This window comes from Marinomonas polaris DSM 16579 (genome assembly GCF_900129155.1).
Taxonomy (GTDB): domain Bacteria; phylum Pseudomonadota; class Gammaproteobacteria; order Pseudomonadales; family Marinomonadaceae; genus Marinomonas; species Marinomonas polaris.
Map to the genome: position 1 here is coordinate 1 of NZ_FQVF01000004.1, position 57671 is coordinate 57671.

The window sequence follows — 57671 nt, forward strand, 5'->3', positions numbered from 1 at the left end:
TTCCAATCGTTTGTAATGCAACCAAAAACCATTATTAGACCATTGCAATATTTTAATCTTGTCACGTGCTCGCCCACAAAAGACAAAAATGTGCTCACTACAAGGTTCTTTTTCAAGATCGTAGGCGACAATATTGCAAAGCCCATCAATGGCCTTACGCATATCGGTTGGTCCACAAATGAGAGTAACGTTAAGCTGGGAAGACGCGGTAAACATGAGTCTGTTGCTCTGATTTAAAAGACAACAGACTTTAAGGTGTTTGAAGATAATTAAAATGTGTGGTTTGCCGGACGCTTACTTTATTTCAGGACAAGTTGATTGGGACACCGATTTTCAAACCAATAATCATGATATGAAAACGCAAACTGCCAATGCGGCAAAACACTTAATCACGGTTTTAGAAGCAGCAAACTCTTCAGTCGAGAATATCTTGCAGTTACGTGTCTATGTTCGCGGTGAAGTTGCTGACCATATGGAAGACATCGTCCCTATTATCGCCAGCACCTTAGGCACTTCACGCCCAGCACTAACGGGAATTGGGGTCGCCTCTTTAGCCTCTTCAGAAACGTTAATTGAAATTGAAGCGGTCGCTAAGGTGGCAAAATAAACCAATAAAAAGCGACTCATCGCAGTGATAAATAAACCGGAAAAAGCTAATAATAAGCAATAATATCTTCTGCCTTCATCGGTCGGCTATGAAACCAACCTTGATGAAGGCTGATGCCTAACTGGGTGATTTTTTGGCAATCTTTTTCTGTTTCAATACCTTCAGCGATACAGGCAATGCCAAGCTCATTGGTTAGCGTGATTATGGATTTCAAAATGGCGATATTTTTATCTGTCTCGTTGATGAAAATCTTATCCGTTTTAACAATGTCAAAATCAAATTCAGATATGTAGGACAAACTGGAATACTCAATTCCAAAGTCATCAATGGCAAAGCGATAACCTTTTTGTTTCAGCCTCTCCATATGCGTCTTAATGACTGTCTTTTGTATCATCAAATTTTCATTTTCGGTGACTTCAAGTATTAAGCTAGAGCAAATATCATCGCCTAACGTAAGCATGTTTTTCACAAAAAACTCACTTTCTAAATGTAAACATGAGATGTTCACTTGAAAGCTATTGTTCGAAATAAATTCTTTGCTGAAGCTCGACTTAATAAGTTTTACCTGAAATAAAGTGTACTCAATACACAAATCTAGGCTTTTAATTTTATCAATACTGTCTTTGACATTCACACCATCATTACTTCTCAAAAACACTTCAATAGAGAATAGACTTTGATCATTAGTATCAATAATGGGTTGGTATTCGTTGTAATAGACATGCCCTCTAATTTTCCACCGAAGAAAGCGTTTTTCAATTGCTCTTACTAAGGTTGGTGTCACAAGGAAAAAACATACTAAAAATAACAACAATGTTGTGGGAATAAAATATAGGTTATAGCGTTTGGCGGAATTAGATAAAGGTACAACATAGGAGAGATTATCGACCACATTAGAGTCACGATAGGTACTTCCTTGTTGTTTATTATTCAGTGACATGACAACGTCTAAACTATTATTTAAAAAATCATCTACGCTGCTTTTTTTAATAAGGATATTGTACTCAAAGCTCTCTATTGTTTTTTTAATAACAAAAATCGGCATTTCTAACGAATTGATCGTATGAGGCCCAGTCATTAAAAAACCATCATGTGGGGATGGCTTTCTTACTAAAACTCTTTCGTTTTCGCCCCAAGAATTACAGACAACAACACCATGATCATCCTCTTTCTGTATAACACCAAACTCAATTGCGCCTGGGATGTTGAAAAGTTCTTTACGCATCTGCAAAACAAAACTACGCGGACAATCATTCGTATAACCAACTGAAATAAAAGAAATAAAAGCCGTTACTTCTTTAAGATAATTCTCCATTTTAGAAAAATACAACTGCTTGACTTCATCCTTTGCTTCTCGTTCTCGTTGATGCTGCCATTCGCCTTCGATGAAGTATAGAGAACCAGCCAAAATCACGACCAAAGAGAAATTAATAAGAACTGTTAATAGCATCCTTGATTTTGCAGACATGAAACTTCCAGTATCCCTTGTTTATATGCTTTCCGTTATAACAAGTTACTAGAAAAAAAACACATGAGATTTGTAATCTTTAGAAATGAGCTATATCTGGAAAAATAAATTTTAATTTAAAGCTCTGAAAAATAAGGCATTAAAAATATCTTAAAAAAAATAACCCTCGAAAAAATAATTACAGTTTGCTACATGGAATCATTTTCGTTTTTTAACTTTGCATATTTATAAACCGTATTTCGGCTAACGCCAGCCGTTTTCGCAGTTTGCGATACATTGCCTTTGAACTCGTTTAATAATCGAGGAATCAGCTTTTCCAGTGGTTCATCTTGCTCGCCAGTTGAGCTTAGTTGCACGGAATCGTCCGTTGGCATCATCGCATCGAGATCATCAAAGAAATCATCAGGTAAATGCCATTCTTCCAATACTTCTTCATCCGCCATGGCCATACCAACTTTAAGTACATGAACCAGTTGGCGCATATTTCCCGGCCAAGGATGAGTCACTAGTAAATCCAGCATAGGTTGCGACAAGGCAGGACCAGGCTCTTCTTTTCGTAAACGTTCATGGAGATATTTAATCAATTCCGCTTTGTCGGTTCGCTCTCGCAGAGCTGGCAATTCTATGTTCAGACCAGAAATACGATAGTACAAATCTTGACGAAAACGCCCTTCTTTCACTTCCTCTTTTAAGATTCGATTGGTGGCAGAAATCAGTTTAATATCGACCGGAAAAGCTTCTGTTGAACCCAGAGGCGTAACGACCCTTTCCTGTAATACACGCAGCAAACGCGACTGAACTGCCATCGGCATTTCACCTATTTCATCCAGAAACAAAGTGCCGTGATGAGCACGACGAATCAAGCCAATGGAGCCTCGATTTTGTGCGCCGGTAAATGCGCCTTTTTCATAACCAAAAAGTTCAGACTCAACCAATTCAGCGGGAATAGCTGCGCAATTTACCGCGACTAGCATCTCTTTGGCGCGGGAACTGTGATAATGCAAACTGCGCACAAAGATCTCTTTACCTGCGCCCGTTTCGCCATGAATCAAGATAGGAATGTCTTTTTCCATGATCTTATGAGCTTGGCGCACTAAACGCTCTACTCGGTCGTCGCCATGTTGCAATTCAGACATTGGAATGACGTTGTCTGGAATCGCTGTCGATAACGGTATTTCTTGCTTTTTCACCTTTCCAACTGGCGGATTTTTCTCATTCATAACAATGGCTTCTGGCTGTGGAGGAGCAACGTAATCAGCACGCTGACGAAAGTCCGGTATGCGCATAATCTGCTGTACGGGAGGAATCACTTTGACATAAAACTGATAACGTCCCATGGCGATCAATTTCATCGGCAAACTATAGGGATGATGTTTAATTTCACGCATTTCAATATCAAATATTTGGTTGATGTTGAGCAAGGCCAAGTCCTGCGCCAATACCACTTCCGCACGACGATTCGCCGACACAATTGTGCCGTTTTCATCTAGCACCAAGATACCTGACCAATGACTGTCTAAACTGACCACGTTGGTATTAAAACTGAGAATGAAATGCTCTTGCTGAAAGGCGGCAAATATCAGGCGATTTTCCACACTCAAGGACATGAGTTTGACCATGCCAAAGGTATGATCCTGCGGAAGATACGCGTCTGAAGAAATGTCTAAGACACCAACCAAATCGTTTTTGGTGTTGTAGATAGGCGAAGCGGAACCCACCATGAAGCGATTGGCGCGTAAGAAATGCTCATCCCGCCCGACTTGAATGGCTTCACCAGTAATCAGCGCAGTACCAATGGCATTGGTGCCAACACCCATTTCTGTCCATTGGTTCCCCCCCACCAAACCGTGCTGTGAAGCACTACCAAAACGCGGCTGTCCCCATGTATTTAGTACATGACCTTGTCGATCCGCCAGCACGATCATACATGCCGAATTGCTGAGGATGTTTTCGTAATAGGGCAACACTTCGTTTTCTGTAGTTTCCAGCAAGCTACGATGCTGATCTATCAAGTCACTCAAGGTGCCTTTTGGCAAGGTTGCAAAATCTGGTCGACTACTGTGATCCAAGCCAAATTGCTCGCAACGATACCAAGAAGCTTGAATTCGCTCTTTGTGAGTCTGTGCCTGATTCGCTTCCGAAGCTGGACCTATTTCTGCTGAGGTGCCAGCGGTGTTTTGTTGTTTTTGTTCTTCTTCGTCTTGCATTTCCAACTCCAACACCTCAGGTGAAACACCCAAAAGTGTGCATGAAATGTTCACTGTAATTAGAAGACTGTAAACACTTTGAACACTCGTGAACAGTCCTTTTTCGAAAGTGAAAATAGCCTAAGTCAACAATAAAACCCAATAAATTTTATATTTTTCATAAGCTTAAACATTATCAAAAGCATAAAAATATTTTTGGCACGGCTTTTGTAATGTATTTCAATATACAATCAATATCATCGTGTGTTCACTTTTGAGCCTTGCAGAAGACAACAAAGCGTTCACACAAGAAAATAATAACAACAAAAAAGGTACTTACAATGTCTCTGACGCTGCAGAATGTATCGCGCGTTGTTGAAGGTGAGATGTGGATCGACGATGTAAACTTGTCTCTCGAACCCGGCTCTTTCAACGTTTTACTTGGACGCACGCTGTCTGGTAAAACCACGCTAATGCGCCTCATGGCCGGTCTTGATCGACCAACCAAAGGGAAAATCCTCATGAATGGGGTGGACGTAACGGGTGTGCCCGTTCGCGAACGCAACATTTCCATGGTGTACCAACAGTTCATCAATTACCCCAACCTCACGGTTTACGAAAACATCGCATCGCCGCTTCGCTTAGCAAAGATGGATGAAAAAGAAGTCGACCGTCGTGTACGAGAAACCGCTGAAATGTTGCGTATCGATCCTTATCTTGATCGTCTTCCGCTACAACTTTCTGGTGGTCAGCAACAACGTACTGCGATGGCAAGAGCCTTGGTTAAAGATTCACAAATCATCCTGTTCGATGAACCATTGGTTAACCTAGATTACAAATTACGTGAAGAACTCCGCCAAGAATTGCGTGCCTTGTTCAAAGCACGTAACTGCATCGCTATATACGCCACCACAGAACCCAACGAAGCCTTGGCTTTGGGCGGTAACACGGCGGTATTGAACGAAGGTCGTTTGCTGCAAATGGGACCAACCGCTGAGGTTTACCACCAGCCAAAAGACATTATTACCGCAGAGATGTTCTCAGAACCGCCAATCAACGTGGTTCCCGGTCGCGTCAGCGAAGAAGAAGTCACTTTTGATGACACCGTACATTTTCGTTTAAACAGCGATTTGCGTCGCCTTACTCCCGGTGAATATCAGTTCGGTGTGCGTGCCTCTCACATCGGCTTAGTGCCGCATTCTGACGATGATTTAGAACTGCCAGTAAGAGTGGATTTAGCGGAAATCAGCGGATCAGAAACCTTCTTGCATGTTCACAATCCGCATTTTGATTTGGTACTGCATTTATCTGGAGTTCATGCCTACCAAGTGGACCAAGAAATTAAGGTCTACTTCCCAACGCACAAACTTTACGCCTTTGACGCTCAAGGCAAAATGGTGCATTCCCCAGCACGAATGAGGGATCAATAATCATGGCTTCTATTACCTTAAATGCCTTAGCCCATACCTATACAGACAACCCAACCAAGCCAGAAGACTACGCTATTCGCGAGATGTCTCATGTTTGGGAACAAGGCGGCGCCTTTGCCCTGCTTGGTCCATCTGGCTGCGGTAAATCCACACTGCTTAATATTATTTCTGGTTTGCTGGAGCCTTCCCATGGGGAAGTCTTGTTCGACGGCAAACGCGTGAACGAATTAAAGCCAGAAGAACGCAATATCGCTCAGGTTTTTCAGTTCCCTGTGGTGTACGACACTATGACGGTGTTTGATAACTTGGCCTTTCCGTTACGAAACATCGGCGTGCCTGAATACAAGGTGAAATCGAAAGTATACGAAGTCGCCGAGATTCTTGAACTGTCTGACCAGCTAAAACGCAAAGCCAAGGGTTTGTCGGCGGATCAAAAACAAAAAGTCTCCATGGGCCGCGGATTGGTTCGCGACGATGTGTCGGCAATTTTGTTTGATGAACCGCTCACTGTTATCGATCCTCAGTTGAAGTGGAAGCTGCGCCGTAAGCTCAAGCAAATCCATGAACAGTTCAATATCACCATGGTATATGTCACCCACGACCAATTAGAAGCGTCTACTTTCGCCGATAAAATCGCTGTGATGTACAACGGAAAAATCGTCCAGTTCGGTACACCTCGAGAATTATTCGAAAAACCAGCTCACACTTTTGTTGGCTACTTTATCGGTAGTCCGGGCATGAATTTCTTTGAAGCGGAACTGAAGGCCAAAGACGATCAAAAAGAAGCGCTGATGTTTGGTGAACATGAAATCGCCACCAGCGATGCCATGTTAGCGCGCTTAAAAGCCATGGGAGCGAGCAAGGTTACTTTAGGCATTCGCCCAGAGTTTGTTCATGTTTGGGATGGCAAAAACAACGACGCTTTTTCTGTCGAAGTGGATTACGTAGAAGACCTTGGTACTTACAAGATTCTGTCTTTCTTATTCCATGGACAAATAATGAAAGCCCGTCTAAGTGAAGATCAAAAAGTCCCATCTGGGCAAATCTATGTGAGCTTTCCGGAACAATGGACCAAGGTCTATGTGGACGACTATCTCGTTGACGTAGACGATCAAGCTAACACAGTGGATAAGAATAAGGAGACCGACCATGCAAACTAAAGTCGAAAACAACAAGGCATGGTTCCTTGTTATGCCTGTTTTCCTCATCGTTGCCTTCTCTGCCATCATTCCTTTGATGACGGTAGTGAACTATTCGGTACAGGATATTTTTGATCCTTATACTCGCTACTTTGTCGGTACAGAATGGTTCAAGCAAGTGATGCTAGACAGCCGCTTGCAAGAAGCCTTGCTGCGTCAGTTTATCTACTCTTTCACGATTATCATCATTGAAGTGCCACTGGGGATTTGTGTTGCCTTGATGATGCCGACTAAAGGCCGAGGCGCGTCTTTGGCCTTGATTCTGGTTGCTATTCCTTTGCTGATTCCATGGAACGTGGTGGGCACCATTTGGCAAATCTTTGGCCGCGCCGACATCGGTTTATTCGGTGCTTTTATGAGTAGTATCGGTGTTGATTATAACTATGCCTCTGATCCTACCGACGCTTGGTTAACGGTTGTCTTGATGGATGTTTGGCATTGGACTCCCTTGGTTGCCTTGTTGTGCTACTCCGGTCTACGGGCGATTCCTGAAGTCTATTATCAAGCAGCACGTATCGACCAAGCGTCACGTTGGGCGGTATTCCGTTATATCCAGCTGCCTAAGCTCACTAACGTACTGATTATTGGTGTGTTATTGCGCTTTATGGATTCTTTCATGATTTACACCGAACCTTTTGTACTCACCGGTGGCGGCCCAGGTAGTTCCACAACTTTCTTGAGCCAAGCCTTAGTACAGCAAGCCATCGGTCAGTTTGACCTTGGTCCTGCTGCGGCGTTCTCGCTGGTGTACTTCTTAATCATCTTGCTCGTGTGTTGGGTGTTCTACACCACCATCATGAACATGCAAAAAGACAAGTAGGAGCGGATCATGACGCAATCAAATACATCTATGACACGCACACGCAATACAGGTAAAAAAGAACAAGCCCCAGTTTACAGCAAAGCTGAGCGTAAGACGCGTAATGCCCACCTACGTGGACGCTTCGGTTTGGTGCTGTATCTGGTGCTGTTACTACTGCCAATCTATTGGCTAATCAACATGTCATTTAAAACCAATACCGAAATTCTGAGCGGATTGTCTTTCTTCCCTGAAGATTTCACTTTAGCAAACTACGCCAAGATATTTGGCGACCCAACGTGGTACATGGGTTACGTAAACTCGATATTTTACGTGTCCATGAACATGGTCATCAGCTTAGTGGTTGCTTTGCCTGCTGCTTATGCGTTTAGCCGCTATAAGTTCATTGGTGATAAGCACATGTTCTTCTGGTTGCTCTCTAACCGTATGGCGCCACCGGCCGTATTCTTACTGCCGTTCTTTCAGCTGTATTCTTCTGTTGGCTTGTTCGACACCCATATTGCCGTAGCGCTAGCCCATTGTATTTTCACAGTGCCTTTAGCCGTGTGGATACTGGAAGGTTTTATGAGTGGTGTACCTCGTGAAATTGACGAAACGGCTTATATAGATGGCTATTCGTTCCCGAAATTCTTCGTGCGTATCTTCATTCCCTTGATCCGCTCTGGTATCGGTGTGACAGCCTTCTTTTGCTTCATGTTCTCTTGGGTAGAGTTGCTATTAGCACGGACGTTAACGTCTGTTGATGCAAAACCTATCGCGGCCATTATGACTCGAACCGTCTCGGCGTCGGGGATGGACTGGGGACTACTCGCAGCCGCAGGAGTGCTCACTATCCTGCCGGGTATGTTGGTCATTTACTTCGTTCGTAACCATGTGGCGAAGGGCTTTGCCCTTGGTCGAGTGTAAGGAGAATTATTATGGTTTGGATGTCTTGGACATTACCTACCGCCCTGTTTTTTATCGGCATTGCTGTGATCTTGGTCGGCATGACCACATGGCAACTGGTCTCGCCTTGCGTAGAACGCCGTGGCTTTTTGCCACTGGCAACCACGCGTGGTGATCGCTTATTCATTGGCCTGCTTAGCAGTGCTTTTATCCACCTTGCATTCGTTGCGTTAACGGATGTGAACATCGCGGTGGCAACCGTCCTATGCGCATTTTGGATGATCATCCTGATGCGTTGGGGCTAGTCAGCGTTTCTCTCAGTACGAACTGATGGACTATCTAGTACGACAGGCATGGAAGCCAAACCTAAAAATCCAAAAAGAAAAACCAAACTTAGTTGAGGTAAAACATGCACTACAATAAGAAAAAAATTGCACTCGCCGCCTTACCCTTTGCTGTCATGATGCATTCAGCCACGTTATGGGCTGACGCATACTCAGACGCTGCAGAAAAATGGGTAGATACCGAATTCACCGTTTCTACACTAACCAAGCAACAACAGCTTGACGAAATGCACTGGTTCACCGAAGCCGCTAAAAAATTCCGCGGTATGGAGATCAATGTAGCGTCTGAAACCTTAACAACTCACAAATACGAGTCTCAAGTGTTGGCTAAAGCTTTCACTGAAATCACTGGCATCAAGGTCAACCATGACTTGATCCAAGAAGGCGATGTGGTCGAAAAACTGCAAACGCAAATGCAGTCTGGCCGTAACATCTACGATGCTTACGTCAACGATTCCGACTTGATCGGTACCCATTTTCGCTACGGTAAAGTGGTACCAATCTCTGACATGATGCAAGGCGACGGTAAAGATTACACTTCACCAACTCTAGACCTTGCAGATTTCATCGGTTTGGATTTCACCACAGGCCCAGATGGCAAACTTTACCAGCTGCCAACGCAGCAGTTTGCTAACCTTTATTGGTTCCGTGCTGACTGGTTTGCTCGTCCTGATCTAAAAGCCAAATTCAAATCTATCTATGGTTATGAGCTAGGCGTGCCAGTTAACTGGTCTGCTTACGAAGATATCGCTGAGTTCTTCACCGATAAAGTGAAAACCATCGATGGTGAACGTATATACGGTCACATGGATTACGGTAAAAAAGACCCATCTCTAGGCTGGCGTTTCACCGATGCTTGGTTCTCTATGGCAGGTGCTGGCGATAAAGGCCTTCCAAACGGCTTGCCTGTAGATGAATGGGGTATTCGTATCAAAGATGCGTGTTCACCTGTTGGTTCAAGCGTCTCTCGTGGTGGTGCAACAAACGGCCCTGCTGCGGTTTATGCAACAACTAAATACGTAGAATGGTTGCGTAAGTACGCGCCACCAGAAGCGCAAGGCATGACCTTCTCTGAATCTGGCCCAGTGCCAGCACAAGGTGGCGTGGCCCAGCAAATTTTCTGGTACACCGCGTTTACTGCTGACATGACGAGCAAAGGTCTTCCTGTTGTGAATGAAGACGGCACGCCAAAATGGCGCATGGCGCCTTCTCCAGTTGGGCCATACTGGGAAGAAGGTATGAAGAAAGGTTACCAAGACGTTGGTGCTTGGACTTTCATGAATTCAACACCAGAAGACCGTCGTCTAGCGGCTTGGTTGTACGCTCAGTTCACCACAGCCAAAACCGTTTCTTTGAAGAAAACACTAGTAGGTCTAACACCTATTCGTGAATCAGACATCAACTCTCCAGAAATGGCAGCTGCGGCGCCTAAACTGGGTGGTTTGGTGGAATTCTACAAAGGACCAGCGCGTAAACAATGGTCTCCAACTGGGATTAACGTACCTGATTATCCTAAGCTAGCTCAGCTTTGGTGGCAGTACATTTCTCAAGCGGCAAGCGGTGAAGCAACTCCACAAGAAGCGCTTAACGGCCTAGCAGAAGCACAGGACAAAGTAATGGAACGTTTAGAGCGTGCTAACGTACAACCTCTATGTGGACCAAAAATGAATACGCCGCGTGACGAAGCTTACTGGTTGGCTCAACCAGGTTCTCCAAAACCAAAATTGGCGAACGAAAAACCACAGGGTGTTACGGTTTCCTATGACGATCTACTTCGTTCTTGGGAATAATATCACTCTACACTCTCTGAACGTTTGACCGGCTTAGGCCGGTCTTTTTTTGTTTGGCTGCCAAGAGCTAACCAGCTCTTTTTGATTTATCATTTTATAGACCCACTCGCGCCCATCTTTCACTTTTTCAAATAACTTAAGTTCAACTAAACCATTCAACACAGTCGCCGCGGTATTGTACGAACAGCCAAGGTTGTCTTTCACATTATTGATAGTGAATATCTTTGCTAAGCCATTTTTCGCCACTTGCAAAACGGTTTGCTGTTTATCTGTAAGTTTGCGATAAAGACCTGAGTCCAACAACCATCTATTAAACGCTTCTAATTCCTGCACTGACTCTGTATAAGATTCTTTAAACTTATTTATCGCCCTAATGATGATGCGACATTGGTAATCGACAAAATAGGTCAAATCCATCTCATCTGTTTCGGTGTAGAGATAACTCTTTCCGTATTGTACTGGCGCCTCTTTCAACAAAAGACTAATCGCAATATAACGAAAAGCCGCGAACTCATTTTTAAACATGTACCAATAAAATAGTGCTCTAGCGACACGTCCGTTGCCATCATGAAAAGGATGTTCGTAGCCAATCCGAAAATGCAACGTAATAGCCTTCACCAAAGGATGTATATAATCAGAACCTTCAGCATCATGATGGGATTCATTAACCCACTCTACTAACATATTTAGCCGTGTTTCAAGATCATCAGCTTTCGGCGGTGTATGCACAACCTCACCATCGTTATTTTCAACCACAACATCGTCTGTGGTTCTAATAACACCTGGCTTATATTTGCCATCATCAATGCCTTCAACACCGATTTGATGCAGCTCTTCGATGAGCTCGATGGACAAATTTTTATGTCTATTTCCCCACGCAAACTTCATCATATTGAAGTTACCAAGGATCATTTTTTCATCAATGCTTCTAGGGGTTCTGGCCCTTTTCAGCATATCTTTTGCGACTTTCGTTGTGGTAGCCGCTCCTTCCAGCTGACTGCTGCTGATGGCTTCGTCTTCCACTAAATCGTTTAACAAATAGTCTAAATGTTTCTGCTCACCGATCTTATTACACATCCACTCCAGCGCAGCTGTGGTGGTATTTCTATCGGTCTCGCTGATGGCTTTGTGGATGGTTGGAGTGAGATATAGACTAGGATAAACAACACTTCCATTAAAAAAGACCGTTTGTCTTTGGTTATTTCTGGCTTCTTTTATAAATGACCAAACTAACAATGCATCCAATTTCTTGGGCAATCGATGCTTTAGCTCATCAAAATGAAAATATCGTCCTTTTGTATCAACGGGACGATAAAACTCAAAGTATTTAGCCGCTAACTCACCTCCACACTCAAAGGCTTTAAGAGTAGGGTTTCCTATGAGCTTTTTAGGTGGAAAAACAATCATAACTATCTCAAAAATAGAAAATATTGAGATGAGAATAGCAAAACAAACCAAAATTGTCTCAAAAAAATAGAAATTTGAGATGAAAAAATCTAATAGCGTTTGCTCGGCTTAGGCCGGTCTTTTTTTGCTTAGGCAATAGAGAGAGTCAAATTGCATTGTTAATATTTGAGATGACGTAAATAAACAATAGAATCAATGCGTCATTGGTTCATCGTCCACCATTAATGCCTTTAGTTCATCCTGCAAGCTTTCGATTTTTTCGGCCAATATATGCTGCTGTGAAGGGGGAATTTGGGCAATATCCTGAAGCGATACTTTTTCTAAGTTTTCGAGCAAACTAACCAAATGTTGTATACGGTCATCTTTTCTGTTCATGCGGGTTCTCTCCGTAGATGGCATGGTGACTTTTAACCATAGACAACTTTTCCCGTTTACTCTGTCATAAATGAGAAAAGTTATGTAAAAAATTGAAGTTTTTATCAGAAAGTACAGAAAACATTGATTTTTAAACTGTTATTTATAACCACGAAAGTGGGAACATCTAACAATATTTATGAGGAAATATAGTTAAGAGCAATTTTAACTGATTAGCAGTTGCCTTTTTTAGCCTGTCCAGGTGGACAAAAACTACCAGATTCCTTGTTACTTTTGCTACTGTGAGTGACTATCACTATTTTTCGCTTCAATATCCATTCCAGCAAACTTTCCACCTACTCGGTTTATTTCGCAGCCGGTTAAAGACACCAGACTAATGACCATAATAAAAAAAGCGGCTCTCATTTTTATCTCCTCAATATCCAGAATCAAGCGAGCATAACAAAGTGCCTTTAGCTCAGCGTATTGCTTTACAAATATATGACTGAGATTTTCGTTAAACAAAGGTCACTGACCTTTCCTTTTCGAAACAATCATTAATCTATCTGGCAGTTAATGATTTTTTTGAAAAAAGTGCTGACTAATACCGGCTGCCAAATGAGAAGCAAACAAAGGATGAGGAATAGGCGCTACCGCAAGTACGATATCAACTGATGGCAAGGAGGGAAGGTTAGAGCCCTCAATAATAGTAAGACCATAAGAAACACTGGATCGTGCCATCGCACTGATGCCTAGCCCTTTGCGCAGCAAGCTTTTAATTGCCGTTGCACTAGAACTGCTGCACATCAATCGATATTCGCGCCCCTGCTTTTCTAGACCATCAATGGCCGTACTATGAAACTTACAATCAGGCTCGTATAACACCAAAGACAAGGGAGTTTGCTTCTCTATATCTATTGGAAAGCCTATGGAAGAGTCTATTTGAGTACCCGTTTGGTCATCTGCTTGGCTATTATCGCCTTTCACCCAAACGCCTGAATCGTGCTTAAGCAGGTAGCCTTCTTCCGCATCTGGCGCTCGGGTCAAAATGGCCACATCTATTTTGCCTTGGTCTAACATCAAACGCAGTTGCGTACTGCAATCACAAACGACTCGAATGCTCTGATGAGGCAAGGTCTCCCGAACCAATGCCACGATAGAAGGCAATATAGACTCAGCATAATCATCAGGACAGCCAATAGTTAAAGGCGGATGTTGGAGGTGTGATGAAAAATGCCCTAAAGCTTCATCATGCAAAGACACTAGCCGTCTTGCATAACTCACCAAATGTTGGCCTTGTTCTGTTAATCCGAGGTTGCGCCCTTCTTTTATGAATAAAGCGTGGCCAGTTTCTACTTCTAGCTTTTTCATCTGCATGCTAATGGCACTTTGTGTGCGAAAAGTCTGCTTTGCCGCACGAGTAAAACTGCCCGTATCTACGAAAGCGATAAAGCTACGAAGTGCATCTATGTCCATAAATAAACCATCTATCAACGTTTGGAATAGGAACAATCAAAACTATTCGTTAGTCATCAGAAAAACAAGCTGCAACAATGCTTTTCTTAAATGGTAGATACATTGAAACAAACACCAATAAGGAGCCTTTCATAATGAAACTGATTATCGGCAATAAAAACTACTCATCTTGGTCTTTACGGGGTTGGTTGGCGTTAAAAGCCTTCAACATTCCTTTTGAAGAAATAAAACTCAGCCTGTTTAGTGATGAATTCCATTCCGAACTTGCCAAACACTCTCCTGTCGGTAAAGTGCCCGTATTAGTGGATAACGATTTGAGCGTGTGGGATTCTCTTGCCATTTGCGAATACATCAATGAAACCTATTTAGATGGAAAAGGCTGGCCTGAAGATAAAAAAAACCGCGCCGTGGCACGCTCTGTTGTGGCTGACATGCACTCTGGGCTATTTGGTATTCGTAACGAAATGCCGATGAATTGCCGCGCTAAACGTCGTGTAGAGCTAAGCGACAACGCAAAAAAAGAAGTCGCAAACCTAGATAATATTTGGTCTGATTTACGCGCTAAAAACACCCAAAATGGCGACTACTTATTCGGTACTTTTAGCTTAGCAGACGTATTCTTCGCCCCCGTTATCTTTCGTTTTTCGACCTACGGAATCAAACTGTCAGACGCAGCCAGCGCCTACTACACAACTATGCTGGCTCATCCAGATATGCAAGTTTGGTTAAAGGATTCTGTGGCAGAAGTGGAAATAGTCTCTCAAGCTGAAACAGGCGAAGCCGTCTAATGCCTTTGTAAAAAGTGCTTTTCTGATTACAGGACTTCTTTCAAGAGAGCCCGATGGTATTATGGGTCTAAGACAAAAATCACTGAGACGCTGAACGGTAAACTAATTCGATGACATTATCTAAACGTGAAGACTTCCGAAACAAAGGTGTCCTTAAACTTTCCAGTGTCATCGATATTGACCAAATTAAAAATGTGCAGACCTATCTTTGGCAGGAAATTAACAGCAAGTTTAGTATTCATATTGACGAACCTAGCACATGGTTTTCCAATGCCAGTAACCCTGTCGGAGACACTCGTGCAAGACGGCTAAACGGCATGGGGTCGATAATGCGAGAGCTCAAAGCCTCGGGGAAATTAGACGAGATAGAAAGTGCGATCCAATCGTCTTTAGATCAGGTATTCGGCACTCACACTTGGTGCCCGTTGGATCTTTGGTATTCTTTATTAAGCTTTCCAGGTTCAGAGTCGGTTTGGAATGTGCCTCATAAATCTTGGCACAGCGATGAACCCTGTGTGGTAGGAGACGCCGAGCCTTGGAGTTTATTTGTCTTTGTATTTCTCGATGATGTCACTGCAGACATGGGAGCAACAACCGTCATTTCTGGGTCGCATCGACGAGCAGAGCGTCTTGCCAAAATATTTGGGACATCCGGTAACGAGGCATTAATAAACGCCTTTGAATCGGTGAATAGCGGACTGTTTGATAACCCTAAAGACGTAACGCTACTGCCTATGGATCAGGTCTTAGACCCCCTTATTCAAGAAGACCCTTGGTTCCAAGAGCTGGTTCAAGAAGGCTCCGCTGATCAACGAATCCAACGATTCATTGAAGAAGGCAGTTCGCTGCATGGCATCGAACAGAAGGCTGTCACCTTAACCGGAGTCGGAGGCGACATCATTGTGTTTGATCCGCGCTGCCTTCACACTTTTTCAGCCAATGTTTCAGGCCTGCCTCGACAAGTATTACGACTCGATTTCAGGCGCCAAATATAACCAATCGGCCAATACCCTTATTCGTCTTTTTATTCAGACAATGAATAAGCAGGCAAACTCGATGATTTCCCAGTAAAATGCGGCATTCACTCCATTCCTCCCAAGGCTTTCATGACAACAATGACACGCAACGACGAACAGACAGATCAACCAGATGAAGCGTTAGAACAATGTCGAAAGGCACTTGAAATCAGCTTGTCTAATTTCACAACGGATCACACGGAAGTCATCAGCCGCATGCAAGAAATTGTTGAGATCTTGCTTGTACAAAAGCAGTTCGCCGAGGCGTTAAAAGAAATAGAACAGCTAAAGAAACTATCGGCTTCGAATAAAAAGATAAAAATCGCCATGCTGGAAATGAAAGGTCGTATCAAACAGGTTGGCGCTAGATCAGGCTTTCGATCCAGAGCCACCAAAAAATATACTACAAAGAAACCTAAGAACGCTTAATCAAAGCGAAAGCTTGAAGCAGTCCAGCCACCAAAGATCCCTTCATCGTGATACACACAGGTTGCTTTGCTATTTTCAGCAGCTCCAAGAGCAACCATCAAGGGAATAAGGTGGTCTTCTCTTGGATGACAAAGGCGAGCGTATGGCGCCTTATCCCATTCAATCAAACGGGCACTGCGTTCTTCAGGTTTATTATTCAATAACGTCTCTTGCAGCCATGCATCAAAACTATTAGAAGGTTTGATGGCTTGCGGGCCTCTTAATCCTAGGTTATGAAAGCTCAAACCACTGCCAACAATTAGCACGCCTTCTTCACGTAATGGTGCCAATGCACGCCCCAATGCCATGTGCTCTTCAGGGTTTAGGTTCGATTTAAGTGACAATTGAACCAGTGGCATATCAGCCTCTGGATACATCACTGCCATGGGAGCAAATGCGCCGTGGTCGAAACCTTTTTTATCATCCAAATCCACTGGAAACCCTGCACCTTTTATGAGTTCAGCGACACGAGCTGCGACGTCTGGCGCGCCCGGAGCCTGGTATTTCACTTCATAGGTATGAGCTGGGAAACCGTAATAATCGTATTCCATTCCCGGAGCTGGACTAGACTGAACACCAAAAGTTTTGCGCTCCCAATGACCAGAGATCATCAAAATCGCTTTTGGCTTTTCAGGCAATTCTTGTGTCATTCGAACCAAAGACGCTTCAAGGTTGGAAAACATGGCGCGCATGTCAGCGATATAAGGCCAAGGGCCACCGCCGTGAGAAATAAAATAAGTAGGTAACATAAGCATTCACCTCTAAAACTGGAGTCGTTAGCCAACTTGCAAAACGCTGAATTGGCTTTATTTAATGCGATCAGTCTAGGCTTGCGACCCAGCTTGATCAATATGCTTCCAGTTAACCCATCATTTCATTTTAATTAATAATGTAGATAAAAATACTATTTTAGTTTCTTTTCGATTAAAAAAGAAAACCTTCATCGTTTGATCGATGAAGGCGCCTTCTCAGCGATTACTGGCTTTTTTCATAGGTATAGACACGTAGACGATGACCATCTGGATCGAGCGCGGTGAACGTCGTGCCAAAATCCATTTCGGTTGGTTCTTGAATGATGTCGACGCCCAGCTCTCGCCATTTGGTGTAATGGATTTGTAGAGTAATCAGATTATCAAGAGCTAATGCCACTTCCATACTGCCTGCTGGTGCATCGTTGGCTTTTGGCAATACGCTTTCTCGCGCCCATAAGCTAAATTTTGCCCCCGTTTCCGAAACAAACAAAGCAAAACCTTCGCTTGCTTCCACAGGCTCGCGGTCAAACAGAGGACGGTAAAAATCCACACTACGCTGAACATTATCCACATATAAGATGGTGAAATTTGAAAGATCCATACTGACATTCCTATTCGCTATTTATATTTCACGTTAAAAGTTTAGTACTTCTCATCAGGCTTGAGCCCGATGAAATGAGAATAAACAAGCAGAGTGTCAGATCTTGTCAGTAGTGATGGAAAGCAACGGAGGTTTTATTGGGAAGACTTAGATTCATGCAGAGTGGCTCGCCATTGTTTTAGCAATACATGACGAGGAGTGGCATAGCGCGTTTCTATTAGCTCACTCGATAGAATTCGGTCAGTACGAAAGTTACGAATGTCTTGGCGCAGTTCGCACCAAGCGACCAACACACGAACTTCATCAAAATAGCCCAAAGCAAATGGCCAGATACGGCGCTGAGTGTATTTGCCTTTCAAATCTCGATAATCAATAGAGAGGATTTTCTCGTCACGAATGGCTTGGCGAACTTCGGCCATATCAACCGTATCTGTGGTCGACTCTTTGCTCGGGCCAATCAGCAAAGTCGTATCATCAAGAATGTCTTTTAATTCTACAGGTAGTACAGCAGCAATTTTATTCAAGGCGTTTTGCGCACCATTGCTTAATTGGCTATCGGTACGTTGCGCGACCCAACGGGCTCCTAACACCAAGGCTTCTATTTCTTCCTCAGTAAACATTAACGGCGGCAGAAGAAAACCTGGTTTGAGTACGTATCCCACACCCGTTTCGCCTTCGATATTCGCGCCCTGCTCTTGCAGCGTCGCAATGTCTCGATACAAGGTACGTAAGCTCACATTGAGTTTTTCAGCCAACGTTTTCCCAGACACCGGATATCGATGGCTACGCAGTAAACCAATTAAAGTAAGCAAACGCTGGGAACGAACCACGTTGTTACTCTCCGCTAGAAGCTTGTTGATTAAGCGGATAATCCGCAAAGCCAGCTGCTAACACATCTAATGTTACTTCTCGAAAGCGTTCTAGCAGTAATGCTTCGGCTTCAATCAATACATCACTAATAGCTTGGTTAACGGCGATTTCAATCGGGCATGACGTATGTTCATCAGAGAGTCCAATGGTAAACACTGAGCTTTCACCCAGAGCATTATGGATATCTAACAAAGTGATATCAGACAAAGCCATGGCCAATGACCAACCTCCGCCATGACCTTTAACCGAGGTGACGTAACCTTTGTCTCGCAAGCCAGCCATGGTGCGACGCACTACAACAGGGTTGGTATTGAGCATACTGGCAATTTTTTCGGAAGTGGCAGGCGCATCCAGCTGATTCATGTGAATCAGTACGTGCAACATGCGGGACAAACGGCTGTCTTTTCTCATCAGTGGTCTCATGGCGAATAACAATATGTATATTCTAACTCAGATTTTCATGAAACATTAAAAGTATCGTGAGTTGACTTTAATATTTCATGTAACTTATGATGTTATTTAATATCTCTATGTTTAACAGGAATAAGGAACAACTCAATGCAACTTGACGTTATCGTGATTGGTGGAAGTTTTGCCGGACTGTCTGCCGCCATGCAGCTAGCAAGAGGACAAAGAAAAGTCACAGTAATAGACGCTGGAGAGCCAAGAAATCGCTTCTCTGATGAATCTCATGGATTTTTCGGATTGGATGGTGTGTCACCCTTTGCTATTCAGCAAGAAGCCTATCGTCAGCTACTTAAATACCCAACAGTGGACATTGTCAAAGACAGAGCAGTAGCAGTCGAAAAAAATGCTTCTGGGTTCAGCGTCACACTTGAAGACGACACTAGCCTTCATAGTAAAAAACTCATATTAGCAACAGGTTTAAGAGATGAGTTGCCCAATATTCCTGGTCTAAAAGAACGCTGGGGGGCGACGGTGATTCACTGCCCTTATTGTCATGGCTATGAAGTACGTAACCAGCCACTTGGAGTTATAGCAACCAGTCCGCTATCTACCCATCAGGCTGGAATGATTCCGGATTGGGGGCCGACAACCTACTTTACTCAAGGTCTATACGAACCGGATGAAGAGCAGCGCGCTTTTTTACTAAAACGTGGTGTTACCATTGAAAGCACTCCAGTATTAGAAGTACTAGGACGAGCGCCGGAAATGTCATCGGTCTATCTTGCAGATGGTCGTACGATTCGTTTAGCGGCTCTATTTGTAGGGCCAAAAACTCACATGGCAAGCCCGTTTGCAGAACAACTTGGATGCGAATTTGAAGAAGGTCCGCTAGGTCTAGTGATTAAAACTGATCTATTTAAGCAGACTTCTGTGGAGGGCGTTTTTGCTGCTGGTGATGTATCCAACCCAATGCAAAATGCTACCTTAGCATCGGCTTCTGGCGTAATGGCTGGAGTCGGAGCTCATCAATCATTAATGCACGATTAAACCTTTGGTTTATCTTAGAGGTGGATTATAAATATCCACCTTGGCTTAATTCTTCTATTCCTATCTTCTTTTATTAGATACTAGAGTGAAAATCTCGTGTAATGAATATCTCCTTTTCTGCGCTTTTAAGCGCCTACTTTCTGCTCTATCCGTGTTGATAGCGCTTATTAAGTAAACACCACGTCATGATTGAGCAATATCAGATGACATAAGAACCATAGGTATTTTTCATGTCATTTTTTAAGCATGAAAAAACGCGTTATGCTAATGAAAAGAACAACCAACATAGATATTTATCAGGAGATAAAACATGTCTTTTAACATAGCAAAACGCACGCTTCTCAGCAGTATTATTGCAGCGTCTTCAGTATCAACATTAGCGCTTGCACAACAACAGGAAGGGTTCACCGTCACCCCGAGCATCGGCTACTACAACATGGACAGCGATAGAGATACCAAGGATGATACAGCTTACTCTTTGGGTCTAGGTTACCAATTCAACAATCCATGGGCTGTAGAGTTTGTTTACCTAAATGCAGACTCTAAACAATCTGGTGGAGGTGGTGACGTCGATGTAGATCAATACCGCTTGGATGGCTTATATCATTTGCCTAGTATCAACTCGCTTAATCTAACACCTTATTTAGCTGCAGGTGTTGGTACGGCTGATTTCAGTAACGGCAGTAATAACAACACACAAGTAAATGCCGGTGGCGGTTTGAAATACGCTATCAATGATACTGTTTCATTACGTGCGGACTTCCGTCTGGTCGATGACATCGAAGATCATCATCTCGATAATGTTACCTCTCTGGGCGTACAAATGACCTTTGGTGGCTCTTCTAACAATTCAACACCATCCACAAATGATTCTGTCGAAGCTTACGAACAGTCTTATACTCAAGCAGAGCCGGAACCAGCTGCACAGCCACAACAAACCGAGCAACCGGAAGTCATTAACTCAGAACCAGCTGAACAAGTTCAAGAAGAACCTATTGCAGCATCACCTATGACGGAAGAAACGCCCCAACAGCCTGAGATAGTTGCTGAACCACCAGGAAAAATTAATATTCAATTTGGCCTTAACAAAACCAACGTTGAGCAGAAGTTTTATCCAGAAATAGAAAAAATCGCCATCTTCCTTAAAGAAAACCCAGGAAGCACTGTGATGATTGAAGGCCATACAGATAACTCGGGCGCCGCAAGCTACAACCAAAAGCTATCTGAAAAGCGTGCTAAAGCCATCGCTGAAGTGTTAACAAATACCTTTGAGATCTCAGCAACACGTGTTGAGGCGATTGGTTACGGTGAAGAAAGACCTTTTGTTGAAAATGATACCGAAGCACATCGTGAAGCTAATCGCCGAGTTGTCGCTATTATCTCAACCAGCGAAGTATAAATAAGACTCTCGTCTAGGCTCCTATTTGTGATGATTTTTTATTCGCTTGAATAGCCTAATGCTTAAAAAAACGCTCGATATTTTATATTGAGCGTTTTTTTATTTTCACTATCTGAATAACAACACTTAAGTGCAACTCAACAATCTTACTCTGACGTTTGTTTAAGTATTTGGCACTTTGTGACCTTATTGTACTTAGTCTCGTCACAATTACTTTTTGCCATTTTTAAGTGAAAACTTACTGTAATAAGCAGCGCATTTCCTACACCATTTAGAGCATTTTTTGATCAGCAAATTGCTTGAATCTCACCACTTCAGTAAAGCTTGCGTCATGATTGGGCAGCAGAGGTTCACGTCCCATTTTTTACGCATTTTGAGAGGGCTTTTCACTGCAAAAAAAACGCGTAACCTAGATAGCGAACAACAAAACATTATGTTCATTAGGAGAAATTAATATGTCTACATCATTTAAAAAACGCACTCTTTTTAGCGGTGTCCTAATTGCTTCATCTCTCGCTACAATGGCATATGCTGAAACACCAAAACAAGGCCTTACTGTCACGCCAAGCATTGGTTACTACAACACAGATAGCGATAGACAAGCTGGCAATGATACGTCTTACTCTATCGGTGTAGGTTACCAAACAAACAGTCCATTGGCTCTAGAGGCAGTTTATCTACATTCCAATGCCAGTAAGCATGGTCGCAATAACGACCTAGACCAATATCGAGTAGATGGCCTATACAGCCTTCCTGAGTTCACCACAGTGAACCTAACACCATACGTAGCAGCGGGTGTTGGTGTAACAGATGTTGATGGTGACTCAAACAACCTACTAGTTAACGCTGGTGGCGGTGTGAAATATGCAATTAACAGCGATGTGGATCTTCGAGCAGATTTCCGCTTGGTGAAAGATATTGAAGACAGCCATTTAGATAACGTAACCTCTGTTGGTGTGCAGTACAATTTCGGTATGCCAAACCAACAAGCGTCTAATTAATTAGTCGCAAGATAATCGAATCATTCTCGGACATGGATGTACGACAAAAAATGCCTCATGTATCCATGAGGCATTTTTTGTTTGAGAGCTAGGTAAAATCAGCGTTTAGCCGCAAGATGCTCATTGACCCCTTTGGCAGCTAAACACCCTGTCGCAAAGCAAGCCGTTAATAAATATCCGCCAGTTGGCGCTTCCCAATCCAGCATTTCACCAGCACAAAAAACACCGGGCATAGCTTTTAGCATTAGCTTGTCATCAACACTGCTTTCACACACTCCACCAGCGCTCGAAATAACTTCCTCTATCGGCTTAGTTTTGTAAAAGCTAACAGGCACCGCTTTTAAACATCGAGCTAAGGTTTCTGGCGTCTGAAAGGCTTCTTTAGGAAAGGATTCATGCAACAACACAGCTTTCACGCCAGTGATACTCAGCGTACGTTTTAAGTATTTACTAAAAGATTCTTTTGGCTTGGTATTGCGCAGTTTTTTGATGACTTGCTCTTCACTTTGCAGCGGCAGAAAATCCATCAACAAAGACGACCGACCTGAGTCGTTAATGCCATCGCGCAAGTATTTAGAAAAAGCATAAATCAAACTGCCCTCCATCCCGTCTTGCGTGACAATGCATTCACCCTTTTTCGTTACCAGTTGCCCGTCTTCTAAGGTAAAAGAAAACGCCACGTCTTTAAGAGGACTACCCGCGAATTTCGTTTTTAAGTGTTCACTCCACTCACTGTAAAAACCACAGTTGGCACTTTGCAAAGGCGCCACATCAATGCCCTTTTCAGTCAATACCTGAAGCCACGCACCATCTGAACCTAGCTTCGGCCAGCTTGCACCACCCATTGCTAATACAATCGCATCAGCCTGTGCAATCACGCTTTCTCCAGCATGATCAAACACCGCCTCATTTGCCGACAAGCCGACCATTTTGTGACGCATATGAAACTGCACACCGGCGTCACGTAAGCGCTTTAACCAGTTACGTAACAAAGGGGCTGCTTTCATGTCTTTGGGGAAAACTCGGCCAGATGTGCCGACGAATGTCTCGATGCCTAAATTATGAATCCAATCACACAAGGCATCAGCATTAAACTGGCTAATCGCTGTATCCAGCCACTTGGCTTTGTCGTAATAACGCTGAATAAACTCAGGATAGGCTTCTGAATGAGTAATATTCATGCCACCAACACCTGCCAATAAAAATTTACGGCATGCACTGGGTTTGGCATCGTACACATGAACCTGATGACCTGCGGCACAAATACCTTCTGCTGCCATCAAGCCCGCAGGGCCAGCACCGACAACAATGACTGTTTTTTGCGTTTGCACCGCTTCTTGCATACTTACCAACATCACTTCAAAGAGTTACTAAAAAGAAGCGCATGATAAAGAATTTTGACTCACGCCCCAATGATTTCTAGCAAAAAACATACATTAAACCATTAAGACTTAGCTCGACTCTGCACCCCTGCCGTCAAGGCAAGGCGCATAGCTTCTTCTACACCAATGTCCAATTCGGTCAAACGATCACGGGAAATATAAAGTGTCATGCCGCCAATTTGATAACTTAACGGCACATAAACACCCACTAAATTTTGTTCGCCAAAGAGCTGTTGTCCAGTTTGTTCACCGGTAATGAAACCAATTACCTGAGCGCCATTCCATTCAATTGCCACAACGCTCTTCATTTCCTTCTTTTCCGCCAAGTTAAATACCATCATCATGTCTTTAATGGCACCATAAATGGACTTCACTAACGGAATACGCTCAAAAATGTTATGGCTCAACTTCACCAAATAACGAAAGCCATATAAATTCACTAAAAAACCAATCAAGACCAACATCGCCAAACTAGCAATTAGACCTAACCCTGGAAAATAGAGAGCATCTGGAATCAACAATAATAATAACGGCTGGGCAATGGCTTCGCCTGTCGCCAATAACCAGTAGATCAGATACACAGTCAAACCAATTGGTAAAACTGCCACTAACCCTTTAAGCAATAACGTAATCAATTTATTCATGTTTAAAATGATCCTATAAAATTGTTCACAGCATACCGCAAGCTTTGTGCCACTCCTATGACTCTGACAAGACTTAACGAAAAGATTGCCGAAACACCGCCATCCTTATACCCTTTTGTGCAATAACTACTTAGTTAAGGCCCTTACGGAGTAACAATATGAACTACAAACGCCTAGAAACCTTCGTCTGGGTTGCCTCGTTAGGTAACTTCCGTAAAGCCGCAGAGCGACTTCATACTACGCAACCCGCCATTTCGGCTCGAATTTCTGGATTAGAGGCCGAGCTAGGCGTCAAACTTTTCGAACGAGAAGGCGGTTCCAGCCCGATTATGCTGACATCGAAAGGCAAAGAATTACTCCCTTACGTAGAAAAAATTCTTTATCAAACCGAACAATTACGAAAACGCGCTGGCCTTTCCACCGCCTATTCTGGCGTATTACGTTTGGGTGTGTCAGAAACTATAGTGAACACTTGGCTGCCTGATTTTTTGTCACGCCTCAACAAAGACATGCCAAACCTTGATGTGGAAATGACAGTCGATATTACGGCCAATTTGAGCAATGGAATAAAAGACAGATCTTTGGATTTAGGGCTGTTAATGGGGCCAATTTCCGAGCCAAACATCGTTAATCGCGAGCTTTGTACTTTTTCTCTATCTTGGGTCGCCAGCCCGAATTTGAACTTGCCGGATCGACTTTTGTATTTAGAAGAGTTAGCTAAGTGGCCCATCATTACTTACGCTCGAGCCACCAAACCTTATGTAGAAATCAATCAAAAATTCCGCGAGCTCGATGGACCTCCGGCACACTTTTTTGCTTCGACATCATTGGCCGCTTGCCGCAGTTTAGCCATTGATGCAGTAGGGATTTCAACCCTACCTAACATCATGATTACAAAAGAATTAGAGGCTGGAAGCCTACGCAAAATAAGAGCGGTTTGGACTCCCAGCGACCTTACTTTCACCGCATCCTATTCTGATGAGCCATTTAACCCTCTCGCAGAAGTAGCAACGGATCTTGCCGTGATTGCCGCTCAGGAATACAGCAAGAAACAAGCTCAATAACTAGCCTCTTACAATAGGTTCCAATTGTTTCGCCAGATCAAATAATGCCTGATCCATACCATTGCCTGCCGTCAACATCAGCCCCATTGGCTCTTGCTGGAAGTTGAATGGTAATGAAATACTACAACCGTCTAACACATTGGCTAACGACGTATTACGTAGACACAATAAGTTTAAACGATCGTATTCAGAGTCTTTTTCCAAGTCAGACAATTTAGGTGCGGCAACAGCAACGGTCGGCAGCAAGAAAACCGTATTTGGCTCAGCCTCTGACACCTGTTTAATAAACGCCTTGCGAGCTGCTTGAGTCTGCTGAAAATCCTCAGCATTAATGGTTTTAGCTCGGGCGAGACGAGAAGCCACTCGTGGGTCAATGTCAGCTTTTTCCAAGTCATAATCTTGGCTATAGAAAGCCTGACTTTCAAACGCTGAAAACTGCCAAACCGGCAAGGTTTTGTAAACTTCTAGCGCATCAATAAAACGTCGTTCGACCACCACGCCAGCCGCTTCAAGCTGAGCTAGTTTCTCGGCAAAACCTTCTTCAACCAGCGCATCTAAATCATTCATACCAAAGTTACTCGGTACCACTATTTTCAATTGAGAAAGCGGAGAAGAATCCGTGCTTTTTGTTGTATCCGCTGAGGACGCAACTCCAGACAATACTCGCCACAGTAGCTCACACTCTTCTACTGTTTTAGCAATTGGACCAACCGAATCAAGCGAATCAGACAAGGGTAAACAACCTTTTCTTGAGACGGTTTGCTGTGACGGTTTAAAGCCAGTTAAACCACAAAACGCAGCAGGAATACGTAATGAACCGCCCGTATCTGTGCCAAGTGCGGCATCGGCTATTCCCAAGGCAATCGACGCCGCGCCACCACTGGTTGATCCTCCAGTAATGCGGCCAGCCTTAATCGGATTATCTGGCGTACCGTAATGGGGATTTAACCCTAATCCCGAATACGCCAGCTCTGTCATATTGGTATGACCTAAGAAGCTTGCACCAGCAGCTCTTAACAAAGCAACGGCAGCGGCATCTTGCTTTGCAAGCTGTTGGTTAATAAATACAGAACCTGCTTGTGTCTTATATCCTTGTACTTGAAACAGGTCTTTGATCGACACAATCGCCCCATTCAACGGCCCTTGCTGAGGATCAACATAATCAAACAGTTCAGTGAAAACTGACTGACCTTTTGAATCGATAATATCTAAAGCACTCTTCCACTTGGCAATAAGATCTCTATCCTGCCAAGCAAAATTCGATGATTTTGGTTGCGTCATACATTAGCTCGCTACTAGACGTTTTTGGATATTTTTTGAACGATAATTTCATAAAACCACATCCTAATTTGGTCTAAGAAATTACCTCGCTTGATACGTTCCGTCAAAGGGAGAATAATCATCACTGCAGATTTGATAAAAAAAATTGATCAAATCACCCAAAAAAACACGATTAGACTTTTAAGGTAAGCTAGATCTACTCTTAGTGAACTAGATTGTGGCAAAAAAAAGGAAAGCATAAATGAAGCAAGCTACATTACCATTACTGCAACAAACGTCTGATTTACGCCAAGCGATACGCAGCAAGGCACATACAGGCGTTACTAGCGGCTTAGCTCAAGGCGCGATGCAAGGTAATGTGGTGATTTTACCAGCCGATTGGGCAAATGACTTTTTACTTTATTGCCAAAAAAACCCGGTGTCTTGTCCTTTGATTGGCGTATCTGAAGTCGGCGATTTTAGGATGCCAGAACTCGGCAACGACATTGATATGCGCCACGACATCCCAGAATACTACGTGTACCGCAATGGTGAAAAAGTCGAAAGCCGCTCAGACATTGAAGATTTATGGCAAAACGATATGGTGGCTTTTGTATTAGGTTGCTCTTTTTCTTTTGAACATGCGTTATCACAAGCTGGACTCACACCAAGAAACATAGAAGAAGACGTGAACGTCTCTATGTTCGAAACCAATATTGCTACCGTACCAGCAGGTCGTTTTTTTGGTAACACAGTCGTGACAATGCGCCCTTATGTTCCAAAAGATGCCATTCGAGCGATTCAAATCACTACACGCTTTCCAAAAGCTCATGGTGCTCCACTACACTTTGGTTCACCACAAGACATTGGTATCGCAGATCTAAGCAAGCCAGATTACGGCGATGCAGTAAGCATTAAAGATGGAGAAGTCCCTGTATTTTGGGCGTGTGGCGTCACACCACAAGTTGCCATTCGCAATGCCAAGCCACCGATTTGCATTACACACGCACCAGGAAAAATGCTGGTGACAGATATTTTAGATACGGATCTCGCTGTGCTATAGCGTTTTTCAGGACCTTGAATGATACCTCGCAGGTAGTAACTACCGCGTCTTTGATAATAAAAAACGAACAACAACATCAAAAAATAGGAACGAATACTATGTCAAAATTAACCAACGCATTACTCATTAGCAGCGTCGCTATTGGCGGCCTTACTTCTACCGCCAGCTTTGCCGAAAAATGGCACATGCCAACGCCTTATGGTGATGGCAACCTACAAACACAAATCGCTTATACCTTCACCAAAGAAATCAGAGACAATACCAATGGTGATCTTGATATCACGGTTCACTCTGGTGGTTCTTTGGTAAAGCACACTGAAATTCCACGTTCTGTGAAATCAGGACAAGTACAAATGGGTGAAGTATTCTTGGGTATTTTGGGCAATGAAAACCCGATTTACAAACACGATAATATTCCATTTTTAGCGACGTCTTTTGAAGACGCAAAAAGATTGTGGGAAGCGGCTAAACCCTCTATCGCCAAGGAACTTGATAAAGACGGCATGATGCTGCTTTATACGGTAGCGTGGCCAGCACAAAGCCTTTACAGCAAAGAGCCAGTGAACAGCTTGGCCGATCTAAAAGGTCAAAAAATGCGTGCTTACAGCCCAACGCAATCTCGCCTTGCTGATTTAATGAATACCACGCCAATGACCATTCAAACGCCTGATATTCCTCAAGCTTTTAGTACTGGTATTATCCAAGCCATGATCACTTCGCCATCAACAGGCGTTGATAGCCAAGCTTGGGATTACGTGAACTATTACACAGATGTAAAAGCGTGGATTCCAAAAAACATCGTTGTAGTGAATAAGCGAGCTTTCCGTCGTTTGGATAAAGCGACTCAGCAAGTAGTACTAGATGCTGCGAAAAATGCCGAAGCGGCAGGCTGGACTCAAATCGCGGCACGCGCGGCGAAAGACAAAGCAACCTTGCTTGAAAATGGCATGGTGGTATCGGATCCATCGCCTCAATTAGTTGAAGAACTAAAAGCCATTGGCAAAACGATGACAGAAGAATGGAAAGCAGAAGCACCAAAAGAAATTGGTGAAATCCTGACTCGTTACCAGAACTGATTATCAAGAGTCTTTAACTGGTAACAAAAGACTCTTAGATAAAACGCGTCCTCCCAACACCCCTAGTTTTTTGTTGGTTACAACATGAAGCTAGGTGGTGTCTTCCAAGCAAAAAGTGAACACTATGAGCCAATTAAAAGAAAAACTTTACCTCTGTTCTGGCCTGTTGTCCGGTTTGTGTATCGTTATTATTACCTTGCTTTTATTAGCACAAATCATCGGTCGTTTATTCGGTTTTATTGTCCCCTCTGCGGAAGATTTCGCTGGCTATGCGCTTGCGGCATCAACCTTTCTTGGGTTGGCTTATACCTTTCGTGAAGGCGGCCATATTCGTGTCACCTTGCTGATTCAACGATTTTCTCCGGTACCTCGCATGATACAAGAAGTCGTGATTCTAATCTTATCCTTCGGGTTACTGTGCTATTTATCCTACGCCTGCTCTTACATGGTGTACGAATCTTATATTTATGACGAAGTGTCTTATGGCTATGTGCCTATTCCGCTTTGGATTCCGCAACTGCCTGTGGCTATTGGTATGATCGCGCTTAACCTCGCCATTTTAGATGCATTAATCACAGTATTGCGGGGCAAAAAACCCACTTATAGTGAACAAGAAGACGCTCTGTCTTTGGAGGAAATCTAATGGATATGATGTGGATTTCTATCCTGTTGGCGTTTGCCATGCTCGCCCTTTTATCGCTTGGTGTTTGGGTGTCTTTTACCCTAATCGCCATTGGTGGCTTGGGCTTAATTCTTTCCGAAAATTATCAGGTAGATTTGCTTTTCGCGACTTCTAGCTGGGGTGCAAGTACTGCGTGGTCACTTACCGCTTTGCCATTGTTTATTTGGATGGGCGAAGTCTTGTTTCGTACGCGCTTATCAGAAGATTTATTCAAAGGTCTGTCGCCTTGGCTGGGCGGTGTGCCGGGGAAATTGCTACACGTGAATATCCTTAGCTGTGGCATTTTTGCTGCGGTGTCTGGTTCTTCTGCGGCAACGGCTGCGACCATTGGACGCATGACTTTGCCAGAGCTTCGCAAGCAAGGTTACAGCGATCGCATGGCCATCGGTACCTTGGCAGGATCTGGGACCTTGGGCCTGCTAATTCCACCATCGATTATTTTGATTGTGTATGGCGTGGCGGCAGAAGTGTCTATTGCACGTTTGTTTATCGCTGGCGCTTTGCCAGGCTTGTTATTAGTCACCCTATTTATGGGCTTTACCATGATATGGGGACATCTACATAAGGACGAATTGCCTAAAACAACGGGCTATGAAACCAGCTGGTCAGCACGCATCAAAGGTTTGCGTAAACTCTTGCCTGTCGTGGGGTTGATCGGCTTTGTTTTAGGATCTATTTACGGTGGTATTACGACGCCAACCGAAGCTGCTGCCATTGGTGTGGCGGGTGCTTTAGTACTTGCGGCATTCACTGGATCATTAAGTCGTCATAGCTTTATGGACAGCTTATTAGGTGCGGTAAAAAGCTCTTGTATGATTGGTTTTATCTTGGTTGGCGCGCACTTTTTGACGCTGGCGATGGGCTTTTTGGGCATACCTAAAGCCTTGGCTTTGTGGATTTCTGGCATGTCTTTGTCGCCTATGGAATTGATCTTATACCTCACAGTATTGTTTGTGATATTAGGCTGTTTCTTAGATGGTATTTCTGTGGTGGTGCTGACTGTTGCAGTCATCTTACCTATGGTACAAGCGGCGAATATTGATCTGTTATGGTTTGGTATCTTCATAGTGTTGGTGGTGGAAATGTCGCAAATTACCCCGCCCGTTGGTTTCAATCTCTTTGTGATTCAGGCTCTGACAGGGAAAAATATTTTGTATGTGGCAAAAGCTGCCCTGCCGTTCTTTTTACTGATTGGCGTAGCCATCTTGTTAATCAGTATTTTTCCTGAAATTGTCACGTACTTACCAACGACCATGTCTCAAAACTAACCTCTTTTAACAGTAAAAAGGCACGAGGAACCAAACATGAAATTAAATTGCGATATGGGCGAAGCTTTCGGCGCTTGGAAAATGGGTTTAGACGATAAAATCATGCCGTTTGTGGACCAAGCAAACATCGCTTGCGGCTTCCATGCTTCCGATCCACTGACCATGGCAAAAACCGTTGCCTTGGCAAAACAGCATAATGTCACCATTGGCGCGCATCCAGCTTATCCAGACTTAGTCGGCTTTGGTCGTCGTAATATGGATATCGCACCTGCGGAATTAAAAGCATTGATTCAATACCAAATCGGCGCGTTAAAAGGCATCTGCGAAAGCCAAAACACTCAAGTGGATTACGTCAAACCCCATGGTGCTTTATACAACACCATGATGGCGGATTTCACTGTGTTAGACACGGTGATGCAAGCGGTAAGCGAGCTAGACGCTACCATGCCATTGATGGTGATGGCCGTGCCAGAAGCGCCAGAAATCCAGAAGATGGCAAAAAAATACGGTATCCGCGTTTGGTTTGAAGCTTTTTCTGATCGTTTATACACAGACGAAGGCCGCCTGACGCCACGCAAAGAACCAAACGCGGTTCACGCCAGTTTTGACTTGATCGAAAAGCAAGTCGAGCAATTATGCGAAACAGGCACATTAACGACCACCTCGGGCAAACAACTGGCGATCCACGCCGACACTATTTGTGTGCATGGTGATGGTGCTCATGCAGTGGATGCTGTTACACGCATTCGGACTCTGGTTGATCGACTAAACCTTAATCAGCCAAGTAAGAAAAACGCGAAATAAATTATGAGCCATGAAGATTTCCCGAACATAGAAATGGTCAGTAATCAGGCCTGCTTATTGACCTTTAGTCAGGTGATTAGCGAAGCGACCTCCAATTACATCGCTCAAGTCACACAACACTTGGTGAAGCTGGCGGGGATCGTGGATTTAGTGCCATCCTACACCACGCTTTTGGTGGTATTTGATGACGATCATTATGACCGCTTTGCGATTTTTAAAACCATTCGCCAGACCATAGAAGCCATTGATCCTAATGACTTTTCAGTCAAAGATCAGCGCGAAGTGGTGATTCCGGTGTATTACGGCAAGGAAGTAGGGCCAGATATCGAAGATGTTGCTAGTCATTGCAAGTTGAGCATAGACGAAGTGATTAAACGTCACCAAGAGACAACCTATCGAGCCTACGCCATTGGTTTTACGCCGGGGTTTGCTTTCTTGGGTAATACACCCGATGAACTTCATGTGCCAAGAAAAACCACGCCGCGCTTAAAAGTTCCCGTTGGCAGCGTGGCGTTAGCAGAAAATCAAACGGCGGTTTATCCCAGCGTGACACCAGGTGGATGGCAAATTATCGGTCGCACTCCGGTCAATTTGATTGATTGGGGCAGCAAGAATCTCGCGCTAATCGCCATGGGAGATTCGGTGCGATTCGAGCCTATTTCTCGGGATGAATTCTTAGTACTAGGAGGTCAGCTCGATGGCTTTTAAAGTAATCAAACCTGGTTTATTGGCACTGGTTCAAGACTTGGGTCGCCATGGTCATCAATCTATTGGCCTAACCACGGGTGGCCCGATGGATGAAGTCGCCTTTCGTTGGAGCAATGCCCTACTTGATAACGACAGTAATAGCCCAGAGATCGAGATTACGTTTGGCATGTTCATATTAGAAGCACAAGCCGATACCAGCATCGCCATCACTGGGGCGGATCTTGCGGCGACGCTGAACGATAAAAGCATTACACCTTGGCAAACCTATGCCATTAAAAAAGGCGATGTATTAGCCTTCCACCAGCCAGTTTGGGGCTTACGTGCTTATCTCGCGGTTAAAGGCGGTTTCATTTGCGAACCAACGTTAGGCAGTGTTGCCACGGTGGTGCGTGAAAAAATTGGCGGACTCACCGGCAAAGGTGACAAACTGCAAAAAGGCGATTTATTAGCTTATCAAGCTTGCTCTGATCATGAGCAACGATCTGTGCCACGCTTGGCGATTCCAAATTATGGCAATAAAGAAATCCCGGTAATCTTAGGTTATCAATATCAGTCTTTTTCAACTTTTGAACGAGCCAACTTTTTCTCTTGTGATTACAAAGTGTCGTCTAACTCAGACCGCATGGGTTATCGATTGGAAGGCAAAGAAGTACACAGCGACCTGAAAGGCATTATTTCGGAAGGCATTGCTTATGGTGCGATTCAAGTGCCAAAAGATGGCCAACCGATTGTCTTATTGCAAGATAGGCAAACCATCGGTGGCTACCCGAAAATGGGCTGCGTAACCCGTATTGGCGGTGGCATTCTTGCCCAACAAAAGCCGGGCGATATTATCCAGTTCACTCCCATCACTGTCGATCAGGCCGAGCAAGAACGTCATTTGCAAATGGCTCGACTCGCGCAGTGGCGTTGATATTTACTTATCGATACAAAGCTGGGTAACCAGCTTTGACATTTACTTACCAAACTCTCATTTTATTCCTGCATTTTTGTCTTAGACTGACTAATCATTACTTTGCCTATCATATCGGCGGGATTAAATCTGTTTATGATATTAAGAGTCCTTGTTTGCATAACTCTGTCGCTTTTTTTATTAGGAGAAAAAGCCTATTCATCCGAGTTACGTTTTGGTTTTACTGGTCCGTTAACAGGTCCAAATGCCTTTACGGGAGCTCAGGTAATTCGAGGTATAGAGTTAGGCTTTAAACGTATCAATGACAGCAAGAAACTGAACTATCAACTGTTATTAGTTCCCTTAGACGATGGCTATGAGCCAAGTCGAACGCCTTCCCAAGTCACTACTCTAATCAAGGATTATGGGGTAAAAGCAATGTTAGGCAGCGTTGGAACACCAACCAATCTTGCATCTCTTGATGTTTTATCAAAAAACGATATACCACTTATTCAGCCTTTCACTGGTGCACAATCTATTCGAGCCGAGAGGTCATCACCCTTCATTTTTAACACTCGGGCAAGCTACACAGAAGAAGCCCGTTATTTAATCAACATACTGGTAAATGATTTAGGTATAAAGCCGAATGAAATTGCGGTTTTTGCACAGAAGGACAGTTACGGCGATGCAGGATTAGCCAGCACAATAGAAGCTTTAACTGGCGCTGGACTCAAAGATCCAGCGTCAATATTGCAGATTCGACATCAACGAAATAGTAGCGAAGTAAGTAATTCGGTTGCAGATGTCTTAGGTGTTTTTCCGATACCAAAAGCCATTATTATGATCAGCACTTATGACACAAGCGCCAACTTTATTAAGCAGCTTGAGGCCTTTGACATCTCACCACTGTTTGCTGCTTTTTCATTTACGGGATTGGAGGCATTACAAGCACAAATTAGCGACACTAAGGCAAAGATATTAATGACTCAAACAACCCCTTCGCTAAATAATTCGAAATCGCCAATCATCAAACAACTGAGAAAAGACATGGCTCGCTTTGGAGACATGGCTCCTCCAACAACAATGCAATTGGAAGGTTACATTAATGCTCTCATTGTTGGACAAGCTCTTTTACCATTAAAAGACATTCCTACCAGCAAAGAAATTGAAGACAGCTTAAAAAAACTTGCGAGGGATAATTATGACTCTCAGGAACAAAACGAACTTTATGTTTTAAACATCAAAAAACGACATATTTGGGTGCAACTTATTACCAATGGTGTATTACAAGAATTATCTTACGCTGACATACAGTGACCAGTTATTAAACGAGAAACTTAGTAGATTCACATTATGATGACATTAGATCGACATCACTTATCCATCTCTCCTTTGGTGTGGCTCTTAGCCTTCGTTGCCTTAATATCATCAATCATCGGCGCAACGATATTAACCATTACCCTACAAGAACTCACAAAACAAAGATTGGACCTAAGAACACAGCAAACAAAATTATTAAATGCGTCCGCAGAATTGAGAGAGATAGTCCCAGCCTACCGCAGCCAACTTCGCCAGGCATTGTTTGAAGGCTCAGATCCCACAGCAAATAACAAATATAATATCGATCTTTATTACCAAGCTATTGCTACGCTTGAATCAGAATCTAATGACGCACAAACACAAATATTCAGTTCGCAATTAGTCGACCGAGGACAAACAATATTAGACACAACAACGCTAATTACTGACTGGTACAACCGCCGATTTCGCCATTATTTAGATGAGGAACAACTCAACTATAAAAACGAAGCCCTAAGTCACTTAAATCAATTAAAAAGTTTAACTTACGCCATAACAGGTCAAAATCGTTTACAAGAAAACTTTCTAATCTACCAATACAACACCTCTCCTTATGAAAAAAGAGATGAACTTGCGAGAGAGTATTTAAAGTTACGCTTATCACGTCTTGAGTCCGCCCTAAATACCGCTATGGAAGACATTAGCACGCTTGAAGTTGCGCTCAATGTCATGATTTTCTCCAATTCATTGAGCGTCATTACAGACCTCAAAGATAATCAAATCAAGTCTTCCCTAGATCGCCTCGATTACGTTATTGCAGAGTCAGCAAAGATCCATCCAGAAACGGCCAAAAAATTACAACAAGAAAGAAACGCTTTAGGTAATACACTTTTTGGTGAAGGATACTTTTTTGATAATACGGAACAGGTCATAAAATTGGGGCAAAGCGGTCTTTTTGAAGAGCGAATAGAACACATTTCTCTTGAGGAAGAAAAAATTGAGCTCATCAACTTATTAGAAATCACATTTTTACCCTTACCAAGATTAATGGATCAAATTGGCGAGTTCGTTCAGCTTAATTCAAAAAACTTAGAGCAAAAAATCGAAGATCAATTAACGGAAGTTAAAACTCGTATTCTTTGGATTAGTGGCATATCTATCACCATATTATTGCTATTAGCCTGGGCTATTTCTCGTAAAGTCACTCGACAACTTTCTGGTTTTATAGAGAGTGAAGAACGCTTTCGTTCGATGTTTGAGGTATCACCAGATCCAGCATGGATTTTAATCGACTTCAAAATGGTGAAGTGCAACGATGCCGCCGTTCTTGCGCTGCAATACCCTACAAAAGACACATTATTACAAGTCGACCTGTATGATCTTTCTCCTTCCAAACAGGCGGATGGTTCCTCTTCTTTATCTAAAAGTGAAGCACTTTTTGAACAAATTGCCTTACAGGGACACACTAGAACAGAATGGGTTTTACAACGGTACGATGGTGAACTCATTTATACCGACATGACTATTATGTCCATTTCTTTTAACGACAACCCAGCCACCATTGTCACATGGCGCGACATTACTGAAAAACACATGTCTCAACAATCCTTAGGACATTATAAAGTTAAGCTCGAAACCGAAATCGCCTTACAAACAGCGGAACTGCAAACAGCAAAAGAAGCTGCAGAAAACGCCAACCAAGCAAAAAGCGAATTCCTTGCCAATATGAGTCATGAAATCCGCACACCAATGAATTCCATTATTGGTATGTCGTCTTTAGCACTGCAAACACCTTTAAATGATAAACAACGTAGTTATATCGAAAAAGTCAGTCATTCTGCCGAATCACTTCTCAACATTATTAATGACATTTTAGACTTTTCAAAAATTGAAGCTCGTAAAATGGACATTGAGAACGTGCCTTTCATGCTACCTAGCTTGATCCACAAGGTAGCGCACGTACTGGAGCTAAAAATAGAAGAAAAAGGCCTAGAACTCATTATAGATATTGATGCTGAAGTGCCTCAGCAAGTCGTTGGAGATCCCACCAGACTACGACAGATTTTGCTTAATCTCGGCAATAATGCGGTTAAGTTCACTCAACAAGGTGAAATCATCATCCGCGCCGCGTATTCAAAAAACAATCAGGATGAAAACATTATCCACTTCTCGGTTCAAGACACTGGAATAGGCATCAGTAAAGACAAGCAAAACAATCTCTTCCAATCTTTTTCTCAAGCCGATACATCAACCACACGGCGCTTCGGCGGCACAGGTCTTGGGCTTGCCATATCAAAACGACTTATTCAGCTAATGGGTGGGGATATTTGGGTAGAAAGTGAAGAGAACAAAGGAAGTACCTTTCACTTTACGATAAACCTTCAATCCGCCAAGAATATTCCTTCTCAATACGCCTTAAACAGTCATACAAATTTGAGCCAAGTCATGGTCGTTGATGACAATGACAGTGCAAGAGAGGTGTTAAAAGCCAGCGTAGAAGCTCTCGGGCTCAGTTGCCATACCTGCAGCAGTGGACACGAAGCAATTCAATATATTGCTTCATTAAAAGCAAGCTCGCAGCCTTATCCACTGATGCTAATTGATTGGAAAATGCCTGAACTTGATGGCATAGACACATGTAAAGCCATCCTTGCTGAAACCCGCGACGATACGACTCTAACCATTATCATGGTAACCGCTCATCGACAAGATGACGCTCGAAAAGCCGGATCTGGTTTACCCATTTCAGCCTATTTGACCAAGCCCGTCACCACCTCAAGTCTATTCGATCAAATCATACAGTTATGTGGTCCTGAATCAGTTTCTCTAATAGACCATAGGAACAATAGCAACGACATTTCATTCTCCTATGAGCTCGCAGGAGCAAAAGTTTTATTGGTTGAAGACAACGAAATCAATCGAGAATTGGCCGAGGAATTACTATCGCGCAGTGGCATTCTTTTTACCTCTGCGAAAAATGGTCAAGAGGCAATAGACTTACTAGGATCTGATGACTTTGATTGTATTTTAATGGACTGCCAAATGCCGATAATGGACGGTTATACCGCGACTCAGAAAATACGAGCCATGACGCAATATAAAGACATTCCTATTATCGCCATGACCGCCAATGTCATGCCGGAAGACATCAAATATGCAAAAGCATCTGGCATGAATGATCACATCGCCAAACCCATTCATTTTGAAACCATGTTTAATACTTTGCGCACTTGGGTCAAAACCAGCGCAAACAGCAGCACCGCTTTAACCACTGCCTTGCAAAACAATACAAGCAAGATAGAACTACCAGACAGCATTCATATTGATACTGAATTAGGCTTGCTGAGAACACTTACAAAACCACTTTACAGCCGATTATTAAAGCGTTTTCTGGAAACACAAACTTCCTTCATCGATGAATGTAACACAGCTATAAAAACAAATGATCTCGTATTAGCCACTAGACTGGCACACACACTAAAGGGAACCGCAGCGACACTAGGCATGATTGAACTAGCAGCATCTGCAGCCAAACTGGAAAAAGCTTTCGAAGAAGAAAATATCAATATAACGCCTATACTGATATCCGTAGAACATGATTTGAATATCATATTTAACGACCTTAGAGCGTGGCATGCGGTCAATAATGTAAATTCAGAGAAAGAGATCCTAACAACATCGTCTATGGAGCTAAGTGAATTTAGAAATAACATAAAAATATTAGCTACTTATATCGATAAAAATGTTGTTGAAGCACTTTTTCTCGCGCAGAAATTGCTTCCAAATATCACCGACAAAAATGCTAATAAAAGTATGGTGAAAGTCATCTCGGCCCTAAAACTTTATGACTTTGAGCAGGCAGCGAAGCACTTCAAAAGTCTTAGTATTAATCTTGAAAACTTTGAGCAGTAGACACAATGACAGAAACGACGTTTAAACAATCGAAAACTGAACAGCCGTTAGACAAATTAACGGTTTTGATCGTTGATGATACGCCAGAAAACATTGACGTATTAGTTGCATCCTTGTCTGATGAATACACAATCAAAGTTGCATTAAATGGTATGAAAGCATTGTCTATTGCTTCTTTATCGCCACGCCCAGACCTTATATTGCTAGACGTTATGATGCCTGAAATGGATGGATACGATGTCTGTGAGCGATTAAAAAGTAATCCCGTAACGGCCAATATTCCGGTCATTTTCGTAACAGCCAAACACGACATAAAAGATGAAGAGAAAGGGCTTTCCTTAGGCGCTGTAGACTACATTATCAAACCTATTAGTCCGCCTATTGTGCGAGCAAGAGTCCGTACCCATCTTGCGCTATACGATCAAAACAGACAATTACAGAAAAAAGTAGACGAGCGCACCAAAGCACTGCAAGCCAGCCAACTCCGCATCATTCATCATCTTGGTCGTGCCGTAGAGTTCAAAGACAATGAAACTGGCGCTCATGTTATTCGCATGAGTCACTATGCTCGTATGATTGCACAAGAATATAGTGGGAATGAAGAGTGGGTTAATCAAATTTTCCAAGCTGCCCCAATGCACGATGTTGGCAAAATCGGCATATCTGACGCCATTCTTTTAAAACCCGGAAAGCTGACACCAGAAGAATGGGAAAAGATGAAACTTCACACAGTCTATGGTGGTGAAATTTTTTCAGAAGATGACGACCCAATGCTACAGATAGCAAAAACCATCGCTCTCACCCATCATGAAAAATGGGATGGTAGTGGTTATCCTAATGGCTTAAAAGGAGAAGAAATACCATTAGAAGGACGTATTGTTGCTATTGCTGATGTACTAGATGCATTGATGTCAAAACGTCCTTATAAAGAACCATGGACACTAGACGACTCCCTTACCTACATTGAAGAAAACTCAGGTAGCCATTTTGACCCAAATTTAGTCCCCATTCTTAAAAACCTTCGCTCTCAAATTGTGTCCATTCGACAACAATATCCCGATAGAGAGAAAGATCTAATCTCTAAATAGTTTTTAACAATTACAACTTTAGTTATTAACAATTTTACCTATCAAATCACTTTCCCTAATATGAGTTCTGTTGGTAACGCACTCAAACACACATTAGGAGAAACACAATGATCAACACTCAAATCAAACCATTCAATGCAACAGCTTTCAAAAACGGCGAATTCCTAGAGATTTCTGAAAAAGATGTATTAGGCAAATGGGCTGTATTCTTCTTCTACCCAGCTGACTTCACTTTCGTTTGCCCAACTGAGCTTGGTGATGTTGCTGACAACTATGCTGAACTCCAATCTCGCGGCGTAGAAGTGTTCTCTGTCTCTACAGACACTCACTTCACTCACAAAGCATGGCACGCAAGCTCTGAAACAATCGGCAAAATCCAGTACTTCATGGTTGGCGATCAAGCAGGCAACATCACTAACAACTTCGGTGTGATGCGTGAAGGCCAAGGTCTTGCAGACCGCGCGACTTTCTTGATCGACCCACAAGGTACTATCCAAGCGATGGAAATCACTGCAGAAGGTATTGGTCGTGACGCTCAAGACCTACTTCGCAAAGTAAAAGCAGCGCAATACGTTGCCGCTCACCCAGGTGAAGTTTGCCCAGCAAAATGGAAAGAAGGCGAAGCAACATTGACACCTTCTCTAGACCTAGTTGGCAAAATCTAAGCTGACTGAATAAAGAACCCAAAAGGGGTCACACCAGACCCCTTTTACTCTCAGCACAGTAAATCACTCAATCAAACACAGGTTTCATCATCATGTTAGAAGCAAACTTAAAACAGCAGTTGGGCACATACCTGCAAAATATCGTTAATCCGATTGAAATTTCTGTGTCCACAAACGGTTCAGCAAAATCAAACGAATTACTTGAATTGGCTCATGAAATCACTGAGCTAAAAAACGACAAAATCACCCTAACGGTTGATACAAACTCACAAGGTCGCGCACCACAAATGGCCATCGCGCCAAAAGGTGAAGCAGCACGTGTGCGTTTTGCTGGCATTCCTATGGGCCACGAATTTACCTCTCTTGTGCTAGCGCTATTACAAGCCGGTGGTCATCCATCCAAAGCAGCACAAGATACGATAGAGCAAATTAAGTCGTTAGACGCTGAATTGAATTTTGAGGTGTACATTTCCCTCTCATGCCACAACTGTCCAGACGTTGTGCAAGCGGTCAACCTAATGGCCGTGTTAAACCCTAAGATTACAGCTACCATGATCGACGGTGCATTATTCCAAGACGAAGTGAATAACCGCAACATCATGGCCGTGCCTTCCGTGTACCTAAATGGCGAATTATTTGGCCAAGGCCGCATGACATTGGCAGAAATAGTAAACAAAGTGGACACTGGCGCCGCGAAAAAACAAGCTGCTGCCTTAGCCGAAAAAGCACCTTACGACATGCTAGTCGTAGGCGGTGGCCCAGCAGGCGCAGCCGCGGCTATTTACGCTGCACGTAAAGGCATCCGAACTGGCGTCGTTGCAGAACGCTTTGGTGGGCAGGTCAGTGACACCATGGCAATTGAAAACTTCATTTCTGTCAAAGCCACAGACGGACCAAAATTGGTCGCAGGCCTTGAACAACATGTCTTAGATTACGATGTTGATCTGATGAAGCTGCAAAAAGCCGTTCGTCTAGAGAAGAAAGAATTCATCGAAGTAGAATTGGAAAACGGCGCGATACTCAAAAGTAAATCCGTCGTATTAGCCACTGGCGCTCGCTGGAGAGAAATGAACGTACCGGGCGAACAAGAATACCGCAACAAAGGCGTAGCTTACTGCCCACATTGTGACGGCCCATTGTTCAAAGGCAAGAAAACCGCTGTGATTGGTGGTGGTAACTCAGGTATTGAAGCAGCTATCGACTTGGCGGGTATTACAGAACACGTTACCGTTCTTGAATTTGGCGATACTTTACGTGCCGACGATGTTTTGGTTAAAAAAGCGCAATCCTTGCCAAATGTCACCATCATCAAAAACGCCATGACAACCGAAGTATTAGGCGATGGACAGCGTGTTGTTGGCCTAAAATATACAGATCGACTAACTGACGAATCTCACCTTGTAGACGTAGCAGGGATCTTCGTACAAATAGGCTTGGTGCCAAACAGTGAGTTCTTAAAAGACACATTGGAATTGACTAATAGAGGCGAAATCGTGATCAACGCTCACGGAGAGACTTCTATTCCTGGCGTCTTTGCTGCCGGTGACGTTACTACAACGCCATACAAACAGATCATCATCTCCATGGGATCTGGCGCAACGGCTGCTCTTGGTGCATTTGATTACTTGATTCGTAACTAGGCAACGGGGATAGCCTGTCTTCAGCAACACCCGAACCGACCACACAAACCGCCATCTGGCTTAGCGAGATGGCGGTTTTTTGTTGGTTAGTCAGAAAAAATTTCCCGCCTCGCTCCACGTGCAAGCGCGTAAAACCGCTCGGCGTGAGTTTGTTTCCATCTTAATTAAATTGCAGTAAAGCATAGAAATGAATAGGCTAAATAAAAACATTAGATAGCGTCAATTTGATGCTATCTAATGTAATGTCAACCTATTGATTTATGTAAGGATACTCGTCGATGCCAGAAAAAATCTCTCTCGATTGGTCTAATAAAGATGACATCGAAGGTGTGTCCTTTCCTAGAGATACATTAAACCGCGCCAAATACGCTACGTTTTTAACACAGTTTCTGGTCGGACAAGGCTTTGATGAGACGAGAGAGAAAGACGATCAAAAGCGTAATTATGTTCTCAACCTGAACTCTGAATGGGGTTCTGGTAAAACCTACTTTCTTAAACGCTGGTCGCACGATCTAAAAGCGCATTTCCCTGTTGTCTATATCGATGCATGGCAACAAGACTACTCTGACGATCCTTTGATGACGGCGATTTCGTCCATTATCAAGCAGCTTAGAGAACAGGCAAAGATGCCTGAAAGCAGTCCAAAGTTTCAACTTCCAAAAAAAGCATTAGGGCTTCTAAAAGCGGCCGCTCCAGGCTTTGCACGAAGCATGGCAAAACGCTACTTGGATATGGATCTCGCAGCATTTTTGCAAGCTGACGATGACTCAGAACTGAAAGACGCTAAGGATAGCGAAGGGAATCCCATCGACCTAAGCGAGTTAGCTTCAACAATGGTGAAACAGCTAATTGATGAGCATGATGGTAAAAAGAAAGCCATCGATGACTTAAAAGTTCATGTGGCAAATTGGGTTCAAACGGTTACTGAAACACAACAACTGACATATCCTGCTTTTATTTTTATTGATGAATTAGATCGTTGCCGTCCTAGTTACGCAGTGGAAATGCTCGAAACCATCAAGCATATCTTTGATATCAAAGGCATTGTCTTTGTTGTCGCCACGGATACTGAGCAACTTCAACATGCAGTAAAAGCCATTTATGGCGAAGGCTTCGATGCTCGTCTTTACCTTGGTCGTTTCTTTAACAGCCGCTTTAGCCTTAAAGCGCCAGACCTAAAAAGCTTTCTGGAAGTTCATACCGACATCAGTAAATTATCGGGTGAATACTTAGAAAGCGCAGGCATTCAAATCCTTCCTCCAAACGAAGATGCAAAGGTCACACTAAGTAACATTTCCGTAATTTTAGATGCGTTTAAAATACCACCTAGAACTGCCATTCAGATTGCTGATCGAGTTGTCGCAACCATATCCAATATGCCTAACGGCTCAAAGATTGATATTTTGATACTGACGACGTTGCTGTGCTTTTATGAAGAAAATCATGAACGGTTTCAAGAAATCATTGCAGGGGATCTAAAATTCCAAAACAAAAGTGGTAATGAAGCTGGGCTGAATGAATACATACTAGACCATTTTGAGAACTGTGAGTCACTTATTAAAATGCAAATAAATCCAATGGAAATTATATGTACCCTAACGCCCTCAGATTACGGCCCTCGTCTAAACACTTTTGGACTAGCGACGTATGTATTTTCACTCAGGCTTTATCTAGTAGAAGTCTTTATAAAGTTTTTCAGCGCACCAAGCTTTATATTCATAAGCTCTATTAACTCACAATATGATGAAATAGCTCCTATAAATGATCTATTTAAAGAGCTAATTACAAACTCTAAAAAGGAACCACAAAGAATAGGTTTATTATGGTTCAAGATACTAAACATCCACTATCAAGTCGATTCCATTAAAGCTTCAGAATATCGAGATTATGTCGAACTTGCTTCTGCGTTAGACCTGATTGAAGAGGACGCAGAACATGACTAACAAACACATAGGTTCTTCCTTTGATGATTTCCTTGAAGAGGAAGGCACACAGGCTGAAACCAATGCCATTGCGATAAAGCGCGTGGTTGCATGGCAAATTCAGCAGAAGAATGTCACTGACTCTTCACAGCCAGTAAGACATGCAAAAAAATCTTTGCGTACGGAAAAATTAAACACTGACGTGCAGGAGTAAGATATGGATACGCTAAGTTACTCAGCTTTTAGAGCCAAGCCAATATTGCTAGCACCTTTGATAAGGTAAATAACGATCATAAGCCTGTGCTCATTACTCGTCAGGGAGGCAAATCAGCCGTATTGATTAGCTTAGAAGACTTTCAAGCGTATGAGAAAACGCCCTATCGATCAAAAGGGGCGTTTTTTGTTTCGCCTTAACTAAATTAGGCCGTAGGTACGGTGCCACCATCAATAATATATTCAGTACCTGTGATAGACGACGCTCTCGCCGACACTAGGAAAGTAATTAAGTCAGCCACTTCAGAGGGCTGGGCTGGACGCCCTAAAGGAATGCCGCCAAGCGCTTCCATAATAATCTTTTTACCTCCTTCATAATCCGTACCGGCATGATCTGCAAGCCGCTCAGCAAGTCGAACCGATGCTTCTGTTTCTATCCAACCGGGTGATACACGCACAACGCGAATGCCTTTTGGTGCCACTTCTTTCGATAAGCTTTTACTGTAAGTGGATAACGCCGCTTTCGCTGCGGCATAAGCGGTGGTCGATTCAGGCAAAGGAAGTTTGTTCTGTATCGATGTGACATGAACAATAACACCTGAGCCTTTTGTTATCATTGAGGGCAATAATCCCCTATCAATGCGTACCGCAGACAGTAAATTTTGACTTAATGCATTTTCCCACTCTTGCTCATCAAGCGCCGCAAAACCGCCACTGGGAGCGCTTGAGCCGCCCACCACATTGACAACAATATCAACACCACCAAACTTATCTAATACGGTGTTTACTAGCCCGCTACAACCCACTGCCGTCAGCAAATCCCCTTCTATGTATGAAATGCCTTCTAGAGCGTCTTTAGGAACAGAACGAGCCACGGCAATCACATGCACTCCCGCGCCATGTAACGACTCAACGACTGCCGCTCCCAAGCCCTTAGTTCCGCCAGTAACCAAAGCTATACGCCCATTTAATTCAAGATCAAAACTCATAAGGAGATCTCCAGTGCCGTGATTTTGTCGCCATCCAGCGTGAAAGCGTATTGAAGATTCACAGGGCTCCCAGGAAAGTTCCCTGTCACTAAACCCGTGACTATCGTTTGCTCTGCGCTTTCGCTTAATAACTGCGGTTCAACCGTATAGGTATATTTCGTCGATGCATTCGCTTTCCACTGTTTAATTGCGTCCAGCCCCGTATGAGTCTGCCCTTCATCTTTTACCACTGCCTCATCGGAAAAACAGGCAACAATTGCCTCACTATCCCCTTTATCTGCTTTAAAATAATTTGCGATTGGTCTTGGAAGATCAATAGTCATCATAAAACACCTCTACTTAAAATCATTTTCTTAGAACTCGCCAAATTGCTGTCTGAAAAGAATGGCGTTAAGCTATCTGGAAAACAAGAACCGACAAAAAAGTAGGGTACTTACTCTGAAGTAAGTTTTTGATCTCATAAGGGCTAAGGCCATAAAAAAAATGACAAAAAAATGGACGCCAGCCTCTGCAGCCGATGGCGTAGAGCAAGTACTAAAGATTCTAGAAGGAAAATGGAAGTTAGTAATCCTCTTCCATCTCTTTGGCGGACAAGTAAAGCGCTTCTCTGAATTAGAGAAAGCCATTCCAGCAATCACACAAAAAATGCTAATCCAACAGCTTCGTCAGTTAGAAGCGGACGGAATAGTCACACGGACTATTTATCACCAAGTCCCACCGAAAGTAGAATACAGTTTAACGGATTGGGGACAGGAGCTTTGCCCTGCTTTAGACGCCTTACTTAAATGGGCTGAAAATAAAAAATGACCGTTTTTTATCAATAATGGAATTTGTTGCTAAATCAGCACACAGATCAAAAAACAATCAAACAAGTTTTAAAGCCTTAGCTTAAACCATCAACAGGGCGTATGGTCGATGCAACACTAAGAAAGGTGATATTGGCAAACACGCTCCGCAAACCTCGTTTAAAAAACGCCAATCTTCCCGATTGCACTCTAGTGCATAAGCAATACCGCTTTTCGTCGCACGACTTAAGGCAACAAAAACAGGAGAAGACGATGATTTATAACGTAGGTACAACAGATAGAGTGGTCAGAATCACAATGGGCGCCGTCGTCATAGCAATCGGTGTATATTTCAATTCATGGTGGGGGGTAATCGGCATTGTGCTGCTTGCCACAGGCGTATTTAGCATCTGCCCAGCTTATCTACCGTTTGGTTTTTCAACTTGTAAAACCAAAAAATAACATCTAATTTAAAACGAACACTATAAAGACTAAAACCGACATCAGGTAACACTGAGAGTCGGTTTTTTGTTTTTGATTTACGGCAATACATAAATGATTGGGCTAAATAAAGATGAATAGGTACAGAACATTATTTAATCTATACGATTGATGGTAATACTCTTTATATCATTCAATACCATTATTCTTTTAAGGACAATGATGAAAGTCTCATTTTTAGCCGATCAAAAACACTTCATTCCCACCATTGCTCAGTGGTATTTCAATGAGTGGGGACGTTTAACGCCCAACAGATCGCTAGAGGATATTGCGATAAAAGTCACGGCGATGGCGGAAAGTAGAGCCGCTACACCCCTTTCTTTTGTACTGCATGATGATAATGAGCTGCTTGCGGTGGCAGAACTGAAGTTCCATGAACATCCTGATTTTCCCGGTTACACGCATTGGCTTGGTGGTGTTTTCGTTCCAGCTGACAAACGTGGGCAAGGTTATTCCTGCCTAATTCTTCAACACACGCTCAATCATGCTAAAAACCTAGGTATTCCAGACCTTTATCTGCAATGCGAACAACACAATATCGATCTGTATTTAAAGCATGATTTTGAAGTGATACACAGAATGAATGACAAAGGTATCGAAAAAGCAGTGATGGCTCTGAGGTTTGGATAGGAAAAAAACATACTGTATAGGTTCTCACACTTAATAACTCTGCCTGAATTATTCCACACCTTAAATAACCGCCCTTGGGATGAAATTAAAGTGTTATTCTGGGGTCTTATTAACGCTTAGTACATTTTTCAAAACACTTCAACACAAGAGACATAGTATGAAAATGTTACGTTTTATCTCCATTTTAGAAGGCACGTCGCTTCTATTGTTGCTCTTCATTGCCGTGCCATTAAAACGCCTGATGGACATGCCAGAGTATGTGAGCATTATTGGCCCAATTCATGGTGGGTTGTTTATTTTGTTTAACATTCTTTTGATGTTAAGTGTGTCTCGATATGGGGTTTCGTCAAAACACGCCTTGATAGGGTTTGTTGCGTCATTGGTACCATTTGGTAGTTATGTCTTTAAAGCGAAGATCTTAAATAAATACTAACGAGTACCTTTTCAATTACATATAGCCAAGAAAAAAGCAGAGAAAAAGACAATTTTCTTCTCTGCTTTTAGTGTCATTGTTCTGATCTTTTATAACAGATCAATCAGGCTTAAACAGAAGACTTCTTCACAAACTGAGATTTCAACATCATTTCGCCGCCGCCATCCAATTTACAATCGATGTCGTGGTCGCCATCTACAAGGCGCTTAATAGTCGCTTTGGTGCCAATTTTTAGCACTTGAGAAGAGCCTTTTACTTTAAGGTCTTTCGCCAAAGTAACTTTATCGCCTTCTTGCAATAAGTTGCCGCCCATGTCTTTGATAATGAGCGCATCTTCGTCTACAACCACTTCATTGGGGTTCCATTCGTGCGCGCACTCTGGGCAAATCAACATAGCTTGATCTTCATACACGTAAGCGGAATCGCATTTTGGACAATTAGGAAGACTCATATTTATCACTACCTTCTAACGTAAACGGGAAATTTGACCTATTATAACCCTATTTTCACTATGGTTTTTTGTTCTCGAATAAAAAAATCCTATTTAATCACTAGGCTTAATCGGAAAGATGTTTTTCCTTAAAAAGTCATAGACAAAATTAAGGATTTTCTCAACACTGAGTGCACAACAATAACAGACCTTCAGTTAAGGTAAGGATTCTCAATGATCACTCCCATTTACGCGGCGTTACTGGTTTTTCTCTACATTTTCTTGAGTTTTCGTGTGATCAAATTGCGCATGAAGTACAAGGTTGGCATTGGTGATGGCGATCAGTCCATGTTGACCAGAGCGATTCGCGTACATGGCAACTTCGCGGAAAACGTTCCCTATGCTTTATTGCTGGTTTGGATGTACGAAAGTACGGGGGGCTCTACATTGTTAGTAAACATAATGGGCATTTTGCTGTGTCTTGGTCGCTTGTCCCACGCCTACGGTGTAAGTCAGCCCAAAGAGCCGCTCATTTATCGACAAAGCGGCATGGTGATGACCTTCTTAGTAATGTTAATCGCCGCTTTGTTGATCCTGACTCATCTTGCTCTTGGTTACCGGTTCTAAATTAAACCAAGCCAGTCATCCAGAATGCAGCCATCGCATCAAGTGACGCTTCTGTTACACTGCCTTGAGCAGGACGTTGGTTGGCGGGGGTATGAAAAATGGCTTGGGCAATATGTCTTCCCGTCATTTGAATGGCAACTGTTTTCTCCAAACGTTGCTGTTGAAAGCGAGCAAACAGACGGTCTGTGGTGGCTTCCTCTTGCATAAGTTTGGCTAGCCACCAAGCATCTTCTAAAGCTTGGCAGGCACCTTGCCCAGATGTAGGCAATGCCGCATGAGCCGCATCGCCGATCACCATGCATTTACCTCGATACCACGATGTCATTGGATCAAGGTCATGAACATAAACGGTATGCAAGCTGCTTTGCTCTGCCTGCTGTAACACAGTGAGCACCTCGCTTGGCCATTCTCTGAAACGCTCGCCTAGCTCTGAAAGCGTGAACATCCTATTTGGCTGTTTCTCAACTTCCGCCCAACCAGCTGCCCAAAAGCATGCCGATGCATCAATCGGCACTATGCCAAAACGTTCCCCATCCCCCCAATAATCTTGAATTGACTGGCTATTAAGTGGTCTTATCGGGCTTGAATGCGATATACCAATTACATTCACAAATCCTTGATAAACAGGCTGACTGACAGGACTGATTTTCTTGCGTAGTGTAGAACTCATCCTTCCATCAGCACCAATCACCCAGTCGTATTGATTCTCCAATTCAGACAACTTGTCTAGATTAATCGCTTCACCAAAATGAATTTGCACACCAGCTTGATCAGCACCGGCAAACAATATTGCCATTAGATCACGTCGCAATATGGTGAGTGTGTTAAAACCCGCTGATTGGTTCAGGCCACGAAGCGACAGCTCACCTTGCACACCGGTAGTTAGATCATAGCGGGTCATAGTCATAGGTTCTCCAGATGCCTTTTGAATCGCCTTCAGTAGTCCCATTTGAGTTAAAACAAAAATGGCATTTGGCCAAAGTGTCACACCTGCCCCTAGGTCGCTGCCCGCTTGGGAGCGACGTTCAAAGATATCGACTTGGTTACCTTGCTTTGCCGCCAACGTAGCAAAGGCTAAACCAGCCACTCCCGCACCTACGATGGCAATCCGTTTCGACATACTGAGCACTCCATAATAAAAATTGAATCTGCAGTATCTACCTGCATCTTAAAATGATAAATATGGGACTATTGGATTAACTATCCCATTTAGAGCAATAATTATGATTGAAAAAATAGAACTCTCTTGGCTACTTAGCTTTCATACTGTATTTGAGGAGCGCAGTTTTAAACTGGCATCAGAGAAGCTAGGACAGCCTTCTTCTACCGTCAGCCGCCATATCATCCAGCTTGAAGAAACACTAAACGTGCGTTTATTAGAACGCACCACTCGACGAATGTCGCCCACTGAGGCAGGGCAAACACTGTATGAGCAAAGCTTGCCGCTGCTTCGCTCTCTTGATGATCAGCTCGAAGCCATTAGCGATCAGAGTGACAAGGTCTCTGGCCATTTACGTATATTAATGCCGGATTTACCCTTTATCGCCCAGCAAATTGCTAGTTTCTGTGCGCTTTACCCTAAGCTCAAGTTAAGCTGTGAAACAGGTCTAGTTCCACATCAAGGCTTACTCGATGGTTTCGATTTGGTGATGCAGTTTGGCCGCGGAGAGTTAATGGATTCCGACTGGGTGGCAAAAGAACTGATTCGTTGGCCCAGTGTCATTGTCGCCTCGCCTGAGTTTGTTGAGCGGCATCATAGTCATTTGTCATTTCAGAATTTACCTTCCTTACCTTGCATCACGACCCTCAGTGCATTACAAGGTTCGCCATGGATATTCAAAGACAGCCGACATTCGACTAAAGTACATGTCACATCACAGTATCGGGCCAACAGCGCCAATATGGCAAAAGAAGCCGCTATAGCGGGATTGGGCATGGCGATCTTAGCCGAACCATCGTGCCAAAAAGAAATACACCAAGGCACACTGGTTGCTATCGAGCTTGAAAAGACACCGGAAGATCTCGTCCTTTATGCGTATTCAGGCAAGTTAAAATACTCTCCCCAAAAGGTAACAGCCTTGCTAGATCACTTTAACTTTTCGGACCTGTTTAACGAACTTGACTGAAACCAATCTAAATTCCTTGATAAAACGTACTAGACTTCAAATGATGAAGATGAAATGGGAGCACTTATATGAAACTAGGATTGGTTTGGTTCGGGGATGATTTGCGTTGTGCAGATCAGAACATGCTATGGAGAGCAGTACAGGAGGTGGATTATCTTATCTGCCTTTATTGCGATGAACCTCATAACAATCACCCTAGCCGTTATGCAACACAAGGCATGTCCGTAAATCGTCGACGATTTTTAAACCAAGGCATTCAAGACTTGGCTCTACAATTACAAGCGTTAGGTCAAACTTTATTCGTCAGTTCAATGGATGCGGCCACCAGCTTGAATTTGCTTCTCAACGAAATACCAATCTCCCACCTATATCGCAATCATCATGGAGGTTGGGATGAGCAGCAGACTCTTAATCGCATCGAAAGCAGATACACTGACGTGCGTATTCACCTAGACCATGGTTTGAGTTTATTTACACCATCCCAGCTACCATTTGATGTAGCGCAGTTACCGGATTCTTTCTCAAAATTCCGTCGCTTAATCGAGAACTTAGACGTTTTAACCCCCTTGCCTGCATTACAAAAACTACCACCAGTACCAGCGTTCAACATTCAACACATTCGCCCTTGGCAGCTTAAGCAAATAGAAGACAATAGCGTGTTTACTGGTGGAGAACGCGCTGCTGTTGATCAACTAAGTGATTACTTTTCGACCAATCTACCAAGTCATTATAAAGAAACTCGTAATGAATTAGACGGTTGGGAAAACTCAACCAAGTTCTCTCCTTGGTTGGCACAAGGTAGTTTGTCAGTCAGGCAAATCAAAGCCAGTATCGATGTTTACGAGCGCGATCATGGTGCAAATGAATCGACGTATTGGATTTATTTCGAACTGTTGTGGCGCGAGTATTTTCATTGGTACGCGACTCGTTATGGCAAACAACTTTTCTTGCCCGGCGGCGTAACTGGCAAACAAACTCAGGGCAGTTATTACGCAGAGCGCTTTCGTAAATGGAGCAAGGGCAATACGCCTTATCCTTTAGTGAATGCCTGCATGAAACAGCTTAATGAAACTGGTTTTATGAGCAATCGTGGCCGCCAAATTGTCGCTAGCTGTTTGATATATGAATTAGGCATCGATTGGCGCTATGGCGCGGCGTACTTTGAAGAACAACTGATTGATTACAGCGTCGGTTCCAATTGGGCTAATTGGCAATACATAGCTGGCGTAGGAGCTGATCCAAGAGGCGGCCGTCATTTCAACTTGCAAAAACAAACCGAACAATACGACCCAAAACTGCATTTTATTCATAAATGGCAGGGCCAAGTATTTGATACCCAATTGGATTCGGTCGATGCGGCCGACTGGCCGATTTATCCAGCCCAATGAACGACTATCAGATGACTGTCGACACGCCAGTAAAACCGGTCCTCGTTTGGCTGAAAAGAGACTTGCGCTTGAGCGATCATCTGCCACTTGCCACGGCGATAGAGCAAAAAAGACCAATTATTCTGTTATATATATTTGAGCCTAGCCTGATTGTCGATCCACATTATAGTGAGCGTCACTGGCGCTTTGTCTGGCAGTCTTTAGAAGATATGAACCGCCAGCTGGCCGAATATGGCGGTCACATACATATCGTTTGGCAAGAAGCCTTGCCGGCTCTTGAAGCGCTCTATGTAACTACGCAGTTTGATGCATTATTCAGTAGTGAAGAAATTGGCATTGGGCTCACCTTTCAGCGTGATATAGAGGTTAAATCCTGGAGTCAGCAACGAAATATATCTTGGCAAGAATCTCCAACTGGCGCGGTGATACGGCCACTCGATAACAGAAAAAACTGGGATGAAGATTGGCAAAAAGTCATGCGCGCGCCCTTGGCAAACATCGAACTTGAAGCGATAACTTGGTATGAGATAAACACGCCAACGCTTACGATTCCAGCCCCATGGCAAACACCGCAAAAAGGCATTCAAACAGGCGGTCCAACATTGGCGTGGAAAACCTTAGACAGCTTCTATGAAGGGCGCGGCAAAGACTATTATCGGTCTATTTCCAGTCCTCTTAGTAGTCGATCAGCCTGCACTCGGCTGTCGCCCTATTTAGCGTGGGGAAATATCAGCATAAGAGAAGTTTACCAAGAGCTACTGTCACGCTGGAAAACCGTTGGCTGGAAACGCACCCTCATCGCACTCAGCTCTCGATTACATTGGCATTGCCATTTTATGCAAAAATTCGAAAGCGAATGCCGCATGGAATTTCAGCCTGTTAACCGCGCTTACGAGTATTTTCCCTATCGGCAAGATGATCAAGTCAAAGCAGATTTACTCGCTTGGCAGCAAGGCCACACTGGCTACCCTATCGTTGATGCTTGTATGCGAGCCTTACATAAAACGGGTTACATAAATTTTCGTATGCGAGCCATGCTCGTCAGCTTTCTATGTCATCACTTAAATATCGATTGGCGTTTAGGCGTGCACCATCTAGCAAGGCTATTTCTCGACTTTGAACCCGGAATTCACTACCCACAATTTCAAATGCAAGCTGGCGTCACTGGTTCAAATGCCATTCGAATTTATAACCCCGTAAAGCAAGCGCAAGACCAAGATCCAGATGGCGAGTTTATTCGCCGTTGGGTACCTGAATTGGCCGAAGTGCCTGCTCCACTGATACACTCTCCTTGGGAAATGTCACCAATGGAAGAGGCTTTATATCAATTCAAAATTGGTGAAAACTATCCTGCGCCCATTGTCTGCCTGAAAGAGGCGGCAAAAGCTGCCCGTGATCGTCTTTGGGGATATCGCGAACAGCCAAATGTACAACAAGAAAAACACCGTATTTTAGCAACCCATGTTCGTTCGAAAAGTCGGGGAAAATCCAGACAATCGAAACCGAGGAAATCCTCATGAAGCACTGACCCAAATGAATTACGTTTATTGATAAGACGCTATCCATTGTGGAATGTCCTGAACCGGAATGGCTTTTGAGTAATAAAAGCCCTGAGCGTATTCACAACCAATCTTTGCTAGAAATGCTTGCTGTTCTGACGTTTCAATACCTTCGGCAGTGACCGTTAAATGGAATGACTTTGCAATGGATACAATCGCTTCCAACATTAATCGTCCACTTTTTTCTTTCGATTCGATCACAAAACTGCGGTCGATTTTTAAGTTATCTAATGGCAACTTCCCTAAATAACTCAAAGCAGAATAGCCCGTACCAAAGTCATCCAAGCAAATTTTCACACCCGCCGCTCTGAGTGCATTGGCGTTTGATTTCACCTGATCACCAATAGTCAACAAGGCATCTTCTGTCACCTCGACCTCAATAGATCTAGGGTCAATGTTCTGAGAGTTTATGTTATCAATCAAAGCATCGATGACTCGCTTCACACCAAAGCTTTTCGCAGAGATATTAATCGCCACTGGTGTATCGGTATTAAATATCGATGGATTGGCTTTAACAATCGACATGGTTTTATCCATCAGACATTTATCTAATTCGAGCGGTAGATTCAACTCTTGCGCAGTTTCGATCACTTCCCATGGTGAAACGAAACCGTAGTCATTACTAAACCAACGCATTAACGCTTCATATCCAACAACGCGATTTCGTTTAAGCTCAATTTTCGGCTGGAAATACACATCTATTTCGGCATTTCTAATCGCTTCAATGAGCGCTTTTTGTAGCCCTTTCTTACGATCTGCAGCTTGATGAATTGAATCGTTATAACAGGATAAAAAGAGCATATTTTGACGAGAGTACTCTATCGCCATCAATGCATATTCAACAGTTTCGTTAAAGGTGCTTTTTGCCCTGTTGTGATAAGCACTGCCTATACGAATTTCAGAACTAATTTCACCAATAGTACGTTGCAGTTCTGCTTGTAACGCAATGGCTTTGTCTTTTGTCTGTTGTTCAATATTACCAGCGACATCAATATCAAAAACCATCATAAAGCGACTAGCTTGAAGACGAGCGCAATGTAGATAGCCAATGTTGGTTTCTAGTGATCGGGCAAGCTCTTCCAGCATTTTATTGGCTAGCACTTCACCATTAAGCTTACGAATTCGATCAAAGTCCGTCAGTTCAAATGTCATAAAACAGAACAGAGTATTTTCAGCCTGATTGCCGTCAAACAACTGTTTCACATAGTCTAGTTGCGGGAGCTTAGTAATAGGGTCGAAGTTTCTTAGGAAAAAAGCTTCATTGGCGGCTACGACTTTTTCAGACACATCAATTCCCACCCCTTGGATATGGCAACCGATATTGTCTTTTACTAATTTAAAGCGCCATTCTACTTCTATATGGGACGATATACCTTTCATCATCAGGGACATTTTTATTTCATTTTTAAAGCCACTTTCAGACAACGAGAACAATAGTTTAGCGTCTTTAGCCGAAGACCCAGCCACACTATCTATAAAGTCATCAGCGGTAATAGTAGCGTCGCGAAATTGTTGCGTGAAGGATTTATTAGATAAAATAATGGCACCATCTAAGGTAACACGAACAATAAAAAGGCCTTCTGAATCAAAGACATTTCGATATCGAATATCAACTCGTTCCAATTGCTCCACCACGTTTTGATACATAGATAAGTCATGGCAAATACCCACAAAAAAAGGCTCACCTTCTGCTGTCTCAGCACGTCCTATAGACAAATGCATTTGAAAAAGTTGGCCACTCTTTCTCATTGCAGTCACTTCTCGACCTTTACCAATAATAGAGGCGCTACCAGTATCTAAGTAATGGCGTAAATAGCCATCGTGTTTATCTCCTTCACTTTTCGGCATCAAAATCGAAACATTCTTGCCAAACACCTCAATTTCTGAATAGCCAAATAACCTCTCTGCTGACGGTGAAAAAGATTGAATAATTCCTCGAGCATTAATAATAATGATCCCGTCGGCCGCAGCTTCAAACAGAGCTTTATACAAAGAGCTTTCCTTGTTGATAGCCATAATGTGTTATTTGAACCTTTTAACCAATTCGTATAATGCTTTAGTAGATTCGGTAGAACGTGAAATAGACGCTTCCGTCACTTGCATTTCTTGTGTATTTTCATGTCCGATTTTTGCGATGTTATATACTTGATGAGTTGTTTCTTCAATCACGATACTCTGTTGCTGAGTTACTGCAGCCATTTGCAATGAGCGATCTGCAATTTCACCGACAACAAGGTTTACTTCTTTCACCAACTTATCTTCAAGTTCAACTCTGTTTAAGCTTTCGCGAGAGAGAAGAACGCCCTCTTCGGCTACCTTTGAGGTGGCTTTTACGCCATTCAATAAGCCTTCAATGGCTTTGTCTATTTCTTGAGTTAATGTCTGTGTTTTTGATGCTAAGTGACGAACTTCATCGGCAACCACGGCAAAACCACGACCGTGTTCACCCGCCCTTGCGGCTTCAATGGCTGCATTTAGTGCTAACAAATTCGTCTGTTCGGCAATTTGATCGATCATATTGGTCGAGACCGAGATTTTTTCCGCCAGAGAGGATACATGGTTTACCGATTCTCCAATGCTCACTACTGTTGCATTTAACTTCTCGATTGATAACTTAACTTCATTACCTGCGAGAGCTGCATTTTTGGTGATCTCAGATACTTTGCCCACAAAATCTGCGGTTTCAGTAATGTTCTGCGAAACTTCCTGGATGGTTGCAGACATTTCTGTCATTGATGTTGCAATTAAGTCCGTTTCTGACTGCTGATTAAGTATTTTTACTTTGGTGCTTGAAATAGATTTATGGGATGCATTCATTTCTTTTTCTACATCTGCAGCACCGTTTTCGATGAGAGTTAAAATCGTTCCTAAGCGAGAATGTAAGCTTTTAATTCCTACGGAAATATCGCCTATATAAGAGGTTTGACTTGTATAAGTCGCCGTTGCAAGGGGGTGTTTAAATGCAGCGTTACCAAGCTTATGCTGTAAATAATTTAAGAATGTTCCTTGCTGCCATTTTAATATCACAACATAAATGGACATAAGAACGGCAAATAAAAATACTGCGTATTCGAATGAGCAAAATAACAACGTCAGACCAATAAGTATTCCCGCCAAAAGCAGCGTGACATTTTCTAGATTGAACACTTTTCCAGCAGTGAGGCTCGACTTATTTTCATTTATACGTCGATATAGCGATTCTGCTCGTTTTACATCTATTCGATTGGGGCACGTACGTACGGATTCATAACCTATCGTTTTACCATTTTCAGTAATGGGCATGACGTAAGCGTCTACCCAATAAAAGTCTCCATTTTTACAACGATTCTTTACCAAGCCCATCCATGGCAAACCTACACTCAGCTGGGCCCACATTACGGCAAACGCTGCTGGAGGCATATCTGGATGTCGAACAAGGTTATGAGGTTGACCAACCAATTCGTCTTTACGGAAACCACTGACTTCAACAAAAGCACTATTACAATCTACTATTTTTCCTTTCAAATCCGTCACGGAAATGAGTTTCACACCTTCCGAAAAAGTTCTTTCTGTGTTTGTAACAGGCAAGTTTTTTCTCATTTTCTCTCAACTATTTTGCTTATTTTTAAGTTATAACCTAGCCGAAATAGTGTCATTATTCTGGCTTATATTAGTAAGCTGCACTATATAGTCATTAACAAAAAAACAAAGAAAATCAGAAGAAAAAATCCGTTTTATTGACATAGATCATTTTTTATCACACACAAATACAAACAACTATCATTGTTTTTATTGTTATTTTATGAGCAACAATTTTAAGAGCATCGTTTGATTACAAATAGATACATTTCACGCTTAATGTTGCGCCCACCATAATATCGACTAAGGTTTCTATGGCGAAGGACCTGCAAAGCGCTAAACCAAACGGCGATCACATACGTAATAACCGTAAATAAAACAACGGAGAAGAAGTGACTAATGACGATCACCAAAACTTATCACACACTGCGCGTTATTCTTGGAGATCAATTAAACGCCGCTCACTCTTGGTTTAAAGCACAAGATCAAGGTGTTCTGTATCTGATCGCCGAACTGCACCCAGAAGCCACCTATGTCACACATCACATTCAAAAGCTCTGTGCGTTTTTCCTCGCAATGGAACGCTTTGCTAGCGCCTTAAAAGAAAACAGCCATGAAGTGTGTTACCTCACTTTGGATGACACTCAAAACCAAAGCTTAGAAGAAGTAATCTTAAGCCTCGCTAAACAACATAATATTGACCATGTAGAACTACAGCGTCCCGATGAATATCGCGTTTTACAGCAA

The 57671-nt window shown here is 43.0% G+C and carries 58 protein-coding genes (1 of these 58 running past the window's edge); 38 read left to right on the forward strand and 20 right to left on the reverse strand.

Going from position 1 to position 57671, the window contains the following annotated elements:
* Positions 1-216 (reverse strand): IS66 family insertion sequence element accessory protein TnpB (gene tnpB / locus BUA59_RS03880; RefSeq protein ID WP_139248833.1); only part of this gene is annotated, 216 nt, incomplete at its 3' end.
* Positions 217-274: 58 nt separating this feature from the next.
* Between tnpB and BUA59_RS03885 the strand changes: the two genes are divergently transcribed.
* Positions 275-607, forward strand: coding sequence for a RidA family protein (locus BUA59_RS03885; RefSeq protein WP_139248834.1), 333 nt, complete (start codon positions 275-277; stop codon positions 605-607).
* A 46-nt stretch (positions 608-653) separates the two neighbouring features.
* On the opposite strand, the gene BUA59_RS03890 is transcribed toward BUA59_RS03885, so the two are convergent.
* Together BUA59_RS03890 and BUA59_RS03895 are read right to left on the reverse strand one after the other, a co-directional pair.
* Positions 654-2075, reverse strand: coding sequence for an EAL domain-containing protein (locus BUA59_RS03890; protein ID WP_072838430.1), 1422 nt, complete (start codon positions 2073-2075; stop codon positions 654-656).
* A 188-nt stretch (positions 2076-2263) separates the two neighbouring features.
* The gene (locus BUA59_RS03895; RefSeq protein ID WP_084122137.1) at positions 2264-4282 is read right to left on the reverse strand and encodes a sigma-54-dependent Fis family transcriptional regulator; all 2019 of its coding nucleotides are present in this window, start codon (positions 4280-4282) and stop codon (positions 2264-2266) included.
* Between the two features lie 320 nt (positions 4283-4602).
* Here BUA59_RS03895 and BUA59_RS03900 point away from each other — a divergent pair, with 320 nt between their 5' ends.
* The 6 genes from BUA59_RS03900 to BUA59_RS03925 all read left to right on the forward strand — a co-directional run bounded on the left by BUA59_RS03900 (position 4603) and on the right by BUA59_RS03925 (position 10729).
* Positions 4603-5691: an ABC transporter ATP-binding protein gene (locus tag BUA59_RS03900; protein ID WP_072838431.1), complete on the forward strand. Its 1089-nt coding sequence runs from the start codon at positions 4603-4605 to the stop codon at positions 5689-5691.
* 2 nt (positions 5692-5693) lie between these two features.
* Positions 5694-6851, forward strand: coding sequence for an ABC transporter ATP-binding protein (locus BUA59_RS03905; RefSeq protein WP_072838432.1), 1158 nt, complete (start codon positions 5694-5696; stop codon positions 6849-6851).
* The gene (locus BUA59_RS03910; protein WP_072838433.1) at positions 6841-7710 is read left to right on the forward strand and encodes a carbohydrate ABC transporter permease; all 870 of its coding nucleotides are present in this window, start codon (positions 6841-6843) and stop codon (positions 7708-7710) included. Before BUA59_RS03905 ends, BUA59_RS03910 begins: the two co-directional genes overlap by 11 nt.
* A gap of 9 nt (positions 7711-7719) precedes the next feature.
* Positions 7720-8616 carry a carbohydrate ABC transporter permease gene (locus BUA59_RS03915; RefSeq protein WP_232617066.1) on the forward strand — a complete coding sequence of 299 codons (897 nt, stop codon included), beginning with the start codon at positions 7720-7722 and terminating at the stop codon, positions 8614-8616.
* 11 nt (positions 8617-8627) lie between these two features.
* Complete coding sequence (locus BUA59_RS03920; protein WP_072838434.1) at positions 8628-8900, forward strand: DUF2160 domain-containing protein; 273 nt, start codon at positions 8628-8630, stop codon at positions 8898-8900.
* Positions 8901-9004: 104 nt separating this feature from the next.
* Positions 9005-10729, forward strand: coding sequence for an ABC transporter substrate-binding protein (locus BUA59_RS03925; RefSeq protein ID WP_072838435.1), 1725 nt, complete (start codon positions 9005-9007; stop codon positions 10727-10729).
* 33 nt (positions 10730-10762) lie between these two features.
* Here the strand turns inward: BUA59_RS03925 and BUA59_RS03930 are convergent, their stop codons facing one another.
* The 4 genes from BUA59_RS03930 to BUA59_RS03945 form a co-directional block, all read right to left on the reverse strand.
* Complete coding sequence (locus BUA59_RS03930; RefSeq protein ID WP_072838436.1) at positions 10763-12136, reverse strand: Fic family protein; 1374 nt, start codon at positions 12134-12136, stop codon at positions 10763-10765.
* 192 nt (positions 12137-12328) lie between these two features.
* Positions 12329-12511: a hypothetical protein gene (locus BUA59_RS03935; RefSeq protein ID WP_072838437.1), complete on the reverse strand. Its 183-nt coding sequence runs from the start codon at positions 12509-12511 to the stop codon at positions 12329-12331.
* Between the two features lie 276 nt (positions 12512-12787).
* Positions 12788-12916: a hypothetical protein gene (locus BUA59_RS24260; protein WP_281251008.1), complete on the reverse strand. Its 129-nt coding sequence runs from the start codon at positions 12914-12916 to the stop codon at positions 12788-12790.
* Positions 12917-13063: 147 nt separating this feature from the next.
* Positions 13064-13966 (reverse strand): LysR family transcriptional regulator, encoded by a 903-nt coding sequence (locus tag BUA59_RS03945; RefSeq protein ID WP_072838439.1) that lies wholly within the window; start codon positions 13964-13966, stop codon positions 13064-13066.
* 134 nt (positions 13967-14100) lie between these two features.
* Here BUA59_RS03945 and BUA59_RS03950 point away from each other — a divergent pair, with 134 nt between their 5' ends.
* The 3 genes from BUA59_RS03950 (at position 14101) to BUA59_RS03960 (ending at position 16199) form a co-directional block, all read left to right on the forward strand.
* Positions 14101-14754 (forward strand): glutathione S-transferase family protein, encoded by a 654-nt coding sequence (locus tag BUA59_RS03950; RefSeq protein WP_072838440.1) that lies wholly within the window; start codon positions 14101-14103, stop codon positions 14752-14754.
* Between the two features lie 110 nt (positions 14755-14864).
* The gene (locus BUA59_RS03955; RefSeq protein WP_072838441.1) at positions 14865-15749 is read left to right on the forward strand and encodes a phytanoyl-CoA dioxygenase family protein; all 885 of its coding nucleotides are present in this window, start codon (positions 14865-14867) and stop codon (positions 15747-15749) included.
* Between the two features lie 120 nt (positions 15750-15869).
* Positions 15870-16199 carry a hypothetical protein gene (locus BUA59_RS03960; RefSeq protein ID WP_072838442.1) on the forward strand — a complete coding sequence of 110 codons (330 nt, stop codon included), beginning with the start codon at positions 15870-15872 and terminating at the stop codon, positions 16197-16199.
* On the opposite strand, the gene BUA59_RS03965 is transcribed toward BUA59_RS03960, so the two are convergent.
* From BUA59_RS03965 to BUA59_RS03980, 4 genes are all read right to left on the reverse strand, one after another.
* Positions 16196-16987: a DODA-type extradiol aromatic ring-opening family dioxygenase gene (locus BUA59_RS03965; protein ID WP_175550746.1), complete on the reverse strand. Its 792-nt coding sequence runs from the start codon at positions 16985-16987 to the stop codon at positions 16196-16198. The genes BUA59_RS03960 and BUA59_RS03965 overlap by 4 nt on opposite strands.
* Positions 16988-17213: 226 nt before the next feature.
* A complete protein-coding gene (locus tag BUA59_RS03970) occupies positions 17214-17591 on the reverse strand; it encodes a VOC family protein (protein WP_072838444.1) in 378 nt (125 codons plus the stop codon).
* Between the two features lie 134 nt (positions 17592-17725).
* Positions 17726-18421 carry a helix-turn-helix transcriptional regulator gene (locus BUA59_RS03975; RefSeq protein ID WP_072838445.1) on the reverse strand — a complete coding sequence of 232 codons (696 nt, stop codon included), beginning with the start codon at positions 18419-18421 and terminating at the stop codon, positions 17726-17728.
* A gap of 4 nt (positions 18422-18425) precedes the next feature.
* Complete coding sequence (locus tag BUA59_RS03980) at positions 18426-18872, reverse strand: Rrf2 family transcriptional regulator (protein WP_072838446.1); 447 nt, start codon at positions 18870-18872, stop codon at positions 18426-18428.
* Positions 18873-19019: 147 nt separating this feature from the next.
* Between BUA59_RS03980 and BUA59_RS03985 the strand changes: the two genes are divergently transcribed.
* The 3 genes from BUA59_RS03985 (at position 19020) to BUA59_RS03995 (ending at position 22316) form a co-directional block, all read left to right on the forward strand.
* Complete coding sequence (locus BUA59_RS03985; protein WP_072838447.1) at positions 19020-19916, forward strand: NAD(P)/FAD-dependent oxidoreductase; 897 nt, start codon at positions 19020-19022, stop codon at positions 19914-19916.
* Between the two features lie 310 nt (positions 19917-20226).
* On the forward strand, positions 20227-21315 hold the full coding sequence (locus tag BUA59_RS03990) for an OmpA family protein (RefSeq protein WP_072838448.1): 1089 nt from the start codon (positions 20227-20229) through the stop codon (positions 21313-21315).
* A 455-nt stretch (positions 21316-21770) separates the two neighbouring features.
* On the forward strand, positions 21771-22316 hold the full coding sequence (locus BUA59_RS03995; RefSeq protein ID WP_011978198.1) for a porin family protein: 546 nt from the start codon (positions 21771-21773) through the stop codon (positions 22314-22316).
* Positions 22317-22414: 98 nt separating this feature from the next.
* On the opposite strand, the gene BUA59_RS04000 is transcribed toward BUA59_RS03995, so the two are convergent.
* A complete protein-coding gene (locus tag BUA59_RS04000) occupies positions 22415-23659 on the reverse strand; it encodes a TIGR03862 family flavoprotein (protein WP_072838449.1) in 1245 nt (414 codons plus the stop codon).
* 101 nt (positions 23660-23760) lie between these two features.
* A complete protein-coding gene (locus BUA59_RS04005) occupies positions 23761-24342 on the reverse strand; it encodes a DUF502 domain-containing protein (protein WP_072838450.1) in 582 nt (193 codons plus the stop codon).
* 158 nt (positions 24343-24500) lie between these two features.
* On the opposite strand from BUA59_RS04005, the gene BUA59_RS04010 reads away from it, so the two are divergent.
* Positions 24501-25406 carry a LysR family transcriptional regulator gene (locus BUA59_RS04010; protein ID WP_072838451.1) on the forward strand — a complete coding sequence of 302 codons (906 nt, stop codon included), beginning with the start codon at positions 24501-24503 and terminating at the stop codon, positions 25404-25406.
* Here the strand turns inward: BUA59_RS04010 and BUA59_RS04015 are convergent, their stop codons facing one another.
* Positions 25407-26687, reverse strand: a complete 1281-nt coding sequence (locus tag BUA59_RS04015; RefSeq protein ID WP_072838452.1) for an amidase family protein — start codon at positions 26685-26687, stop codon at positions 25407-25409. It lies immediately after the preceding gene.
* Between the two features lie 241 nt (positions 26688-26928).
* Here BUA59_RS04015 and BUA59_RS04020 point away from each other — a divergent pair, with 241 nt between their 5' ends.
* From BUA59_RS04020 to BUA59_RS04090, 15 genes are all read left to right on the forward strand, one after another.
* Positions 26929-27729 (forward strand): putative hydro-lyase, encoded by an 801-nt coding sequence (locus BUA59_RS04020; protein WP_072838453.1) that lies wholly within the window; start codon positions 26929-26931, stop codon positions 27727-27729.
* Between the two features lie 98 nt (positions 27730-27827).
* Positions 27828-28805, forward strand: a complete 978-nt coding sequence (locus BUA59_RS04025; protein WP_072838454.1) for a TRAP transporter substrate-binding protein — start codon at positions 27828-27830, stop codon at positions 28803-28805.
* 124 nt (positions 28806-28929) lie between these two features.
* Complete coding sequence (locus BUA59_RS04030; RefSeq protein WP_072838455.1) at positions 28930-29448, forward strand: TRAP transporter small permease; 519 nt, start codon at positions 28930-28932, stop codon at positions 29446-29448.
* Complete coding sequence (locus tag BUA59_RS04035) at positions 29448-30755, forward strand: TRAP transporter large permease (protein WP_072838456.1); 1308 nt, start codon at positions 29448-29450, stop codon at positions 30753-30755. The genes BUA59_RS04030 and BUA59_RS04035 overlap by 1 nt, the downstream gene beginning before the upstream one ends.
* Before the next feature lie 36 nt (positions 30756-30791).
* A complete protein-coding gene (locus BUA59_RS04040) occupies positions 30792-31559 on the forward strand; it encodes a 5-oxoprolinase subunit PxpA (protein WP_072838457.1) in 768 nt (255 codons plus the stop codon).
* A gap of 3 nt (positions 31560-31562) precedes the next feature.
* Entirely contained in the window at positions 31563-32267 is a 705-nt protein-coding gene (pxpB, locus tag BUA59_RS04045; RefSeq protein WP_072838458.1) for a 5-oxoprolinase subunit PxpB, read from the forward strand.
* Positions 32257-33180, forward strand: a complete 924-nt coding sequence (locus tag BUA59_RS04050; RefSeq protein ID WP_072838459.1) for a 5-oxoprolinase subunit C family protein — start codon at positions 32257-32259, stop codon at positions 33178-33180. The genes pxpB and BUA59_RS04050 overlap by 11 nt, the downstream gene beginning before the upstream one ends.
* A gap of 135 nt (positions 33181-33315) precedes the next feature.
* Positions 33316-34476: an ABC transporter substrate-binding protein gene (locus tag BUA59_RS04055; protein WP_072838460.1), complete on the forward strand. Its 1161-nt coding sequence runs from the start codon at positions 33316-33318 to the stop codon at positions 34474-34476.
* A 36-nt stretch (positions 34477-34512) separates the two neighbouring features.
* Positions 34513-38370 (forward strand): hybrid sensor histidine kinase/response regulator, encoded by a 3858-nt coding sequence (locus tag BUA59_RS04060; RefSeq protein ID WP_072838461.1) that lies wholly within the window; start codon positions 34513-34515, stop codon positions 38368-38370.
* A gap of 5 nt (positions 38371-38375) precedes the next feature.
* Positions 38376-39458, forward strand: a complete 1083-nt coding sequence (locus BUA59_RS04065) for a response regulator (protein WP_072838462.1) — start codon at positions 38376-38378, stop codon at positions 39456-39458.
* 107 nt (positions 39459-39565) lie between these two features.
* Positions 39566-40123: an alkyl hydroperoxide reductase subunit C gene (gene ahpC / locus BUA59_RS04070; RefSeq protein WP_072838463.1), complete on the forward strand. Its 558-nt coding sequence runs from the start codon at positions 39566-39568 to the stop codon at positions 40121-40123.
* Positions 40124-40215: 92 nt separating this feature from the next.
* Positions 40216-41763, forward strand: coding sequence for an alkyl hydroperoxide reductase subunit F (ahpF, locus tag BUA59_RS04075; protein ID WP_072838464.1), 1548 nt, complete (start codon positions 40216-40218; stop codon positions 41761-41763).
* Between the two features lie 278 nt (positions 41764-42041).
* Complete coding sequence (locus tag BUA59_RS04080; protein ID WP_072838465.1) at positions 42042-43706, forward strand: KAP family P-loop NTPase fold protein; 1665 nt, start codon at positions 42042-42044, stop codon at positions 43704-43706.
* Positions 43699-43899 (forward strand): hypothetical protein, encoded by a 201-nt coding sequence (locus BUA59_RS24020; RefSeq protein ID WP_217653722.1) that lies wholly within the window; start codon positions 43699-43701, stop codon positions 43897-43899. The genes BUA59_RS04080 and BUA59_RS24020 overlap by 8 nt, the downstream gene beginning before the upstream one ends.
* Positions 43900-43985: 86 nt before the next feature.
* Entirely contained in the window at positions 43986-44099 is a 114-nt protein-coding gene (locus tag BUA59_RS04090) for a type II toxin-antitoxin system Phd/YefM family antitoxin (RefSeq protein WP_245813090.1), read from the forward strand.
* A gap of 5 nt (positions 44100-44104) precedes the next feature.
* Here BUA59_RS04090 and BUA59_RS04095 read toward each other — a convergent pair whose 3' ends face one another.
* Together BUA59_RS04095 and BUA59_RS04100 are read right to left on the reverse strand one after the other, a co-directional pair.
* Entirely contained in the window at positions 44105-44887 is a 783-nt protein-coding gene (locus BUA59_RS04095) for an SDR family oxidoreductase (protein WP_072838466.1), read from the reverse strand.
* Positions 44884-45213 (reverse strand): nuclear transport factor 2 family protein, encoded by a 330-nt coding sequence (locus tag BUA59_RS04100; protein WP_100186175.1) that lies wholly within the window; start codon positions 45211-45213, stop codon positions 44884-44886. The genes BUA59_RS04095 and BUA59_RS04100 overlap by 4 nt, the downstream gene beginning before the upstream one ends.
* A 157-nt stretch (positions 45214-45370) precedes the next feature.
* Between BUA59_RS04100 and BUA59_RS04105 the strand changes: the two genes are divergently transcribed.
* From BUA59_RS04105 to BUA59_RS04120, 4 genes are all read left to right on the forward strand, one after another.
* Positions 45371-45694, forward strand: a complete 324-nt coding sequence (locus BUA59_RS04105) for a winged helix-turn-helix transcriptional regulator (RefSeq protein ID WP_011978181.1) — start codon at positions 45371-45373, stop codon at positions 45692-45694.
* Between the two features lie 251 nt (positions 45695-45945).
* A complete protein-coding gene (locus BUA59_RS04110) occupies positions 45946-46134 on the forward strand; it encodes a YgaP family membrane protein (protein WP_011978180.1) in 189 nt (62 codons plus the stop codon).
* Between the two features lie 201 nt (positions 46135-46335).
* Positions 46336-46803: a GNAT family N-acetyltransferase gene (locus tag BUA59_RS04115; RefSeq protein ID WP_072838468.1), complete on the forward strand. Its 468-nt coding sequence runs from the start codon at positions 46336-46338 to the stop codon at positions 46801-46803.
* A 157-nt stretch (positions 46804-46960) separates the two neighbouring features.
* Positions 46961-47236 (forward strand): DUF3817 domain-containing protein, encoded by a 276-nt coding sequence (locus BUA59_RS04120; protein ID WP_072838469.1) that lies wholly within the window; start codon positions 46961-46963, stop codon positions 47234-47236.
* Positions 47237-47345: 109 nt separating this feature from the next.
* Here the strand turns inward: BUA59_RS04120 and BUA59_RS04125 are convergent, their stop codons facing one another.
* A complete protein-coding gene (locus tag BUA59_RS04125) occupies positions 47346-47687 on the reverse strand; it encodes a zinc ribbon domain-containing protein YjdM (RefSeq protein ID WP_110574595.1) in 342 nt (113 codons plus the stop codon).
* A 213-nt stretch (positions 47688-47900) separates the two neighbouring features.
* Between BUA59_RS04125 and BUA59_RS04130 the strand changes: the two genes are divergently transcribed.
* Positions 47901-48293 carry an MAPEG family protein gene (locus BUA59_RS04130; RefSeq protein ID WP_011978172.1) on the forward strand — a complete coding sequence of 131 codons (393 nt, stop codon included), beginning with the start codon at positions 47901-47903 and terminating at the stop codon, positions 48291-48293.
* 1 nt (position 48294) lies between these two features.
* On the opposite strand, the gene BUA59_RS04135 is transcribed toward BUA59_RS04130, so the two are convergent.
* Positions 48295-49413 carry an FAD-dependent monooxygenase gene (locus BUA59_RS04135; RefSeq protein WP_072838470.1) on the reverse strand — a complete coding sequence of 373 codons (1119 nt, stop codon included), beginning with the start codon at positions 49411-49413 and terminating at the stop codon, positions 48295-48297.
* Positions 49414-49516: 103 nt separating this feature from the next.
* Here BUA59_RS04135 and BUA59_RS04140 point away from each other — a divergent pair, with 103 nt between their 5' ends.
* The 3 genes from BUA59_RS04140 to BUA59_RS04150 all read left to right on the forward strand — a co-directional run bounded on the left by BUA59_RS04140 (position 49517) and on the right by BUA59_RS04150 (position 53327).
* Complete coding sequence (locus BUA59_RS04140) at positions 49517-50419, forward strand: LysR family transcriptional regulator (RefSeq protein WP_011978170.1); 903 nt, start codon at positions 49517-49519, stop codon at positions 50417-50419.
* Between the two features lie 68 nt (positions 50420-50487).
* Positions 50488-51807 carry a DASH family cryptochrome gene (locus tag BUA59_RS04145; protein ID WP_072838471.1) on the forward strand — a complete coding sequence of 440 codons (1320 nt, stop codon included), beginning with the start codon at positions 50488-50490 and terminating at the stop codon, positions 51805-51807.
* Between the two features lie 11 nt (positions 51808-51818).
* Positions 51819-53327 (forward strand): cryptochrome/deoxyribodipyrimidine photo-lyase family protein, encoded by a 1509-nt coding sequence (locus tag BUA59_RS04150; protein ID WP_072838472.1) that lies wholly within the window; start codon positions 51819-51821, stop codon positions 53325-53327.
* A gap of 24 nt (positions 53328-53351) precedes the next feature.
* Here BUA59_RS04150 and BUA59_RS04155 read toward each other — a convergent pair whose 3' ends face one another.
* On the reverse strand, positions 53352-55358 hold the full coding sequence (locus BUA59_RS04155; protein WP_175550747.1) for an EAL domain-containing protein: 2007 nt from the start codon (positions 55356-55358) through the stop codon (positions 53352-53354).
* Positions 55359-55388: 30 nt separating this feature from the next.
* The gene (locus BUA59_RS04160) at positions 55389-56933 is read right to left on the reverse strand and encodes a methyl-accepting chemotaxis protein (RefSeq protein WP_175550748.1); all 1545 of its coding nucleotides are present in this window, start codon (positions 56931-56933) and stop codon (positions 55389-55391) included.
* A 390-nt stretch (positions 56934-57323) separates the two neighbouring features.
* On the opposite strand from BUA59_RS04160, the gene BUA59_RS04165 reads away from it, so the two are divergent.
* Positions 57324-57671, forward strand: partial view of a cryptochrome/photolyase family protein gene (locus tag BUA59_RS04165; RefSeq protein WP_072838475.1) — the beginning only. It continues 1215 nt past the right edge of the window; only the first 348 of its 1563 coding nucleotides appear in the window; its start codon is at positions 57324-57326; its stop codon lies off the right edge, out of view.

Coding starts and splice junctions, on each gene's coding strand:
- BUA59_RS03885 (WP_139248834.1), top strand. CDS start 275: ATGTGTGGTTTGCCGGACGCTTACTTTATTTCAGGACAAGTTGATTGG.
- BUA59_RS03890 (WP_072838430.1), bottom strand. CDS start 2,075: ATGTCTGCAAAATCAAGGATGCTATTAACAGTTCTTATTAATTTCTCT.
- BUA59_RS03895 (WP_084122137.1), bottom strand. CDS start 4,282: ATGCAAGACGAAGAAGAACAAAAACAACAAAACACCGCTGGCACCTCA.
- BUA59_RS03900 (WP_072838431.1), top strand. CDS start 4,603: ATGTCTCTGACGCTGCAGAATGTATCGCGCGTTGTTGAAGGTGAGATG.
- BUA59_RS03905 (WP_072838432.1), top strand. CDS start 5,694: ATGGCTTCTATTACCTTAAATGCCTTAGCCCATACCTATACAGACAAC.
- BUA59_RS03910 (WP_072838433.1), top strand. CDS start 6,841: ATGCAAACTAAAGTCGAAAACAACAAGGCATGGTTCCTTGTTATGCCT.
- BUA59_RS03915 (WP_232617066.1), top strand. CDS start 7,720: ATGACGCAATCAAATACATCTATGACACGCACACGCAATACAGGTAAA.
- BUA59_RS03920 (WP_072838434.1), top strand. CDS start 8,628: ATGGTTTGGATGTCTTGGACATTACCTACCGCCCTGTTTTTTATCGGC.
- BUA59_RS03925 (WP_072838435.1), top strand. CDS start 9,005: ATGCACTACAATAAGAAAAAAATTGCACTCGCCGCCTTACCCTTTGCT.
- BUA59_RS03930 (WP_072838436.1), bottom strand. CDS start 12,136: ATGATTGTTTTTCCACCTAAAAAGCTCATAGGAAACCCTACTCTTAAA.
- BUA59_RS03935 (WP_072838437.1), bottom strand. CDS start 12,511: ATGAACAGAAAAGATGACCGTATACAACATTTGGTTAGTTTGCTCGAA.
- BUA59_RS24260 (WP_281251008.1), bottom strand. CDS start 12,916: ATGAGAGCCGCTTTTTTTATTATGGTCATTAGTCTGGTGTCTTTAACC.
- BUA59_RS03945 (WP_072838439.1), bottom strand. CDS start 13,966: ATGGACATAGATGCACTTCGTAGCTTTATCGCTTTCGTAGATACGGGC.
- BUA59_RS03950 (WP_072838440.1), top strand. CDS start 14,101: ATGAAACTGATTATCGGCAATAAAAACTACTCATCTTGGTCTTTACGG.
- BUA59_RS03955 (WP_072838441.1), top strand. CDS start 14,865: ATGACATTATCTAAACGTGAAGACTTCCGAAACAAAGGTGTCCTTAAA.
- BUA59_RS03960 (WP_072838442.1), top strand. CDS start 15,870: ATGACACGCAACGACGAACAGACAGATCAACCAGATGAAGCGTTAGAA.
- BUA59_RS03965 (WP_175550746.1), bottom strand. CDS start 16,987: ATGTTACCTACTTATTTTATTTCTCACGGCGGTGGCCCTTGGCCTTAT.
- BUA59_RS03970 (WP_072838444.1), bottom strand. CDS start 17,591: ATGGATCTTTCAAATTTCACCATCTTATATGTGGATAATGTTCAGCGT.
- BUA59_RS03980 (WP_072838446.1), bottom strand. CDS start 18,872: ATGAGAAAAGACAGCCGTTTGTCCCGCATGTTGCACGTACTGATTCAC.
- BUA59_RS03985 (WP_072838447.1), top strand. CDS start 19,020: ATGCAACTTGACGTTATCGTGATTGGTGGAAGTTTTGCCGGACTGTCT.
- BUA59_RS03990 (WP_072838448.1), top strand. CDS start 20,227: ATGTCTTTTAACATAGCAAAACGCACGCTTCTCAGCAGTATTATTGCA.
- BUA59_RS03995 (WP_011978198.1), top strand. CDS start 21,771: ATGTCTACATCATTTAAAAAACGCACTCTTTTTAGCGGTGTCCTAATT.
- BUA59_RS04000 (WP_072838449.1), bottom strand. CDS start 23,659: ATGCAAGAAGCGGTGCAAACGCAAAAAACAGTCATTGTTGTCGGTGCT.
- BUA59_RS04005 (WP_072838450.1), bottom strand. CDS start 24,342: ATGAATAAATTGATTACGTTATTGCTTAAAGGGTTAGTGGCAGTTTTA.
- BUA59_RS04010 (WP_072838451.1), top strand. CDS start 24,501: ATGAACTACAAACGCCTAGAAACCTTCGTCTGGGTTGCCTCGTTAGGT.
- BUA59_RS04015 (WP_072838452.1), bottom strand. CDS start 26,687: ATGACGCAACCAAAATCATCGAATTTTGCTTGGCAGGATAGAGATCTT.
- BUA59_RS04020 (WP_072838453.1), top strand. CDS start 26,929: ATGAAGCAAGCTACATTACCATTACTGCAACAAACGTCTGATTTACGC.
- BUA59_RS04025 (WP_072838454.1), top strand. CDS start 27,828: ATGTCAAAATTAACCAACGCATTACTCATTAGCAGCGTCGCTATTGGC.
- BUA59_RS04030 (WP_072838455.1), top strand. CDS start 28,930: ATGAGCCAATTAAAAGAAAAACTTTACCTCTGTTCTGGCCTGTTGTCC.
- BUA59_RS04035 (WP_072838456.1), top strand. CDS start 29,448: ATGGATATGATGTGGATTTCTATCCTGTTGGCGTTTGCCATGCTCGCC.
- BUA59_RS04040 (WP_072838457.1), top strand. CDS start 30,792: ATGAAATTAAATTGCGATATGGGCGAAGCTTTCGGCGCTTGGAAAATG.
- pxpB (WP_072838458.1), top strand. CDS start 31,563: ATGAGCCATGAAGATTTCCCGAACATAGAAATGGTCAGTAATCAGGCC.
- BUA59_RS04050 (WP_072838459.1), top strand. CDS start 32,257: ATGGCTTTTAAAGTAATCAAACCTGGTTTATTGGCACTGGTTCAAGAC.
- BUA59_RS04055 (WP_072838460.1), top strand. CDS start 33,316: ATGATATTAAGAGTCCTTGTTTGCATAACTCTGTCGCTTTTTTTATTA.
- BUA59_RS04060 (WP_072838461.1), top strand. CDS start 34,513: ATGATGACATTAGATCGACATCACTTATCCATCTCTCCTTTGGTGTGG.
- BUA59_RS04065 (WP_072838462.1), top strand. CDS start 38,376: ATGACAGAAACGACGTTTAAACAATCGAAAACTGAACAGCCGTTAGAC.
- ahpC (WP_072838463.1), top strand. CDS start 39,566: ATGATCAACACTCAAATCAAACCATTCAATGCAACAGCTTTCAAAAAC.
- ahpF (WP_072838464.1), top strand. CDS start 40,216: ATGTTAGAAGCAAACTTAAAACAGCAGTTGGGCACATACCTGCAAAAT.
- BUA59_RS04080 (WP_072838465.1), top strand. CDS start 42,042: ATGCCAGAAAAAATCTCTCTCGATTGGTCTAATAAAGATGACATCGAA.
- BUA59_RS24020 (WP_217653722.1), top strand. CDS start 43,699: ATGACTAACAAACACATAGGTTCTTCCTTTGATGATTTCCTTGAAGAG.
- BUA59_RS04095 (WP_072838466.1), bottom strand. CDS start 44,887: ATGAGTTTTGATCTTGAATTAAATGGGCGTATAGCTTTGGTTACTGGC.
- BUA59_RS04100 (WP_100186175.1), bottom strand. CDS start 45,213: ATGATGACTATTGATCTTCCAAGACCAATCGCAAATTATTTTAAAGCA.
- BUA59_RS04105 (WP_011978181.1), top strand. CDS start 45,371: ATGACAAAAAAATGGACGCCAGCCTCTGCAGCCGATGGCGTAGAGCAA.
- BUA59_RS04110 (WP_011978180.1), top strand. CDS start 45,946: ATGATTTATAACGTAGGTACAACAGATAGAGTGGTCAGAATCACAATG.
- BUA59_RS04115 (WP_072838468.1), top strand. CDS start 46,336: ATGAAAGTCTCATTTTTAGCCGATCAAAAACACTTCATTCCCACCATT.
- BUA59_RS04120 (WP_072838469.1), top strand. CDS start 46,961: ATGAAAATGTTACGTTTTATCTCCATTTTAGAAGGCACGTCGCTTCTA.
- BUA59_RS04125 (WP_110574595.1), bottom strand. CDS start 47,687: ATGAGTCTTCCTAATTGTCCAAAATGCGATTCCGCTTACGTGTATGAA.
- BUA59_RS04130 (WP_011978172.1), top strand. CDS start 47,901: ATGATCACTCCCATTTACGCGGCGTTACTGGTTTTTCTCTACATTTTC.
- BUA59_RS04135 (WP_072838470.1), bottom strand. CDS start 49,413: ATGTCGAAACGGATTGCCATCGTAGGTGCGGGAGTGGCTGGTTTAGCC.
- BUA59_RS04140 (WP_011978170.1), top strand. CDS start 49,517: ATGATTGAAAAAATAGAACTCTCTTGGCTACTTAGCTTTCATACTGTA.
- BUA59_RS04145 (WP_072838471.1), top strand. CDS start 50,488: ATGAAACTAGGATTGGTTTGGTTCGGGGATGATTTGCGTTGTGCAGAT.
- BUA59_RS04150 (WP_072838472.1), top strand. CDS start 51,819: ATGACTGTCGACACGCCAGTAAAACCGGTCCTCGTTTGGCTGAAAAGA.